Annotated in this window: 46 protein-coding genes and 1 pseudogene (2 of these 47 cut by a window edge); 27 read left to right on the forward strand and 20 right to left on the reverse strand. The window is 55.3% G+C overall.

The annotated features are described in order from the left end of the window. Positions 1-395, forward strand: partial view of a GMC oxidoreductase gene (locus BN2476_RS38975; RefSeq protein WP_087739512.1) — the end only. It extends 1114 nt beyond the left edge of the window; 395 of the gene's 1509 nt are visible here — the last part of the coding sequence; its start codon lies off the left edge, out of view; the stop codon is at positions 393-395. 426 nt (positions 396-821) lie between these two features. Here the strand turns inward: BN2476_RS38975 and BN2476_RS38980 are convergent, their stop codons facing one another. Next, on the reverse strand, positions 822-1601 hold the full coding sequence (locus tag BN2476_RS38980) for a cyclase family protein (protein WP_087739513.1): 780 nt from the start codon (positions 1599-1601) through the stop codon (positions 822-824). Positions 1602-1759: 158 nt separating this feature from the next. Then, entirely contained in the window at positions 1760-3058 is a 1299-nt protein-coding gene (locus tag BN2476_RS38985) for an amino acid permease (RefSeq protein WP_227747030.1), read from the reverse strand. 643 nt (positions 3059-3701) lie between these two features. On the opposite strand from BN2476_RS38985, the gene BN2476_RS38990 reads away from it, so the two are divergent. Next, positions 3702-4154 (forward strand): hypothetical protein, encoded by a 453-nt coding sequence (locus BN2476_RS38990; protein WP_143811148.1) that lies wholly within the window; start codon positions 3702-3704, stop codon positions 4152-4154. A gap of 165 nt (positions 4155-4319) precedes the next feature. On the opposite strand, the gene BN2476_RS38995 is transcribed toward BN2476_RS38990, so the two are convergent. The 3 genes from BN2476_RS38995 to BN2476_RS39005 all read right to left on the reverse strand — a co-directional run bounded on the left by BN2476_RS38995 (position 4320) and on the right by BN2476_RS39005 (position 8125). Continuing rightward, entirely contained in the window at positions 4320-5252 is a 933-nt protein-coding gene (locus BN2476_RS38995) for an IclR family transcriptional regulator (protein WP_227747029.1), read from the reverse strand. 1061 nt (positions 5253-6313) lie between these two features. Further along, entirely contained in the window at positions 6314-6943 is a 630-nt protein-coding gene (locus tag BN2476_RS49580) for an ureidoglycolate lyase (RefSeq protein ID WP_328590443.1), read from the reverse strand. A gap of 99 nt (positions 6944-7042) precedes the next feature. Beyond that, a complete protein-coding gene (locus tag BN2476_RS39005; RefSeq protein WP_227747033.1) occupies positions 7043-8125 on the reverse strand; it encodes a branched-chain amino acid ABC transporter substrate-binding protein in 1083 nt (360 codons plus the stop codon). Positions 8126-8743: 618 nt separating this feature from the next. Here BN2476_RS39005 and citF point away from each other — a divergent pair. Next, complete coding sequence (gene citF / locus BN2476_RS39010) at positions 8744-10282, forward strand: citrate lyase subunit alpha (protein ID WP_087739517.1); 1539 nt, start codon at positions 8744-8746, stop codon at positions 10280-10282. 145 nt (positions 10283-10427) lie between these two features. Here citF and panB read toward each other — a convergent pair. The 4 genes and pseudogenes from panB to BN2476_RS39030 form a co-directional block, all read right to left on the reverse strand. Further along, positions 10428-11164 (reverse strand): annotated as a pseudogene (gene panB, locus BN2476_RS39015) (3-methyl-2-oxobutanoate hydroxymethyltransferase); the annotation flags it as partial. Positions 11165-11385: 221 nt separating this feature from the next. Next, positions 11386-12519, reverse strand: a complete 1134-nt coding sequence (locus tag BN2476_RS39020) for a porin (RefSeq protein WP_087739518.1) — start codon at positions 12517-12519, stop codon at positions 11386-11388. 112 nt (positions 12520-12631) lie between these two features. Further along, the gene (locus BN2476_RS39025) at positions 12632-13972 is read right to left on the reverse strand and encodes an APC family permease (RefSeq protein ID WP_087739519.1); all 1341 of its coding nucleotides are present in this window, start codon (positions 13970-13972) and stop codon (positions 12632-12634) included. A 52-nt stretch (positions 13973-14024) separates the two neighbouring features. Next, a complete protein-coding gene (locus BN2476_RS39030) occupies positions 14025-14804 on the reverse strand; it encodes a cyclase family protein (protein ID WP_087739520.1) in 780 nt (259 codons plus the stop codon). Between the two features lie 679 nt (positions 14805-15483). Between BN2476_RS39030 and BN2476_RS39035 the strand changes: the two genes are divergently transcribed. From BN2476_RS39035 to BN2476_RS39045, 3 genes are all read left to right on the forward strand, one after another. After that, complete coding sequence (locus tag BN2476_RS39035; protein WP_160111833.1) at positions 15484-16284, forward strand: AraC family transcriptional regulator; 801 nt, start codon at positions 15484-15486, stop codon at positions 16282-16284. Between the two features lie 505 nt (positions 16285-16789). Then, on the forward strand, positions 16790-18427 hold the full coding sequence (locus BN2476_RS39040) for a GMC family oxidoreductase (RefSeq protein WP_087739563.1): 1638 nt from the start codon (positions 16790-16792) through the stop codon (positions 18425-18427). 324 nt (positions 18428-18751) lie between these two features. Continuing rightward, positions 18752-20143, forward strand: coding sequence for an amino acid permease (locus BN2476_RS39045; protein WP_087739522.1), 1392 nt, complete (start codon positions 18752-18754; stop codon positions 20141-20143). A gap of 165 nt (positions 20144-20308) precedes the next feature. On the opposite strand, the gene BN2476_RS46010 is transcribed toward BN2476_RS39045, so the two are convergent. The 3 genes from BN2476_RS46010 to BN2476_RS39060 all read right to left on the reverse strand — a co-directional run bounded on the left by BN2476_RS46010 (position 20309) and on the right by BN2476_RS39060 (position 23427). Then, entirely contained in the window at positions 20309-20803 is a 495-nt protein-coding gene (locus tag BN2476_RS46010; RefSeq protein ID WP_143811150.1) for a hypothetical protein, read from the reverse strand. A gap of 124 nt (positions 20804-20927) precedes the next feature. After that, complete coding sequence (gene alr / locus BN2476_RS39055) at positions 20928-22016, reverse strand: alanine racemase (protein ID WP_087739524.1); 1089 nt, start codon at positions 22014-22016, stop codon at positions 20928-20930. Between the two features lie 118 nt (positions 22017-22134). Further along, positions 22135-23427 (reverse strand): D-amino acid dehydrogenase, encoded by a 1293-nt coding sequence (locus BN2476_RS39060; protein ID WP_087739525.1) that lies wholly within the window; start codon positions 23425-23427, stop codon positions 22135-22137. Positions 23428-23808: 381 nt separating this feature from the next. On the opposite strand from BN2476_RS39060, the gene BN2476_RS39065 reads away from it, so the two are divergent. After that, complete coding sequence (locus BN2476_RS39065; RefSeq protein WP_087739526.1) at positions 23809-24723, forward strand: LysR family transcriptional regulator; 915 nt, start codon at positions 23809-23811, stop codon at positions 24721-24723. Positions 24724-24747: 24 nt separating this feature from the next. Here BN2476_RS39065 and BN2476_RS39070 read toward each other — a convergent pair whose 3' ends face one another. Both BN2476_RS39070 and BN2476_RS39075 read right to left on the reverse strand, forming a co-directional pair. After that, positions 24748-25347 (reverse strand): ureidoglycolate hydrolase, encoded by a 600-nt coding sequence (locus tag BN2476_RS39070; RefSeq protein ID WP_175607943.1) that lies wholly within the window; start codon positions 25345-25347, stop codon positions 24748-24750. A 341-nt stretch (positions 25348-25688) separates the two neighbouring features. Next, the gene (locus BN2476_RS39075) at positions 25689-26822 is read right to left on the reverse strand and encodes a porin (protein WP_087739564.1); all 1134 of its coding nucleotides are present in this window, start codon (positions 26820-26822) and stop codon (positions 25689-25691) included. A 901-nt stretch (positions 26823-27723) separates the two neighbouring features. Here BN2476_RS39075 and BN2476_RS39080 point away from each other — a divergent pair. Continuing rightward, a complete protein-coding gene (locus BN2476_RS39080) occupies positions 27724-28575 on the forward strand; it encodes a helix-turn-helix transcriptional regulator (RefSeq protein ID WP_160111834.1) in 852 nt (283 codons plus the stop codon). A gap of 102 nt (positions 28576-28677) precedes the next feature. On the opposite strand, the gene BN2476_RS39085 is transcribed toward BN2476_RS39080, so the two are convergent. Further along, the gene (locus BN2476_RS39085; RefSeq protein WP_087739528.1) at positions 28678-29577 is read right to left on the reverse strand and encodes a LysR family transcriptional regulator; all 900 of its coding nucleotides are present in this window, start codon (positions 29575-29577) and stop codon (positions 28678-28680) included. A gap of 495 nt (positions 29578-30072) precedes the next feature. Between BN2476_RS39085 and BN2476_RS39090 the strand changes: the two genes are divergently transcribed. The 5 genes from BN2476_RS39090 to BN2476_RS39110 all read left to right on the forward strand — a co-directional run bounded on the left by BN2476_RS39090 (position 30073) and on the right by BN2476_RS39110 (position 36044). After that, on the forward strand, positions 30073-31512 hold the full coding sequence (locus tag BN2476_RS39090) for an aldehyde dehydrogenase family protein (RefSeq protein ID WP_087739529.1): 1440 nt from the start codon (positions 30073-30075) through the stop codon (positions 31510-31512). 42 nt (positions 31513-31554) lie between these two features. Then, positions 31555-32796 (forward strand): methylaspartate ammonia-lyase, encoded by a 1242-nt coding sequence (locus tag BN2476_RS39095; RefSeq protein WP_087739530.1) that lies wholly within the window; start codon positions 31555-31557, stop codon positions 32794-32796. Positions 32797-33115: 319 nt separating this feature from the next. Further along, positions 33116-34294: a CaiB/BaiF CoA transferase family protein gene (locus BN2476_RS39100; protein ID WP_087739531.1), complete on the forward strand. Its 1179-nt coding sequence runs from the start codon at positions 33116-33118 to the stop codon at positions 34292-34294. Positions 34295-34305: 11 nt separating this feature from the next. After that, entirely contained in the window at positions 34306-35160 is an 855-nt protein-coding gene (locus BN2476_RS39105; RefSeq protein WP_160111835.1) for an HpcH/HpaI aldolase/citrate lyase family protein, read from the forward strand. Between the two features lie 407 nt (positions 35161-35567). Then, positions 35568-36044: an Lrp/AsnC family transcriptional regulator gene (locus BN2476_RS39110; protein ID WP_087739533.1), complete on the forward strand. Its 477-nt coding sequence runs from the start codon at positions 35568-35570 to the stop codon at positions 36042-36044. A 93-nt stretch (positions 36045-36137) separates the two neighbouring features. On the opposite strand, the gene BN2476_RS39115 is transcribed toward BN2476_RS39110, so the two are convergent. Beyond that, positions 36138-37532 carry an aminotransferase gene (locus BN2476_RS39115; protein ID WP_087739534.1) on the reverse strand — a complete coding sequence of 465 codons (1395 nt, stop codon included), beginning with the start codon at positions 37530-37532 and terminating at the stop codon, positions 36138-36140. 649 nt (positions 37533-38181) lie between these two features. Here BN2476_RS39115 and BN2476_RS39120 point away from each other — a divergent pair. The 9 genes from BN2476_RS39120 (at position 38182) to doeA (ending at position 47489) form a co-directional block, all read left to right on the forward strand. Further along, positions 38182-38979 (forward strand): ABC transporter ATP-binding protein, encoded by a 798-nt coding sequence (locus BN2476_RS39120; protein WP_407670860.1) that lies wholly within the window; start codon positions 38182-38184, stop codon positions 38977-38979. A gap of 1 nt (position 38980) precedes the next feature. After that, on the forward strand, positions 38981-39757 hold the full coding sequence (locus BN2476_RS39125) for a transporter substrate-binding domain-containing protein (RefSeq protein ID WP_173819715.1): 777 nt from the start codon (positions 38981-38983) through the stop codon (positions 39755-39757). Between the two features lie 36 nt (positions 39758-39793). Further along, positions 39794-40465: an ABC transporter permease gene (locus BN2476_RS39130; protein WP_087739536.1), complete on the forward strand. Its 672-nt coding sequence runs from the start codon at positions 39794-39796 to the stop codon at positions 40463-40465. Positions 40466-40471: 6 nt separating this feature from the next. Beyond that, entirely contained in the window at positions 40472-41182 is a 711-nt protein-coding gene (locus BN2476_RS39135; protein WP_087739537.1) for an ABC transporter permease, read from the forward strand. A 293-nt stretch (positions 41183-41475) separates the two neighbouring features. After that, entirely contained in the window at positions 41476-42018 is a 543-nt protein-coding gene (locus BN2476_RS39140; protein ID WP_087739538.1) for an ureidoglycolate lyase, read from the forward strand. A 107-nt stretch (positions 42019-42125) separates the two neighbouring features. Further along, positions 42126-43250 carry a branched-chain amino acid ABC transporter substrate-binding protein gene (locus BN2476_RS39145; protein ID WP_500044973.1) on the forward strand — a complete coding sequence of 375 codons (1125 nt, stop codon included), beginning with the start codon at positions 42126-42128 and terminating at the stop codon, positions 43248-43250. A 170-nt stretch (positions 43251-43420) separates the two neighbouring features. Further along, a complete protein-coding gene (argE, locus tag BN2476_RS39150) occupies positions 43421-44632 on the forward strand; it encodes an acetylornithine deacetylase (protein ID WP_087739540.1) in 1212 nt (403 codons plus the stop codon). An 88-nt stretch (positions 44633-44720) separates the two neighbouring features. Continuing rightward, on the forward strand, positions 44721-46169 hold the full coding sequence (locus BN2476_RS39155) for an amino acid permease (protein WP_087739541.1): 1449 nt from the start codon (positions 44721-44723) through the stop codon (positions 46167-46169). Between the two features lie 111 nt (positions 46170-46280). After that, positions 46281-47489, forward strand: coding sequence for an ectoine hydrolase DoeA (gene doeA, locus BN2476_RS39160; RefSeq protein WP_087739542.1), 1209 nt, complete (start codon positions 46281-46283; stop codon positions 47487-47489). Positions 47490-47666: 177 nt separating this feature from the next. Here the strand turns inward: doeA and BN2476_RS39165 are convergent, their stop codons facing one another. The 4 genes from BN2476_RS39165 to ehuR all read right to left on the reverse strand — a co-directional run bounded on the left by BN2476_RS39165 (position 47667) and on the right by ehuR (position 53194). Further along, positions 47667-48485 carry an HAD family hydrolase gene (locus tag BN2476_RS39165; RefSeq protein WP_087739543.1) on the reverse strand — a complete coding sequence of 273 codons (819 nt, stop codon included), beginning with the start codon at positions 48483-48485 and terminating at the stop codon, positions 47667-47669. Between the two features lie 562 nt (positions 48486-49047). Continuing rightward, entirely contained in the window at positions 49048-50271 is a 1224-nt protein-coding gene (gene argE, locus BN2476_RS39170) for an acetylornithine deacetylase (protein ID WP_087739544.1), read from the reverse strand. Positions 50272-50507: 236 nt separating this feature from the next. Next, entirely contained in the window at positions 50508-51683 is a 1176-nt protein-coding gene (locus tag BN2476_RS39175; protein ID WP_087739545.1) for a M24 family metallopeptidase, read from the reverse strand. A 95-nt stretch (positions 51684-51778) separates the two neighbouring features. Further along, positions 51779-53194, reverse strand: coding sequence for a MocR-like ectoine utilization transcription factor EhuR (gene ehuR, locus BN2476_RS39180; protein WP_087739546.1), 1416 nt, complete (start codon positions 53192-53194; stop codon positions 51779-51781). 206 nt (positions 53195-53400) lie between these two features. Between ehuR and ehuB the strand changes: the two genes are divergently transcribed. The 5 genes from ehuB to BN2476_RS39205 form a co-directional block, all read left to right on the forward strand. Beyond that, positions 53401-54255 (forward strand): ectoine/hydroxyectoine ABC transporter substrate-binding protein EhuB, encoded by an 855-nt coding sequence (gene ehuB, locus BN2476_RS39185; RefSeq protein WP_268958023.1) that lies wholly within the window; start codon positions 53401-53403, stop codon positions 54253-54255. Positions 54256-54300: 45 nt separating this feature from the next. Next, positions 54301-54954 carry an ectoine/hydroxyectoine ABC transporter permease subunit EhuC gene (gene ehuC / locus BN2476_RS39190; protein WP_162849293.1) on the forward strand — a complete coding sequence of 218 codons (654 nt, stop codon included), beginning with the start codon at positions 54301-54303 and terminating at the stop codon, positions 54952-54954. Positions 54955-54967: 13 nt separating this feature from the next. After that, positions 54968-55627, forward strand: coding sequence for an ectoine/hydroxyectoine ABC transporter permease subunit EhuD (gene ehuD / locus BN2476_RS39195; protein ID WP_087739548.1), 660 nt, complete (start codon positions 54968-54970; stop codon positions 55625-55627). A 57-nt stretch (positions 55628-55684) separates the two neighbouring features. Beyond that, the gene (gene ehuA / locus BN2476_RS39200) at positions 55685-56512 is read left to right on the forward strand and encodes an ectoine/hydroxyectoine ABC transporter ATP-binding protein EhuA (protein ID WP_087739549.1); all 828 of its coding nucleotides are present in this window, start codon (positions 55685-55687) and stop codon (positions 56510-56512) included. 341 nt (positions 56513-56853) lie between these two features. After that, a protein-coding gene (locus BN2476_RS39205; protein WP_087739550.1) for a porin crosses the window boundary here: on the forward strand, positions 56854-57671 show its 5' portion. The gene runs 328 nt beyond the window's last position; the window shows 818 of its 1146 coding nt (coding positions 1-818); it begins with the start codon at positions 56854-56856; its stop codon lies off the right edge, out of view.

Here is a 57671-nt window from a genome sequence, read left to right on the forward strand (position 1 = left end):
GGCTGCGCAAGAACTCCTTTATTGTTGCTATTGGGGGAGATGAGGGCAATGGTTTAATGACGATGAGGCGGGGTAAGTTCAAGATCCGGTATAACAAAAATGATAATAATGTTTATCAGGAGATTTCCGATGAAATACGGAGTATAGAGGCTTCAACGAAAACAAAGGTGTACGCTACTGGTGCTCCCATAACAGTTCAGCCCATCGGGGGCGCTTGTTTGGGTAGGTCGAATCTGGATGGTGTCGTCGATGAAAACGGCGAGGTTTTTGACAATCCTGGGCTATATGTGACAGATGCCGCCGCGCTACCCGAGCCACCTGGAGCTCCACCGAGTCTGTCGATCGCAGCATGGTCTGCCCACGTCGCTGATAGGTTGTTGGAATCGCTGCAATGATCTGCGAAGACGTATTTCAGGCTGCAGTGCGCCCATAGCGCTCGCCTATCCGCGGTGTGCTAGCGCGGTTGAATGGAGGCGATCTCTTGGCTACTATTCCTCCCGGAAACCTGCTGTTGCATATGCCCCACCCACTTTAAGTACCCCGGCACGGACTAGCATTGCAGCAGCAGCCGGATAGTGCACTGCTTCTATCCAGAAGCATGCAGCGAGCGAGGGGCTCTTTTCATGTCAGGATGAGCGACGGGTTGTCAAAATATGCCGTATTTGGTCGCAGGCTCCAAGCCGCATTAATCGGGCTTACGTATTAGGATCTTCGTTGAAAGCATCGCACTGTCAGCAACGAACGGCGTTCCGTCGCAACGTGTCCCCAGTGTCGCTGGACAGAGGTCTCGTTTCGTTAAGCTAATGACCGGGCCGAACATTTCACGCAGGCGCGATAGCGAAGGCACGCGCTGGGAACCCAGTGGCATCCGCGACCTTTGGAAACGCGACGACGACAAGAGCTCCGGCTTCCGGCAGCTCGCATAGATTAGCGAGCAATTCAATCTGGTATCGATTTTTCGAAAGAACAAGTCCTTCGAGCGAGAAATCGGAGCGAGATGTCGCGGAGCCGGGGTCTGTGTCAAGTGTTTCATGGCCACAGGCGGTTGCGCCGCAGACATCAAAGAGATAATCGATTACCTCTTTGCTCCAACCGGGAGTATGGGAGACACCTTCGGCATCGAGGTTTTGCATGCTCGCGTGATCGGGCCATCGCTTAGACCAGTCGGTACGCAGTGCCACGAACGCTCCCCGAGGGATTGCGTTGTTGCGAAGCTCCCACTCTCTGATGTCGTCCATCGACACCGTGTAGTCCGCATCATGCTCAACTTTGGCATGGATGTCGATTACAACGAGGGGCAGTAGTTGTTCGCGCACTTCCAATTGGTCCAACGTCCGTAGGTCACCATGAAAATGAGATGGCGGATCCACATGCGTTCCCCACTGCCCCACGTGAGTGAACACGTGCGCCTGGAAACCGTGTTGATCAAGGTTGAAGAGGCAGCTCCTGCTCATCTTGGTAAAGCCGGACCACAGTGGGCTTGACTCGTCGGCTGTGTGGCTAAGGTCAATCCAGCGCCCGGCCTTAAGGATTTCGTGAAGGGTCCAAAACGGATTCGGATCAAGTGCCGCAGCCGCTTCATTTCGGGATGTAAAACTCATTTTGGGCTATCCTGGAAATAGGTGTATATCGTAAATGACCGGATGACCATGCTGCTATTATCACGGGCCAGCGTCTGTCAGGTGAAACGGTTCTGGAGGAGGAACTATGAGAGGGACAACTGAGGGCTTGGAAGATAAGATGCGTCTGTCTTATTGACTCAGCCGGTGAGCTTTCCGATAATCGACAGAACACCACTTGCCAGGCAAAACAAACCAACAGCCAACACTAGGAGATTTGTGGGTTTGCGTCTGTACGGAGCCAATGCCTCAATTTTAAAAAGAGCGTAGAGCGGGAGGAAATAGACAATAAAGACGTTTGCGGGTACGAACAGCGATGTTATCAAGTTGATTACGTTCAGGTTATAAATAGCCGCCCCGACGGTAATCACAAAGACACTAATGATCACAAGCCACGAGAAGCTTTTGCCGCTTACTGTCGAATCGGATAAGCGCAGAAAGTTTTTCCCGAAGCTTCGCGCGCTTTCCTCCGTTGCGAGGTAGTGCGCAAGAAACGCTTTGATGATTGCGGTAAAAACTATCAGCTGCGAAGCGATCGCCAACGCCGGTGTGTCGAACTTTCTGGCCAAGAAAGAAAGAATCGTGAGATTGCTGGCTTTGAGCGTTACGAGCTCTTGCGGCGACAGTGCGAAAATGCAGCTCCAGGAAAAGAAAGCCATCGTGGAAACGGCCAGGGCAGTTGCAGCGAAGAGAATACGGGGGACTTTAGTCCGCGCAGCTTGACCGTAGTGTTCCTTCTGCGCAACGACGAAGCTTGAGACGATGGAGGTGAAAGCGAACGCAAAAACTGTCACTGGCAAACCATCCCAGATACTGCTCGAAAGAAGCTTGATAGTCGGCACCTGGCTGGCTGTTGAAACGATTGAGAAATTCCAATGTGCGGCAGCTAGGAATCCGAAAAACACAATCGATATGATGAACGGGGCGACAATCATGCTCATAGTCCGAACGATAACATTCGTGCCGAAGCGCACAATCAACATCAATGCGGCAATGCTGACCGGCGCAACGACCCACCTCGACACGTCGTCTATGTGCAGTTGAGTTTTTGAGAAATCGATCAGTGTGTTGGTGATGGTGATTGCATAGATCATCATCACCGGGAAGACCGTAAAGAAGTAGGTCGCAGTGAGAAATCTTCCCCACTTAGGCCCCAAAAATTCGTTTGTGGTATCCAAAACATTTCCAGAGTGCTTCCCATGCGTCGCACCCGCAAGAACAAATCTAGCCAGTGCGAGATAGGGGAAGTAAGTTACCGGAAATGCCAGCAAAGTTAGCAATACCATTGGCCAGAAACCATGTGCACCCAACGTAACCGGCCAAAAAAGGGAGCCACCACCAACTGCACACCCATAAATACCAAGCGTCCAAACCGTGTCGTGACGGGTCCAACCGCGGCTGGACGTCTCCACGGTTTTGCTCATAGCGACTGTTTTCATGAAATGGTTTCTCACTGAGTGAAAATCGCGGACTTTGCCGCCATTGTTCAGATTCGATAATTCTGGATAAAAATGCTTGCAGCAACTCGGCAGAGCCCCTTGAAGCGGTTGCGATTTCGACTCATCTGAGATGGATAGCCATCTCGATGACTGCGGGACGATTGAAACATTCCGCGTAGCCCTTCGGACGCTCGGTTCCGACTATCGAAACTAGTACGTAGAAATCCTGACTCGCGGGCCGGAAGTTTCTAGTCCGCCACAGCACCTTGATAAGACCGCGAAGGCGGATCGCTTGATCGCTGGCAGGCCAGCACTCGAGTGAGACGCCGATATGAGCTGCGACTTCAAGGCGGACGTGCAGTGCACCAATGTTGGAAGTGACCGAAGATCGACGGTGCGGCACTCCGGTGTTTGATCGGAGCGGGCACGCTTCGGCGCTTTTCAATTGAGTATCCAGTGCTGATAGAGGGACTCTCCTCTCGTCGCCAGAACGGGTGCGCCTTGTCGAACCCGTACTTACCCTCGACGGTTCCACGTATCGAAACGTGTGATTTCGGAATCCATTATCGATGTTTCAATAGGACTTGCGAATTCGCCCGCTACTTAACAGAAGACGTTTGACGTCGATCGATTGGAGGTCGTTGTGGAAACCAAAATCAGTGATAATGTGGATAGGCAGAGCGGCAACGCTGAACAGCTCCTGAACGAAGGCTGCGCATGTTTGAAGAAGTTTTTGGACACATTCAACTCTGGAGATGCAAAGGCTTGGGCCGAAACACTGCACTATCCGCATGTGCGGATTGCGGGCGGCCAGATTCAAACGTGGGATACCCCTGAAGAATACGCTGCTTCTAACGACGCCAAGCAGCTCGCTGATAGTTCCGGCTGGAGCAGTTCCTCGCACACGAAGTTGGAGATGGTGCAAGCTTCAAATGATAAGTTGCACTTCATTGTCCATTTCGATCGCCATGACGCCAACGGGGCTTTGATACTTCACGCGGAATCGCTTTATATTTTGACTAAAGTTAACGGCAAATGGGGGGCCGCGGCCAGATCCAGTTTTGTCGGTATTGCGGGTACGAACACAGCGTTTTGACGATTCCGGGTCTGCTTTTAAGATATAGACGTTCGGTCGCGGCGCGAAGAATATTGAATTGCGAGATTTTGCGCTATTCTGTTTCTTTCGCTCTAAAAGCAGACCTATCATTTTCAGTCGCACAGATCGCTTTGATGGCGATTACGCTAAACGGCCAATGATAAGTCATATCCTTCTCTCGCGCCGAGCTTCTGTCAGAAGCATCTTTTCTTCCAATGCGTTGACCTTTTCTCGAAGGTGCGGCAACACTTTGTTTCGAAGGCGGATACCTGCTTCCTTACCTCCAAAAAGCGTACAGCTCATCGCTATCGGCGTTTCAGACGCGGGACAGCGCACGGGCATAGCGATAGCGTAATCGCCCTTGAGCCAATCGCCTTCTGACTCGCAGTAACCAAACCGCCCGTGACGTCTAATATCGGCTTCCCAGATCGAGCTATAGATCTCGAACAATTTCGGTTCTTGCACTTTTGACTGATTTACCAGCGATTCCCTGGATCCTCTTGAGTAGCCAAGGATCAGTGCTCGTCCGATAGCAGCCGCAATCCAGGGAACATGCATGCCAATATCAGGAGTGAACCGATTTCCCTTATCTCCGCGAACGCTCTCGATATAAACGACGTCATTTCGGTCACGGATCCCTAGGTTTACAGTGCACCCTGTTGTCGTGGCCAGTTCTTCCATTAATGGGCGTGCTGCCTGGCGGATTTGAATTTTTCCGAGAAGCGGATGACACATCGCAAGCACGCCCCATCCCAAGACAAACTTTTGAGATATCGGATCGCGCGTCAAGCATCCGAGTTGAGTGAGCGTATAGCATAGCCTCGATACGGTCGCTTTAGGGAGTCCCGTTCGCTCACATATTTCTTTATTTCCCAACGCACGATCTGCAATCGTAAATACCCTAAGAATGCTGATTCCTCGTGCTAGATTCATGGAGAAATCTGCATCGTCCGCAAAGGACTGCAATAGTTCGCGAATTTTTCCAAATTCGAGTGCTGCCGGCGGATAGTCGAGATCTTTGTGCGAGGGTTGCTTGGGTGGTCGAAGGCTAGTCGCCGTAGACAGCGCGCTTGCAGTCAGTGCGTTGCTCCTGTTCATGATTTTCTCCAACTTTCAACGTCACTATGCAACGCATCGCTGCGCAATCCCGTTCAACGTTCGACGAAACGCCTGTGCAGATGAAATCCTGGAACGCACTCGCGACATGATCGTCCACGCTATGGTATAGGGCTCGTACATCGCAGCAAAGTGAAAATCATTATTGAATAGATGAAAACCGTTCATCTTTCTTCCCCGGGCGCGTGCGAAACAGCGTCCTTCGCTGCGTTTTCATGAAGTGGCCCCAATTTAAAGAGATGGCGCGTACGGCTCGATACAGTAGTACTGATCGATCATGCTAGCGTTCCGTCCCCTATCCACCGGTCGCCTTGGCGAGCAGCACAACTGTCGCGGTCGCGTTTCGACAATCGACACGGGTTATGCCGCGCTTTTCGGCGAAACTGCCGAGCGGCTCGTTTATGGAGGTCTGGCCCGGACTCACGCGTCCGGTGAAGTGCGCCTGTCGGTGCCTTTGCTTGCTGGGCCGTTAGCGCCCATTTCGGTGATCTTCCGCCTGCTGAGGCTCGCGCATGGACTGGTCGACATAGGCACTTCCACTGAGCGATTTGCGCTCGTACGTGCGAAGCACACTGCAAATCAACTGTGGACAGGTGAGCAAGCGGTGCGATCCGGCACGTGTCCCGCAGTCCTGCGACGCACCGACGCGCGCGCCGACTCTTTGCGTCGCCTGCACCTTACCCGCGACCAAACACCAGGCTGATCTTCGTATGCGTCATTTCAGCGAGGCGCAGAACGCGTCGCACGCGGAGCCGCGTGTCTCGCGACCAGCCCGGCTGAACATGGCCCCTCCGTCGAGATTCTAAAGGGATTGAATCTGACATTGATCCCACTTTCGGACGAATGGGCGGTGCGGCAGATGTATCTGTGCGTTCGAGACCAACCGCTTTCCCGCTCCGTGCAGCGACTATTGGAACACCTTCTCGCGGATGGACCGGCCTCGATTTGCGCATCCGATAGCAACAAGAAAAGCCGCGACACGAATCTTGAGATTGAGACAAGACTTCGTTTGCTTTCAGACGACGGGCCTGTTTGTGTTCTGCTCACGAGACAAGGTAGGCGGCGGTTTCCTTCGCCACCGACGACGTTTGGTTGGTCGCGTCGTTTCGCAGGGTCCCGTCTGATCCTTGGTTCAGCGGAGTCGAAGTGACGAGCCTGTGCGTGCAGATTGGTATGCTTGCGCTCTCGCTCAACGGCGCGCCCGTATGCAGGTGAACTATCAGATCGAATGAAGTCGAACGTCTGGAGAGCATAAAGGCAGTCGTCGGACCGGAGAGTGTTCTCGTAGCATGCCAACACCACGGGCGAATGCACGTGCCCATTCCCACGGGGATCTCAAACGCCCTTAGCGAACTCATTTCTGGAATGCGAGTCGCCTGTGAAAACGCAACGATTTGGATGAGCGATCCAGTCAGAGGTACCATCGCCTCCTGCGTTAATCGCCGCACCTCTAACTGTTGGACAAGGTCGCTTTTGTCTCCGAAGCTGGCCCACAATATTTCCGTTTCGTTAGCTGTTCCTGCATCGAAGAGATGTTCGCACCACATCGAGAGCGATTCGCTCTGGAAGAGAGGGTCTTCCGCAGACGCCGATAACCGCTTACCAAGGACCCAACCATAAGGAGAGAAGGCTTCAGGGGTGAGTTGTTCGACGCGGAGAAGAGGAACTGTCATCGGGAGGCTCGCAGTGCTGGGTTCAACCGGCGACAACTCCTAGCGGTTGCGCCTCGAAGAGGCGACTCCGGAACCGAGCTTGGAGTCGCCACGTGGTCATTACATCTTCACTTCATCAATGAACGACTTCTTGCCGCCTTTATAACTGTAGATCGAGATCACCCCGTGCTTCAGGTCACCTTTCGGGTCGAATGTCGTCTCTCCGGTTACGCCTTGAAAGTCCGTGGTGGGCATCGCCGAGAGGATCTTCGACGCGTCGGTCGAGTTCGCACGACGCATAGCATCGACGACGATATACACTGCGTCGTAAGTAAAAGGTGCGTAGATTTCCATGCCCTGACCGAAGCGCTTTTGATATTTCGCCTTGAAAGCGCTCCCGCCTGGCATCTTTTCTGGTGCGGTTCCCGGCTGTGAGCAGACAACACGCTCTGCGCCGGTACCGGCAAGATCAGGCAGTTTGTCCGAGCAAACGCCATCGCCAGCGAGGATTTTCGATCGCAAGCCAAGTTGCGCAGCCTGCTTGCTGAACGGTCCACCGGTCGCATCCTCCCCGCTATACATAATCGCGTCCGGATTTTCACCCTTGATTTTCGTCAGAATTGCGCGGAAATCGACGGCTTTGTCGTTGGTGGCATTCCGCGACGTTACGTTTATGCCAAGGCTCTTGACCGTTTTCTCGAACTCGTTTGCCAGACCTTGGCCATATGCCGTTGAATCATCGACGATCGCTACGGATTTGATCTTCAGTTGCTTAACCGCATAAGTGGCCAATGCGGGTCCTTGCTGTGCGTCAGTCGCGACCACCCGGAACGTCGTCTTGAACCCTTGCTGGGTGAAGACGGGATTGGTAGACGAAGGGGAAATTTGGGTGATCCCCGCTTCGCTGTAGATTCGGGAAGCCGGGATGGAGGTTCCGGAATTAAGGTGCCCCACCACAGCGACGACCTTGTCGTCGACGAGCTTCTGCGCGACTTGGGTTGCCGTTTTGGGATCCGCTGCGTCGTCTTGTGCGTCGAGTCGCAGGCTGACCTTCTGGCCAGCGATGACAAGACCTTTGGCATTGATCTCTTCCACCGCGAGACGGGCGCCGTTTTCGTTGTCTTTGCCCAAATGGGCGATCGCACCTGTAAGCGGGGCGACATGGCCAATTGTCACCGTCTCATCGGCGTACGCGCTTTGCATAAAAGGTGCAATTGCCGCAACCGCAATCGACGTGGTGGTCAGAATTCTTGCCTTCATCCTACATCTCCTCCAGTGTTTAACTTTGACTCGGTTGCGTAAGAGCTTGTCCGGGCCCCTGCATTTGTACAGCGATGTCTCGGCAGTGGGCATGAGTTTCACGCCACTACAACATCACCGGGTTGCATGATTGCCGATCCATAACTCGACGAACATCGATTGCTACGGGAACGATAGGGATGGCGACCGTTTTAGAAAAAAGGCGTCCGATCTGAGATAAAACTGTGCGGCCGCTTCGACGCATCCGCGCAGCCTTTCATTTGCTCACTTCCATTCGTCTTCGAAGTTTGCGAAGCTACGTTGTCGACGTTCCAATTCCGGGAAGGTCGGCGCTCGCATAGAATTGGAGAACGGGACGCCTAGTGGATCGCCCAATGGGCACGTTGTCCGTAGTTTGGAAAGCGCACGTTGCAATCTTCCTGCACCGATTGAGACAGATTGAGCAGGCCACCATCGCCTTGCGCTCCCCACTGTCTGCACTGTGAGTCGCTGTACAGGTCCGTCCGCAGACGAACAGAAGGACGCGCCGTTGGGGGGTGTCCGCAAAAATCATGGAGAATCGTGAAGACAGCTAACGGACGGGAGATTCCCGCTTCAATTCCCGGCTACGGAATTGTGAGCCCTTATGTGGGCCCAGCAACTACCCGCACTTTCGTCACGCGAGCGACTAGGCAGGTTCATCCTGTAGGGCATGGCCGGTCAAAGCGCCTTGAGGATATCTCGGCCGCAATTGACGCGTGCGAACTGAAGAGCGGTGACACCATCTCCTTTCATCATCATCTGCGAAACGGTGACCAGGTGCTCAACATGGTTCTCGCCGTTGCCGCGCGTAGAGGAATCAAAGATCTGACGATCGCCACGAGTTCGATATTTGGTGTGCATGCGCCGTTGGTCGAGCATATTCGCAACGGCGTTGTAGCTCGGATTCTTACCGCGTATATGTCGGGTCCTGTGGCGGACGCCGTGTCGTCCGGGCTTCTTTCGAATCCCGTCGTGTTTCAGACGCACGGTGGCAGAGCCCGGGCAATAGAGTCGGGTGAATTGCATATTGACGTAGCGTTCATCGCCGCGCCGGCAGCGGATCCCTACGGCAATCTGAACGGCGTCGACGGTCCGGCTGCGTGCGGTCCGCTGGGATATGCAATGGTTGATGCGCAATACGCGGATCGCGTCGTAGCGGTAACTGATTACCTTCAACCCTATCCGTTATGTCCGGTCGATATTTTCCAGGATCAGGTAGATTTTGTCGTGGTTGTTGATTCCATCGGCGATCCGGCCGGTATTCTTTCTGGGACGACAAAACCCACGACCGAGCCGGTCGGTCTCCAGATCGCACAATCGGCCGCTCGCCTTATCGAAGCCTCAGGATTGCTTGAACATGGATTCTCATTCCAGACCGGCGCGGGTGGAGTATCAATTGCGGTAGCCGAGTACGTGAAGGGGCTAATGCAGCGCAACCAGGTGCAGGGAAGTTTTGCGGCAGGCGGTGTGACCGGCGCGCTTGTGGAAATGCTAGAGTTGGGGCTGTTCCGCACAATTTTTGACGTTCAGTGTTTCGACTTGCGCGCGGTGGAATCCTACAGGCGTGATTTCAGGCACCAGGCGATGTCAGCGTCCATGTATGCGAATCCTCATAGCCGTGGAGCAGTTGTCAACCAGCTTGACGTGATGATTTTGGGGGCGTCAGAGGTAGATGTTGATTTCAATGTAAATGTTACCACCGGCTCCTCCGGCATGATCCTCGGCGGCTCAGGGGGACATGCTGATACGGCCGCCGGGGCGAAGCTCGCGATTGTGACGACTAGACTGTCTTCTCGGGCGGGTGCCAAGGTTGTTGGGAAGGTCGACTGCTTGACGACGCCCGGCGAGACCATCGACGCGGTGGTAACAGAGGTCGGTATATCCGTTAACCCGGGGCGAACGGATCTAATCGACCGGTTTCACGCCGCGGGAATCGAACTGATGCAGATAGATGAGATGCTTTGCGCCGCCCGTGCGCTGGCAGGCGAGCCCACATCGCGCGTGCAAGGAGCGGAAGTCGTCGGAGTAGTCGAGTATCGCGACGGAAGCGTCATCGACTTGATCCGGGCATCGCGATGAGATTGGCGACCGCTCAATTCTCTGGACGCGGCGGCCAGGGAGCCGAAGTGAACGGCAATTTCCTCTATCAATAGGAGTGTTCTTCGCCGGGGAACATGCCTTCTTTTACTTCTCGAACAAAAGCTTGAATGGCGCTCTGGACGGTTTGTTGGCCATTCATAAAATTCTTGACGAAACGCGACGCCTGCCCGGGGTATATGCCCAGCATGTCATGGAGCACAAGCACTTGGCCTGAACATCTTGGACCAGCGCCGATGCCTATGGTAGGAATTCGGATTTGGTCAGTGATGGTCGCGGCGACACCAGATGGCACGGCTTCCAACACAAGGAGCTGTGCACCGGCCGCTTCCACAGCCTGTGCGTCTTTGCTGAGACCCGCGGCGGCCACGTCCGTCTTGCCTTGCACGGTAAACCGCCTAGCGCATGAACCGATTGTGGCGTGAGACCGATATGGGCACACACAGGAATCGAGCGTTCCACGAGGAAACGGATGGTACTCGACAGGAAAGCTCCGCCTTCCAGCTTGACCATATGTGCACCGGACCTTATCAACTGAACCGCGTGTCCGTAGGTCTTTTCTGGAGAGCCCAGGCAGCCGAAAGGAATATCGGCGACGATCATGCAGCGGCGAGTACCCCGCGCGACACAGGCAGTGTGATAGGCGATGTCATTGATATCTACGGGAAGCGTGTTGGAATGTCCCTGCAGCACGTTGCCGAGTGAGTCACCTATAAAAGCGATATCGACACCGGCACGATCCAGGAGCGCCGCGAAGGTTGCGTCATAGCACGTTAGCATCGTGATTCTCTCACCACGCCTGCGCATGGCTATCAGATGAGGTACCGTAATGACGGAGCGCGCTTCGTCCCGCAGGTAAGCCATGAAGTTTCAACCAACTAGATGAACATCCAGAAATTGTATGTTCAGCGAGTCGTGTAGTGTCTCCAAAATGGAGAAGCCAACGTCGCTAAAATAGATGGTTGCCTCAACTGCGGTAAAAAATGCACACGTACGGTCGTTGTCGACCGCAACGTGTGCGAAACGCCACTCGCAGGCAATCTCAAGCTAAGGCGCGGAGATCCAACGATACTGAGACGGGAAAATCAGAAGCTGTGGCGCAATCCCACGACGGTGATGACTTGCGACGATTTCCCGGCGTCGATGTCATAGGAACCTACAACCGCTTGGGCCTCGCCTGCACCGTTCTGTCCCGAGGCATGCGTATAGCCCGCGATTGCGTAGACGTCGGTACGCTTGCTCAGGTTGTAGTCTGCGCCGAGGCTGAACATGTGGTATTTGGCAGACGAGTCACCACTCGACTTCGTATAGTTATATCCCGCGCCAAGAGAGAAGTTCGGGGCGACCTGCCAGATGCCAAATGCGGATGCATTCTGGTACTTCTCGGACGACGTGAAAGCCGACGAAGCGTCAGGATTGTACTCGGTAAAGCTGTAGGCCGCGCCGAGTGTCACGCTCCCCAGTACATATTGGCCGCCGACCCGCGTGCTGTTCACGCTTCGGGCAGATGCATAAGCGCTGTTGACGGCGCTGTTGAACAAAGAATCGGCCGAGCTGGCGGGGCGCGTGACCAGACGTGCGTTGCCGTAGTCTATGTGCATGTAACCGGCAGCGATGCCCAGAGTACCGTTGTTATACCCGGCGGAAGCACTGTAGGTCTGCCCCGAGCCAACGGAGCCCGCGACACCGCCGAAAGAGTAGAGAGCTTCAACGGTAACCCCGCCCCAGGAGGGGCTCACCCACTTCACTGAATTGTTGATGCGAATGCTGTTGTCGTAGTTATCGAAGTCGCCGGGCGGAGCGAACATTGCGCCGAAGTAGTTGTCACCCGTCAACGGCTGAACCTGGTCGACGATCGGGTCATACTGACGCCCCAATGTCACGGTACCGAGCTTCTCGTCGCTGAGACCGATATACGCCTGACGTCCGAACATCCGGCTACCCTGACCCAACGTTCCATTCGTCGGGTCGAAGCCGTTTTCGAGCTGGAAAATGGCCTTCAGGCCGCCGCCGAGATCCTCGTTACCCTTAAGACCCCAGCGGGAGCCTGCGAGACTGCCGGACATTGTCGTGATCTGAGTGCTGTTTCCACCAGAGTTATGTACGTATGCAATCCCCGTGTCGATGATGCCATAGAGCGTCACGTTATTTTGTGCATGCACGGGGGAACCGAGCACTGCCAGACAAAGGGCTGACGACTGGAAAACGAACTTTTTCACTTGGCAAATCTCCAGATACTTTTTGAATGTCGTTGTTTATTGAAGTTTTGACTATCACACCTGGGCGCGCCGGAAAGACGCTTCGCATGCCCAGGCAAATCCGCTTTAATCTCTACACTTCGAGACGAATGTCGCGGCGCAGAACGCGGGTGAGGACTAGGTAATACACGATGCCTACGCCGAACCAGCTCACACCCAGCTCCCAGGTGGCTGCGCCCATCGAATAGAGGACATAACCGAGAATGCAGAAGCCAGCTACAGGGGAGACCAGGTGTTTGAACAGGGACCGGGAGTGTTTGCGGCCGACGTAGTGGACAACCACAGTAATGTGCAGGATCATGAAGCCAGTCAACGCACCAAAGTTCACGAAGTTCGTCAGCGTGTCGAGGTGATCAAGAAACCCGAGCGAGATTGCCAGCGAGATAACAGCGATCAGGATCAGCGCGACATTCGGTGTCTTATGCTTCGGATGGATGGACGCCAAAATCGCAGGCATCTTGCGGTCACGAGCCATCGAATACAGAAGGCGGGCGATTGCAGCCTGGGAGACGATCGAGCACGAGAGGCCGAACGTGATGGCGGTGGCCAGGGACGTCAGCATCGCAAGCGGCTTTCCGCCAGCCAGTTCTGCGATTTCATAGAACGCCGTATCAGCTGACTTGAACTTCATGCCGTTTGCGAGGTCACCGGCAATCCAGGTTTGCAATACGAAAAGCGCGCCGGCCAGCAAAAGTGCTGCGATAGTCGCATTACCAACGGTCTTCTTGCTATCACCCTTTACCTCTTCGGCAAGCGTGGAGATTGCGTCAAAGCCGAGAAATGAGAGTGCGCAAACCGAGACTGCAGAGAAGACGAGTTCGCTTTTAAAGACTTCAGGCTGGAAGAGCGGCTTAAGCGTGAGATGTCCAGCTCCTACGCCGTGATAGAGTGCCCAGAGGCCGACGAAGGAGAAGATGACCAACACAATCATCTGCGCATACATGAAAAACTTGTTGACTGCAGCGGTAGCTTGAACGCCGAAGTAGTTCGTGATTGTGCCAATCCCCAGAAACACGACAATCCATACCCATCGGGGAATCATCTCGAACATCTGCGAAAGAGCAGCTGCCGCGACGACATAGGTGAGAGCTGGAATCAGGAGGTAGTCGAGGATGAGCATCCAACCCGCGATAAAGCCCGCGGTTTCGCCGATACCGCGCTGAGCATAGGCGTAAGCCGAGCCGGCGATCGGGAAATCTTCGGAGAGTACTTTGTAACTCAGTGCGGTGAAGAACATGGCGACCATCCCGATGATGTACGCGAGCGGAACCATCCCGCCCGACGCATCGGAGACATAGCCGTAGATCGCAAAGGGCGCAATTGGGATCATGAAGACGATCCCGTAGATGACCAGGTCAGCGAAGGTAAGGCTTCGCTGAAGTTCCTGCTTGTAGCCGAAAGAATCTGTAGACATGATGCGTTCCTTCAAGGAAGGTGAGTCGAATTACGACGGTGCTGGATCGTGCTCAGAGTGGTGCGATGGCAAATACCCGTGCGGGGAAGCCGGTAGCCCCCGCGACTTTCGGGAATGCGACGACGACAACCCCGCCGGCCTCAGGCACATCGCTCAAGTTGGCAAGCAGTTCGACCTGGTACCGGTCCTTAGATAGGACGAGAGTCTCGAGAGAAAAGTCCGAGCGGGAGGTTGCTGCGCCAGGGTCTGTATCGAGAGTTTCATGACCGCAAGCCGTCGCGTCCCGACTGTCAAACAGGTAGTCGATGACCTCGCGACTCCATCCTGGTGTATGCGAGACACCGTCCGCGTCGAGGTTCATCATGCTAACGTGGTCGGGCCAGCGTTTCGACCAATCGGTTCGCAGAGCAACAAAGGCTCCGCGCGGGATCGCGCCATTGCGGAGCTCCCAATCCTTGACGTCATCCATTGAGACCGTGTAATCGGGGTTCGCAGCGACTTTAGCGTGGATGTCGATAACGACTAGCGGCAGGAACTGCTCACGAACCGCCAACTGATCCAGAGACCTCAAATCGCCGTGGAAATGCGAGGGCGGATCGACGTGCGTGCCCCATTGTCCGACATGGGTAAAGACATGTGCCTGAAAGCCGTGCTCCTCCAGATTGAAAAGCGTACTGCGGCTCATTTTGGTGAACTTGGACCAGAGCGGGGTCGATTCATCTGCCGTGTGGCTCAAGTCGACCCAGCGGCCAGTCTTCAGGATTTCGTGAAGCGTCCAAAACGGATTGGTACCGAGTGACGCGAGAATTTCGGTGGCGGTGGTGGATCCCATCTTTGTCTCCAAGACTTCAGGTATTGAATGGCTGTTTCGACGATGTCTTTGCCAGTCTGATAATAGGACTACTAACTACGGCTACTTTAACGCTACATCTGATCGTGCTAGGGGTCGGAAGTCATCGCGCGCTGGGATGTGGTCTGAAGCCGAAAATGCTTCTACAAACGAACGTTTTGAACTGACGTCGCTTTGTTGGTCACCGTCGAGGGGAAGCAGCGACTCTTTGCTTACAGCATTCGAAGATTTATTGCCGCCCGAGCAGTGGAATTGAACTTAGAGGATGGCGACGAAGCGCGTCAATGTGCCAAAAGGCATTTTTTGAAAACGACGTCCAGGATGGCTGAAACGTCAAAATGACGACCGTTTTAAATAAATCGGAAGTTAGGGAAGACCATTATTTCCCTATATTTGGTAAAAGGAAAACGTAAGATAAACCTTTCAGTTCATACGTTGCGGTTTTAAGTAGTATGTAATCGACACGGCGGTGAGCAGGCGCTTGACAGCTTTCGTTGGCTGTGTTGCGATTCGCCAGGGTGGTGGATTCCCGCGCCACATAGGAACAGGCATCATGAGGCAAACCGAAGACTGGATTCGATATGCTGACTTCTACCGGAAGTCGCCGTACTCAATATTTCCACAAGAACACCGTGACTCTCCGGGTCGTTTGAACTTTCACATGATCACCGTCGAACAGGGGGATCATGAGTTTGTTGATCCTAGCGTTCCAGAGACAGTAGTTGCGTTGCCGCTCTCGGCTTCACCCAACAACACTTGGGCGTGGGACATGGGATATGGCTGGCGCAATGACGCAGCGGCCCCGGGTCGGATGCTTGTTCTTCCGGCAGACAACACCAGCCGATGGAGAGTTACAGGCTCGCGCCGATTGCTCCTCCTGACCATCCCGTCGTCAACGGTTCGTCGGATCCTCGGTCCCGCCGCACCCGACCAGCTTACTGAAACGTTCCTTCCTCTTTCGCAATCGACCTGGGAAGACTCATTTATGCCGCCTTTGATGACGCGGCTGTGGGAGGGGACTGCTAGAGGTCACGCCACTGATCGGCTTTTGGTTGACGGCGCGTTGACCACACTGGTTGCACACCTTTTGCAACTGGCTGGAGCTCTTGATCGTCCGATGAAGTACATTTCGCTTCCTAACTGGCGGCTGAAACGTATCTTCGAGTATGTCGAAGCACACTTGCATCAGGAGATTGATATTGCTGCTTTGGCGGAAGTCGCGGGCCTTAGCGTAAGACACTTTGCGCGCGCGTTCAGGGAGGAAGTCGGTGAAACGCCGCATCGCTGGCTGATGGCGCAGCGCACGGAACGGGCGATGACCTTACTGAGAGCAGATCAGTTACCGCTTGCGGAAATCGCAACTGCTTGTGGATTTTCAAGCCAAAGCCACTTCTCGAAGGTGTTCAGGCAGGTCACCGGGGATACGCCGACGCGCTGGTCGCACGTAATGAAAGGGAACTGACGACGCGCCGTGACTCGTGCCTTTGCGTTTTTCTGACGGAATTCACCCACCGAACGGCGCGCGCCGAGCGCTACGCCCATTGTCTTCCCGACTTCATTTGGCCTTACGGACCGAGTAGGCACGGCTGAGCCGGCTTCGTGCCCGCGTCTCGCGTGATCCTGCCCACTACCAGTGCAGGCCGACCGGGCGAGTTCCGGAGTGAAAAATTTGCATGTAATGATGAGGCGGCCTTGATCGTACTGAAAATAGTCGCCGCTGTCGCGAGCATTGAGTTGCGCGGCATCCCGTGCTGTATCTGCGTCGCTCGATAGAGGCCGAGATTAGGGTTAGTATCTACCGACGGCTTAGATGCAACTTTTGCATCTATAGATAAATTTAAATCTCTTTTTCCCATGATGGAGCGCCCGTAAGATTTCTTCGCGAGGTGGCGAAGTCCTCCTGCAAGCGAAAGTGCAACGCAGCGCGCGGGAACGCGGCGCTAATGGCGGAACGGATAGGAGAGAGAGTGAACGCAATCAGTGCAAATGCCCAAACCTACGATTATGTGATCGTCGGCGGCGGGTCAGCCGGATCAATCCTGGCGGCTCGGCTCGCAGAGGATCCGCAGGTCAGGGTTTGCGTGCTCGAGGCCGGACGAAGTGATCTGCGGCCGTACGTTCGAATTCCTTCAGGTTTCGTCAAGACGTTGACACAACCGGAAATTACTTGGCAATTCAAAACGGAGCCGTCGGAAGGCAGCGGCGGCCGGAAGATCTCCACCACGCAAGGGCGCGTCATCGGCGGGTCAAGTTCGATTAACGGCATGATGATCGTACGCGGCCAGCCCGAAGACTTTGACCACTGGGAATCGCTGGGCAACCGGGGGTGGGGCTACAACGACGTATTGCGCTACTTCAACCGATTCGAGCGCTATACCGGCAATGGGACGAATGGTACAACTCGCGGTCGGTCGGGGCCGATTCCCGTGACGCCCATGGATTGGTTTCATCCTATCTCGGAAACGTTCATAGAGGCGGCCGTTGCGGCCGGTCACAAGCGCAACCCGGATTACAACTCGGGTGATCAGGAAGGCGTCGGCTATTTCCAGCGCACGATCGAGAACGGCTACCGTGTGAGCGCAGCCGTAGCATTCCTGGCGCCGGCACTGAAGCGCGGCAACGTTGAACTGCTTTCGGGCGTGCGTGCAAAGCGCATCCTGTTCGAAGGTAAGCGTGCTGTCGGCGTCGCGTTCATTCGGCGTCAGGGTGAGGAAGAAACAGTCGTAAAGGCACGCCGCGAGGTGATCATATCGGCGGGCACGGCAAACACGGCGCGCCTGCTGCAGATCTCAGGAGTGGGGCCGGCTGCGCTACTGTCGGAGCTGGGCGTTCCCATCGTTCATGACCTGCCGGGCGTTGGCGCAAACTTGAGCGACCACTATTCTGCGCGATTAGTCATGCGCGCCCGGCCGGGTACCACGACCCTGAACGAAATGGCGCGCGGGATACGATTGGGCTGGCAAGTGATGCGCTGGCTGGCGAAGAAGCCCAGCGTGCTGACCTTGACGCCTTCCCAGGCTCATCTCTTTTGTAAGTCAGCGGCGAACGTAGAGACGCCCGATTTGCAGTGTGTATTCGTTCCCGGTAGCTATAAGGAAGGCAAACACTATGTACTGGACGATTACCCCGGGGTCACTGGCGGATGGTGGCAGCACCGCCCCTTGAGCCGTGGCTACGTGCACGCTCGATCGACCAATGTATTTGAGGACCCGGTCATTCAACCCAACTATCTTCAGCACACTGTGGATCAGGAGGTGATGGTCGCGGGGATGAAGATCATTCGCGGACTCCTTCATTCTTCAACGCTCTCGAAATATCTCGTCGAAGAAACTGTCCCGGGAATTAACGTAAGCACCGACGAGCAGATGTTGGAGTTCTGCAAGCACAACGGATCGACAGGCTATCACCTGGTCGGAACTGCCCGTATGGGCCCGAAATCCGATCCGATGGCAGTCGTCGACGATACGCTGTGCGTACATGGGCTTGAACACCTCCGCGTAATCGACGCTTCGATCATGCCGTCGATTACATCTGGGAACACCTACGCTGCAACGTTGATGATAGCGGAGAAGGGCGCGGACCTGATTCTAGGCGTGCGTTCATAGGGCAAGCAACCCTTCCTCAATTTGAAAGATCGCCGCGATGATCCTGGCACCCATTCGAGGCACATTTCACGGGCTCAGCGAACATCGCCGCGACGAAATAGAGCAACTGCGGTCGTTGATGGAACGATGACTGGCTAGCAGTTCTGCCGCGTGCGGAGAGATTCGCTACGCAAACCAGGCTTCTCAGTCGACAGAGCTCGGTGAGCTCATTCACACGCCAACCGGCGATGAAATTTGGCGGACGCGCGATAAGGCTGCACGCGCTGTGCACTCTTCGGCCGAGCGCGCTCGCCCATCTGCAAAATAATTATCCGGAGACGGCATATGAAAAGTGAGCATGGCGCGTTGCACCGCGGCCTCGGAAATCGACATATTCAATTAATGTCCATTGGCGGGGCAATTGGAACAGGGCTATTCATGGGGGCAGGAAAGACGATCAGTGTATCTGGGACGTCAATCTTGCTCACGTACATGGTTATTGGCTTCTTCCTTTTCTTTACAATGCGGGCGATGGGAGAGATTCTGCTCTCCAACCTGCAGTTCAAATCCTTTTCTGACTTTTGCAGCCATTACATCGGGCCGTGGGCCGGGTATTTTATCGGTTGGTCATACTGGATGACTTGGGTTGTCGTAGCCATTGCAGACTGTACGGTGATCGGCGGCTATCTGCGCTTCTGGTTTCCGGATCTACCGTTGTGGCTTCCAGCACTGGTCGTACTCGCTACGCTTCTTACCCTAAACCTAGTGGCTGTCCAACTGTTCGGCGAACTTGAGTTCTGGTTTGCCCTCATCAAGGTGCTTGCTATCACTGCGCTAATCGTGGCGGGTGTTGTGATGGTCGGGAGCGGCTATGTTGCTCCTACCGGCGTTCGTGCGTCGCTGACCCACGTCGTTGATCCAGGAGTTGTCTTTCCATTCGGTGCGTCGGGTTTTTTCGCAGGTTTTCAGATCGCTATTTTCTCCTTCGGTGGTATCGAGCTAATTGGCACTACTGCAGCCGAAACGCGTGATCCCGGCCGCACGCTTCCACGTGCGATCAATGCTGTTCCCCTCCGAGTGATATTTTTCTACGTACTTTCGCTGGCGTGCATTATCTCTGTATCCTCGTGGCCGGCGATCGCCGCAAACAAAAGCCCGTTTGTGCAGCTGTTCTTACTGGCAGGATTCCCGGCGGCAGCGGGAGTCATCAACCTAGTCGTCATCTCGTCGGCTATGTCTGCTGCGAACAGTGGTGTCTTCGCCACCAGTCGGATGCTTTTCGGACTAGCAGCCGGCCAGCACGGGTCAAAATACTTTATGAAACTCTCGCGCTCGTCGGTTCCGGTTCGTGGGCTACTCTTTTCTTGCGCCTGCATGCTTGCCGGATTATCCGTGATTCATTTCATGCCTGAGGTTATGGGCGCTTTTACGGTCTTAACGACAGTTTCCGCAATTCTCTACATCTTTGTATGGGGCATGATTCTGGTTGCCTATCTGCGTTATCGGAGCCGAGATCCACAACTCCACCGTGAGTCCGCCTTCAAGATGCCGGGTGGTCGTTTGATGGCTTGGGCTTGTCTCGGCTTCTTTGCGTTCATGATCTATCTTCTCGCGCTTGAGCCCGATACCGCGGAGGCACTTAGTGTAATGCCCGCGTGGTTCGGTGGGTTGGCCGTCATGTATCGCTGGCGGAAGGTGAAAAAGAGTCGACCGCAGACGATCAAGGTGCTCAACTAATATATGGCCCGCAACGAAAGAGATCTTCACTGCAAGATCTCGCTTTCGTGATCACGAGTATTCTTAAAAAAGAGGGGCGAAGCGATGGGTAATCGCGACGCCCCTAAACTCTCGTGGACCGCAGAGAGGAGACAACTGCTGAAGGACGAAAAAGGGTTCGTGAAACTACGAGATGATTGTCGACTGCATGCGACGCATCTCCGTTCTTCTTCGTTTGGATCGTTGAATTAGTGTTGGGATAGATAGTCGCTCTTCCGGAGAAGCATGGAAGTTGCGTTCGGCACGCTGATGTGCCGCGACCAATTCAACGAGCGGGGCCGTCTGAAGTTGATTATCGTAGACCGCGAGCAGTCGAGCGGTAGGCTCCTCCGCATGTGCTCCCAAACTGTAGTGAGCGTCAAGCTTCGCGGACGTTGCAAGCTCACTCAACATGAGATCCACTTCAGAATATATCAACACATTCTCGTCACCGTAGCCGGCGTCGAACAGAAAAAACGATGCAAACATCGTGCGAACGATTGTTCCCAGATGGAATGCGGCGCCATGCTCGGTCCGCAATGTACTGAGGCAAAGGTGATTGCGAAGCGATAAATCAATAAGGGCAGCAGTGGAAAGCGTGCCATGCCCCCTTTGCGGGATGCTTCGAACGCGTAATGCCATGTCGAGGTGAAAGGAAAAGTTGCGTGATGACAGAGGCTCAATTTACGACACGTTATGTCTATCGCCCATTTGATCGTGTTCCGAACTCTTGTGCCGCCCGCTGCCGCCAGGACACGCACGCCTCCTACAGGAATCGCAGGTCCTGGCTGTCGACGGACACCGGGACACGAGGGGCCAACGCGCACATAAGTTCATAGCCGATCGTGCCGGCGGACGAAGCTACGTCGTCAATCTTCACTCGTTCACCCCAAAGCTCGACTTTAGAACCGATGGTCGCGGACGGACACGGGGTGAGGTCGATGGTTAGCATATCCATCGATACTCTGCCAACTGTGCGTGTCAATATTCCGTCCACAGCGATGGGTGTACCGGTTGGCGCGTGTCGAGGATATCCGTCGGCATATCCGCACGCGACGACACCGATGCGCATTTCACGGTCGGCCGTGAATGTTCGTGCATAGCCAACCGTATCATTGGCTTGCATTGTCTGAATACCGATAATTTCACTGGACAATGTCATGGAGGCGCGCAACGGAACCTCCGCGATGTCACACGCACGGCCTGAGGGTGATCCGCCATAAAGAACGATCCCAGGCCTGACCCACTCGCGATGTGCTCGCTTGTGCCACAGCACACCGGCGGAGTTTGACAGACTACGATCGCCTGGGATGTCTTTCGTTGCCGCGTCGAAGCGATCCATCTGCCAGTCGACTTCGCCCTCGTCGGCGTTCGCAAAGTGACTCATCAGCGTGATAGCACCGACTCCGTCGGATGTGCGCGCGCGCTGCCACGCTCTGCCAAATTCTTGGGGTGTGTATCCGAGGCGATTCATGCCTGAGTTCATCTTCAGGTTAATGTCGATGCAACGGGCTGGATTGGCTGCCGCGATGAGTTCAAGTTGCTCGTCGCAGTGTACTGCCACAGTCAAGCCAAATACTTCAGCCGTCTTTACATCATTCTGCTTGAAAATACCCTCCAAGAGGAGAATCGGCTTCTCCCAGCCCAGTTCGCGAACGCGTACTGCTTCGTCGAGATCGAGAAGTGCGATGCCATCTGCTGCATCAAGGGCTGGATAGATGCGTTCGATGCCGTGTCCATAGGCATTCGCCTTGACGACCGCCCAGACACGCGATCCGGATGCTTTCTGCCGGGCAATCTGGAGATTATGTCTGACAGCTTCAGGGTGTATATATGCGGTGATCGGGCGCGGCATAACTTCCTCATTTGCGGGACGCAACCTGCAATGAGAATTGCGTTCCGTTGTACTTCGGTCGAGATGTGAATGTGTTGCTCTGCCGGCATTCGGTGATTCGCGATGTCGACAACGGCGCTCAGCTGAACTGGAAGCCGGCGGGGACCGGCTTTTCGTCCATGTACCGGAAGACATTCAGGTCGTCGTAACGGATTGTCGGTTTGTTGCCGGAGATCAGGTCCGCAAGTAGTTGCGCAGAACCACAGGACATTGTCCATCCGAGTGTCCCATGTCCGGTGTTGAGGTAAAGATTCGGCAGCGCAGTATTGCCGACGATCGGGGTGCCGTCTGGGGTCATGGGTCGGAGGCCCGTCCAGAACGAGGCGTTTGCCGTGTCGCCACCGCCTGGGAATAGGTCGTTTACGCACATCTCGAGTGTGTCGCGACGTGCTTCGCGCAGACGCTTGTCAAACCCGACGATCTCTGCCATTCCTCCGACGCGGATGCGGTCGTCAAAACGCGTGATCGCGATTTTGTACGTCTCGTCCAGTACCGTTGAGACAGGCGCGCACGCTTTGTCGAGGATGGGTGCGGTGATTGAATATCCCTTGAGCGGATAGACGGGTATCTTGACGATGCCGGAGAGAAAGTTCGTGGAATAGGAGCCGAACGCAACGACATATGCATCGGCGTGTACGAGTTTCGCCCCGTGCCGCACGCCCATGACCTTGCCACCCTCGACCACAAGTCCGTCTACCTGCGTGTTGTATCGGAAACTGACACCTTCCGCTTCCGCCAGGCTTGCGAGACGAGTTGTAAACAGCTGGCAGTCACCTGTCTCGTCGCCGGGAAGACGCAATCCACCTGTCAGCTTGTGTGAGGTCGCGGCGAGCGCAGGCTCGGCGCGTGCTACTTCCGATCCCGTCAGCAGTTCGTATGGCACATTGGCTTCCTTCAGCACCGCGATATCTTTGGCTGCGCCATCGAGTTGCTGCTGCGTGCGGAATAGCTGGGTCAACCCACCTGTACGTCCTTCGTACTGAATGCCGGTGCTTGCCCGCAATGCTTTCAGGCAGTCGCGACTATATTCAGCGAGCCGCACCATTCGGTTCTTGTTGATCGCATATCGTTCCGCATTGCAGTTCTGCAGCATCTGCCACATCCACTGAAGCTGGAACTGCTTGTTGTCGTCGTCAGGGCGGATCGCCAGCGGGGCGTGCTTCTGAAACATCCACTTCATCGCTTTCAGTGGAATACCGGGTGCAGCCCATGGCGCCGCATAGCCCGGAGAAATCTGACCGGCATTAGCAAAGCTGGTCTCAAGAGCGGGCCCTTTCTCGCGATCTATAACGACGACTTCATGCCCGGCGCGCGCGAGATAGTACGCACTCGTTACCCCAACGACGCCGCTCCCAAGTACGACTACTCGCATATCGACTCACTCCACCGTCAAATTACTATAAGGATTGTTAATTACTGCAAGAATCAAGCTATCTGGTTGATGCTGCTATCGTATCGTCAACTGCGCAGTTTTAAACAACGAAATTGGAGATTTATTTAGTTGAATGTCCTGATAGACTGCGCGAAGTGCGAGTGAGAGAAGTGTGTTCGCATTGGTTGGTCGCGACTACGGGAAGCTGGTAGACGCGTTGCGAATGTGGCCAGTAATGAAGCGACTGCTGTACTCCCGGAAGCGAATAGAATAGACGCCTCAGTTTGCGTATTAGGCTAGGCCGCTCTCCAGTGTGAGAAGCCAGAAAGCCGCATCGCTTCAGCACGGTTCCGTGCGACGACTTCACTTGGACTCAACTACATGTTGCCGGATTTGGTCTCCCTCTCCCTGTTTCTTCGAACGATTGACAGCGGCAGCCTTTCCAAGGCGGCGGAGCAATCGCACATCGCTTTATCCGCTGCAAGCAGACGCATTGCATTGTTAGAGCAGCAGTTTTCCGTCAAATTGCTTGTGCGCACACCTCGCGGAACCGAACCAACGCCGGCCGGAGAGGCACTCGCGTTTCATGCTCGCCTGATGCTGCGGGAAGCCGATCGCCTGAAGACCGACCTGTCGGACTATGCAAAGGGGCTACGCGGCATTGTGCGCATTCACGCCAATACGTCAGCACTAAGTCAATATCTTCCATACGGACTTGCTTCATTCGCGAAGAAGTGTCCCGAGATCAAGGTGGAAGTTCAGGAGCGACTAAGTATTGAGATCATGCGTGACCTCCACGAAGGGGCGGTCGACGTGGGGGTTGCGTTTCCGGGACGACACGCAGTCGACGGGCTACGATGCTATCCATACAAGGTCGATCGGCTTGTGGCGGTCTTTCCTGGGTCACGCGATACAAAAGCAAAGGATCTGCGTCTGGCGGATCTTCTTGACGACGATCTTGTCGTCCTGGAAAGCAACACGGCCATGCTGACTCTACTCGAGGAAGCTGCAACGATTGAAGGTAAAGCACTGCGGTTACGTGTCCAGGTCAAAAGCTTTGAGGCCATTTGCAGGATGATCGAAGCCGGGATGGGGGTCGGCATACTTCCTCAGATCGCGGCCCAAACTTTTGGGCAGGGATTGAACCTAACCTTGATCCCCCTTTCGGACGACTGGGCTGTGCGGCAAATGTTCGTCTGCGTCAAGGATGAGCCGCTGTCACTATCAGTCCAACGCCTGGTTGACCACCTCCTGATTGACGAATCAGATCCTTCGGTTGCTGCACCCGGGCGTTAGAGCGATCCTGTCCAGTCATCGCTCCTACCACGCCGACATCAGCGCATAAACGGAAGCTGCTGCGCGATCGTCTTCAGCCTCGGCGGCAGGAGAACGCGTAGCAATCTTGTGTGGCCAGATGGGCATTTCTGAGCTTTCAGCCGTCGGCGCTCCTGTGTGAAGATGGACAACACGGTCGAAGGTTGTGGAGCGTCTTGAAAGCATGAGTGCTGTTGTCCTGCCTGCGAGCACGCGTGTCGCTTGCCAACAGCCTGGGCGGATACAAGTTCCCAGGCCGACTGGAATCTCATATGCCCTAAGGGAGCGCATATCCGGAAGTCGGGACGTCAACGGAGCGGCGACGATTTGAATCAGTGGGGCTGTCAGGGGCACCACAACTTCTTGCGTAAGCAGACGTGTCTCCAGCGTTCGAACGAATGGGTTATCGTCGCCGATGCGGGTCCACAGGATTTCCACTTCGTTTGGCGTCCCCGTTTCGAACAGATGGGCGTGCCAGCGCTTCAAAGCACTACTTTCAAAGTACGGTACATCGCTTTGTTCTCCGGGGGGCTCTCCCAGTACCCATCCATAGGGTAAAAATGCATCGGATGTTAAGCGTTCGATGGTGAGTAAGGGGACGGTCATTGGATCTAGTCGAAAGGCGAGGGTTACACGTACAACCTGAAGAGGGGCGGGAGATGGGGATCGTTGCGTAAGCGATATCGCGCGGACCCTCTTGCGCGGTTGTGGAACATTCTATCTGGCTATCTGGCGTCGGAGATACGAAGTTCGGCAATCCGGCTTCGCGTCTTTAGAAGCTTGAGGGCCGCCATTCTTTACTGGACGCTGGGTTTCGGCGGCGTGGCGAGCACAACGAACCGGGTGGTCGGCGGAAGCAAGTAATGAAAAAGGGCACACGCAGCGGGTATGAAAGCCGCGTGTGCCAACCACCCCATGCGGGCAGGAGATTCTGTGAGTCGAACCGGTCAGAAACGGTGGCGCAACCCTACGACTGTGATTGCTTGCGACGTTTTTCCAGAATCGATGTCGTATGAGCCAACGACGGCCTGGGCTTCACCGAGACCATTCTGGCCCGAAGCGTGTGTGTAACCTGCGACCGCATAGACGTCAGTGCGCTTGCTCAGGTTGTAATCGGCGCCGACGGTGAACATATGATATTTCGCCGACGAATCACCGCTGGTTTTCGTGTAGTTATATCCGGCACCAAGCAAAAAGGTCGGTGCGACTTGCCAGACACCAAACACGGAAGCGTTTTGGTACTTTTCGGCCGTCAAGAAAGCTGAAGCCGCGTCCGGATTGTACTGGGTGAAGCTGTACCCGGCGCCTAGAGTTACGCTGCCGAGAACGTATTGCCCCGCCACTCGAGTGCTGTTGACGGAGCGTGCAGAAGCGTAGGCGCTGTTCACAGAGCTATTAAACAGCGAGTCGGCTGAGCTGGTAGGACGCTTGACGAGACCAGTGTTGCCGTAGTCGAGGTGCATGTAACCGGCAGCGATACCAAACGCACCCGTATTGTATGCGACCGAAGCGCTGTACGTTTGCCCCGACCCGACCGAGCCGGCAACGCCGCCGAACGAATAGAGGGCTTCAACCGTCAGGCCACTCCACGATGGGCTGACCCATTTCACGGAATTGTTGATGCGAATGCTGTTGTCGTAGTTGTCGAAGTCCCCCGGCGTCGCGATGATGGCACCGAAGTAGTTATCGCCGGTGAGGGGTTGGACCTGATCGACGATTGGATCATATTGACGACCGAGCGTCAAAGTGCCGAATTTGTCGTCGCTAAGGCCAACGTACGCTTGCCGTCCGAACATTCGACTCCCTTGCCCAAGCGCTCCCGTCGTCGGATTAAAGCCGTTCTCAAGTCGGAAGACAGCCTTCAGCCCGTTGCCCAGGTCTTCACTTCCTTTAAGGCCCCAACGGGACCCGGACAAGGCGCCGCCGCCAAGTGCGAGCTGGGTAGACTGTCCTCCAGAGTTGTGCACGTACGTGAGGCCCGTATCGATAACGCCGTAGAGCGTAACCGTGCTTTGAGCGTGTACGGGTGATGCGAGTGCTGCGAGGCAGAGTGATACCGAGGGGAGGGCAATTTTCTTCACTTGGCGAATCTCCAAACAGTTTTGTAACGTTCGTTATTGGTCAGATAGTCGAACTGCTTTTCATATAGGAATGCGAAGCGAGCACTGCATCTGGTGAGATTTTGAGCGGCATTGAGTTACGTCTGAACCTTGCGAATTGCCAACCACGTGCTAATTTTCGAACCCTCGTTAGGCTCGAGAGCGACATTCGATGTCGTGTTCAGCGGTCGCTGTGCTGTTCAGCGGACTCGAAGTTAGACGATCGGAACGGACAGCGTCAACGCGCCAAAAACCTTTTCGGCTGCTTGACGTTCGGGATGGCATAGAGGAGCAAAGGAAGGCCGGTTTGTGCAATGTCCCAGCCTGAATTCGTCACATGCAAAGCTTGATGGACCGTTCGTAGCGAGGTAGCGGGGCGATGGGCCACTGCGTGGCCGTGTAGGAGGGCTCGAGTCTGGCTCGGTGGGGCACTACTTGCCAGCCATGCGATTTATGATGCACAGAAGCTACTGGATTGTACTCACGATCTCGCAAATACGCGCGTGTGGCATTGGGGAAGAGAGGTTCTCCAACAATCTGGCTGCTAAGCTTGAATTCTTGACGGGCTTCCGGTCGCGAACGCAGAAAATCTGCGCATGAATGGTGTCAAACGCAGATTTTCGACGGTCAGTCGGCGCTATCATGCGGAAGAAATCGCCCGCGGAAGACTTGGGTTAGCCGGGCACTGAGATGGAGTCAGGTTCAAAAGGTCATCCATTTTTCAGAATTTTCGGCGGCATCTGGTCGGCGGTGTACTCGTAGACAAGGGTGCAGCTAGCCTGCCTGTCGGGGTGGTGTTAGGTGTTACATGGGAAGGTGCATTATGGACCACGGAGACAACTGGTCGAGATACGCCGACTTCTGCAGGAAGTCTCCGTACGCAATGTTTCCACAAGAACACCGCGCTTCTCCGGGACGCCTGCCTTTTCACATGGTCACCATCGAGCAGACGACGGACCACGACTTCATGGATCCTTGTGTTCCTGAAACCGTCATAGCTCTTCCACTGTCGGCCGAGCCAGATAACAGCTGGGAGTGGGACATGGGCAACGGCTGGCGACGGGATGGCGCAGTCCCCGGCCGCATGCTCGTGTTACCTCCGGATAATGTCAGTAGATGGAGGGTAAAGGGCGCGAGACGCTTGCTTCTTCTAACCATCCCGACTGTCACGGTGCGTCGGATTCTGGGCGGTGCCGCGCCTGATCGGCTGACTGAGGCATTTCAGCCGTTGTCGGAGTCGACGTGGGAAGACGCTCTACTCACACATCTGATGACGCGGCTATGGGACGGTACAACAGGCGGACATGTTACCGATCGGCTACTTGTTGACGGGGCACTGACGACACTGGTGGCCCAACTGCTGCAGAGAGCTGGCGCCGTGGCGGGCCCCATGAAGTATGTTGCTCTGCCGACGTGGAAATTGAAGCGTATCTTCGATTATGTCGACGCAAACTTGCACGAAGAGATCGACATTGTCGCACTGTCTGAAGTTGTCGACCTTAGTGTCCGACACTTTTCCAGAGCATTCACGGAAGAGGTCGGGGAAACGCCGCATCGCTGGTTGATGACGCGACGTGCCGAAAAGGCTATGGAGCTTCTAAAGAGGGACAGCATGACTCTCGCCCAAATCGCGGAGGCCTGTGGCTTCGCAAGCCAGAGCCATTTCACTCGCGTTTTTAAGCAGATGACGGGCGCGACGCCAAAGCTCTGGTGCAATTCTGCCAAAGTAAGCTGACCAAGGGTCACCATCGGACGACCTTGGTTGCCGACACGGCCTACCGTATTGATGGCGTGAATACCCCGCGACGCCGACCAAGCACGATTCGCATGGTGCCACCTAGCTCTGATCGCCGCCCTCGCGCTTTGTCCAGGCGGCAATTGAATCCGCGATGTGTTTATGCATCGCTTTTGCGGCCGGGGCTAGGCCTTCCTGACTGAGCGACGCCAGGACGATTGCCCGGCTTTCCGCTGGATAGAACGGAAAGGCTTGAACAGAGCTACGGTAGTTGAGCATTGCCAGTCTGGGCATGACACTGACGCCGAGCCCGCTCTCGACAATCGCGATAATGGCGGCATCGTCGATTGCTCGTGCGCTCGATTTGACCGAAATCTTATGGGACATCAATAGTTGTTGGGTTTCCTTGCCGTAGTCTTCGCCCTGCAGGACGACATTATGTTCGGCCAGTTCGGCGACCGTCATATACGCTTTGCTTCTCGGCTCGAAACCGGGTGGCGTAATGCATAGCAGCGGGTCCGCGTACAACGGAGTGACGTCAAGTCCTGGCGCAGCAGGCAGGGTAATGAAGCCCAGATCGACCTGGCTTTTGAGGATCCATTCGGCGACGTCGTCATATCCGCCTTGCTCAATCACCACCTGAATGTTCGGGTAGAGCTCGGTGAACGTTCTAATGATATTCGGCAGCCACATGACACTCACACTGCTGAACGCGCCGATGCGTACGGTTCCCGATTCCAGTCCCAACAGTTTCGAGGCCTGTTGTTTTAACTTGTCATTGCATTGCAGCACTTCCCTCACCGTTGGTAGCAGTGCCTCTCCTCCGGCCGTTAGCCGCACGCCACTGCGGTTCCTCATAAAGAGCGCGAACCCCAGTTCCTGCTCGAAAGAAGCCAGTGCGTGACTCACCGCTGACGGCGACAGGCTCAACTGATACGCCGCTGCGGCAAAGCTGCCGCGTTCAGCAATTGCCACAAATACTTCGTAGGCGTTTAAAGACATATGGTGCTCGATAGATGAAATGTTTGCATCTAATATTCATATAGAACAAATTATTGCACATAATCAGGCAAGTTGGGCTGACTCTACGCCCGGTTGATGGTCGCGATTGCGGCTCGAAGATGCCTATATTGGCTGGTTTACAGGCGTCGATGTCCCGCCGTGACCCGATACATGAAAATTGTGCATCTTTGAATAAATATAAATCTCTTTTTTTGCCGGCACGGCATCCATACCATTTGTCTTGAAGGCACAAAAGTGTCCCGTCGGGCGTGCGGTGATGCCGGCGTGCGCGCCAATCGAGCCTGCATGGATTTGCAGCCAAGATGGGGCCGCTAGCAATGATGCTGAGATGGAGTGGATCACGGATGCGGGCGGCAACGAGGAATCTCCGAAGGCTGCGACTGCGTCACCGTCGGTGCTTCGATCCTTCCATTCCCGTCCGGCGCGTGCGTGCCTCGACCGATCTAACTCAATCTTAATCCGCAGGAGACGGCAATGGCCGCAACGAATCTAGACGCACACCTCTTCATTAATGGTCGATGGGAAGAGGGTCGATCCGGTTCCCAACCGAATATTGATCCTGGTACCGGCGAAAAGGTCGGTGTCGTGACGTTGGCCGATTCGACCCAGGCTCAGTCGGCACTGGACGCAGCTCATCATGCGTTCCCTGCCTGGAGCTCGATGACGGGGCAGGCTCGCGGGGCAATCTTGAAGAAAGCTTCTGCCTTGCTGGCCGAACGCATCGAGGAAATTACGCTTGGACTGCTGCTCGAATCTGGCAAGACCAAGGCTGATGCGACTGGAGAAATTCGACGCACGATCGAGACACTGGCGTGGAACGGCGAGGAAGCGAGCCGTATCAGCGGGAAAGTGCATCAAGGGATCGTTGAAGGAAGCACGCGCCTGTCGCTGCCCACGCCTTTGGGTGTTGTGGTGGCAATCACCCCATGGAACTTCCCGGCTGTATTGGTCGGACGCAAGCTGGGTGCGGCGTTAGCGGCCGGCTGCACGGTGGTACTGAAGGCATCCGAATTTACGCCCTACAGCGCGCGTGCAATCGTCCAGACACTGGTCGACGCGGGCTTGCCCGACGGCGTCGTTAATCTGCTCTTCGGCGACCCTGCGGCGCTCAGCAAGCAATTGCTCGCTTCCCCCGTGGTTAAGGCAGTGTCTTTTACCGGCTCGACCCACGTGGGCAAACAACTGGCGGCGCTGGCCGCACCGAATCTGATCCGTCCGATTTTCGAACTGGGCGGACACGCGCCGGTAATCGTCTGGAGCGACGCGGACGTCGAGAAGGTAGTGCAGGTCACCGCGCCCGCTAAATTCGGATCAGCAGGCCAATCGTGCGTCGCACCCACCAGGTATCTGGCTCACCATTCCGTTCATGACGCGCTGGTCGAAGCGCTGGCGGCAAAAGCCACGTCGTACAAACTCGGCCACGGCGAGTTGGACGCTGCAACGCTCGGTCCGGTTGCTCATGGGGGACGGGTCGCGTCATTTCTCAGTCTCGTCGACGATGCCGTTTCCAAAGGTGCAGTGATTAAAACGGGTGGCAAGAAGGTGGAACGCCCGGGGTTCTTCGTTGAGCCCACCGTGCTGTCTTCGGTCTCACGGGATGCGGAGATTCTGACTGAAGAGCCGTTCGGACCGGTCGCAACGGTGCAGTCCGTCGAAACGGTCGACGAGGCCATAGAACTTGCGAATGCGACGCCGTATGCATTCGCCGCTTACGTGTTCACCGATTCGATACGTGTTCGTGACGACCTGGTGCGCCGTTTGAACGCATCAAACATCGGTGTTAACCAGACAGCGCCATCGTTGCCGGATGTGGCTCTCGGCGGACTCGGCAACAGCGGCTATGGCTACGAAGGCGGAACCGAAGGCGTGCTTGCGTACATGCACCTCCGTCTGGTCAGCCAATCCGCGGGCTGACCAACTCTTCTCTCCAATAGAACGTATCGATACATCAACACCATGATCACTATTCAGAAAGTCATCGCGAGCCCCGGCGTTGGTTCATTTTTCTTTGACGACCAGGCCGCCATTAAAGCCGGTGCCCAGCGCGACGGTGCAGCGTACACCGGCAAGGCGATCACGCCGGGTTTCAGTGCAGTTCGTGAACCGTCCGAATCAGTATCGGTCATGCTGGTGCTAAGCGACGGTTATATCGCGAAAGGCGACTGTGCAAGCGTTCAGTACACGGGTGTTGGCGGTCGAGAGCCGCGTTTCCATGCCGGGCAACTGGCGGCGCAGATTGAACAGCGCTTGGCCCCGCATTTGAGTGGTCTGGATGTCCGATCGTTTCGCGAGTCCGCGATGTTTGCCGAACAGATTATCGACGAGATCTTTGTGGCCAAGCGCGCAGCTGCCTATGGTGTGTCACAGGCGCTGCTTGATGCTGCAGCTCACGTTGCCGGCCATCACCTGATGGCACAAGTCATCAAGGATGAGTGGCAGATCGAGAAACCGCTGGCGGCGGTGCCGATTTACGGTCAAAGCGGCGATGAGCGCTATACGAATGTCGACAAGATGATTCTGAAGCGCGTCCCGGTTATGCCGCACGCCCTTATCAACACGCTGGACCTGGTTGGTGCTGACGGCGCGGCGCTTGAGGTGTACATCAACTGGCTTCGTGCCCGAATCGCGCAACTGCGAACGAGCGACGATTACCAGCCGGTTATCCACATTGACGTCTATGGGCTGATCGGAGCTGCCGCGAACGGTTCCATCGAGGCAACCGCCAACATCATCGAACGGCTCGAGAGTGCAGCTGGCCCGCACGAGCTGCGAATCGAGCATCCGCTGGATGCTGGCAGCCGTGACGCGCAGATTGACGCGTTGGGAAATCTGCGTCGAACGCTCAAGAAGCGCGGCAGCAAGGTGGCCATCATCGCTGACGAATGGGCGAACACGGCCGAGGACGTGCATCTGTTTGCTGAGGCCGGGGCGGTCGATATGGTGCAGATCAAGACCCCCGACCTCGGCTCTCTTCACAATTCGATCGACGCTATCCTCGATTGCCATCGATATGGCGTTGGACCGGTGCTGGGTGGAACGTGCGCCGAGACTGACCTGTCCGCGCGTGCGACGACAAATATCGGTGTGGCGACGGGTGTTACGCAGATGCTTGCCAAACCGGGCATGGGGTTTGATGAGGGTTTCAATATCGTCTTTAACGAGATGAGCCGAGTACTACGCGTCGCACAAGCGCTTTGACAGGCAGCAAATCGCCAGCCAATGGGCTGCGTTTCCTGAAAGACGAAGATAAGTCGAGTCTCCCGGAACGTGGCCCGTTCGGGAACGCGATAGTACGCGGGAAGTTCGCTCTCTCGGACGGACTTCGAGATTGTTGAAGACCAGTTGCAAAAGATAGCATTCCGGTGAGCAAAAGCACTACGTACAATTTCTAGGTTCATTGAGGAATTGTTTGACCCATATGTGCGAACTGCCTGGTCTATCAGGAGTGCAACGGTGTGGTCTGCAAGCCTCTAGGGTCAACCTGTACGTTGGTACAAGATAGTAGGGAAGGTTCGATATGAAAGGTCCGCTCGACGGAGTAACAATTGTCTCGCTGGAGCAGGCTATCGCCGCGCCGTTCGCCACTCGGCAGCTTGCAGATCTTGGTGCGCGTGTCATCAAGATAGAGCGTCCTGGGGTTGGGGATTTTGCGCGCGCATACGACGACAGGGCAAAAGGCCTCTCGTCTCACTTTGCTTGGACGAATCGGTCGAAAGAAAGTCTTACGTTGAATACCAAGCATGAAAACGCAAATGCCGTTCTGAATGCGTTGCTAGCGAAAGCTGATGTCCTCGTCCAGAACCTCGCACCGGGTGCAACCGCACGCATCGGACTCGACTTTGAATCTCTGAAGGACCGCTTTCCGGGACTCATTGTCTGCGATATCTCCGGATATGGGGAAAATGGGCCGTACACGGAGAAGAAGGCCTACGACCTGCTGGTACAGGCTGAGTCGGGATTCCTGTCCGTGACAGGCACGAACGACGAAATGGTCAAGGCTGGCTGCTCAATTGCCGACATCGCTGCAGGAATGTACGCGTATTCCAACATTCTTGCCGCGCTGATCCAACGCAGAAGAACGTGCCGAGGGGTCCGGATCGACGTGTCAATGCTGGAATCGATGGTTGAATGGATGAGCTTTCCGCTGTACTACGCGTACGACGGTGCTTCTCCGCCACCCCGTGCCGGCGCTTCGCACGCAACGATCTATCCGTACGGGCCGTTCACGGCGAACGACGGGAAGACCGTCATTCTGGGTCTGCAGAATGAACGCGAATGGGCGAAGTTCTGTCAGGTTGTCCTTCAGGCACCGGATCTCGTCGCAGATGAGCGCTTTGCGACGAACGCAAGCAGAAGCAAGAATCGCGACGAACTGCGTAGCATCATCGATCAGGTCTTTGCCGACATGGATAGTAACCAGCTGGTGGCCAGGCTTGACGCTGCCGACATCGCAAACGCAAGATTGAACGACATGCACGGTGTATGGGAACACCCGCAACTTAAGGCGCGCGATCGCTGGCGGGTCGTGGACTCGCCGAATGGCGAGATTCCGGCATTGCTGCCACCTGGTGGGACGGCCTTTGAACAACGGATGGATCCGATCCCGAGTGTTGGTCAACATACCGATAGCATCCTTGCTGAGCTTGGTTTTAACCCCGCGGACGTCGACAACCTTCGGACCACGGGGGGTATCTAGCGATGGCCGATATGAAATCCTTCGACAGCGCCGTTACCTATCTGTTTGTCCCAGGAACACGTTCAGAGCGGTTTGAGAAAGCGGTTCGCTCGGGTGCGGATGTCGTGATACTCGACCTCGAGGATGCAGTTGCACCCGCGGACAAGCCAATTGCTCGAAGTGCGGTGCTCGAGTCGTGGGCGTCGCTCAACGAGGTTGCAAATGAGATCGGTGTGGCGCTGTGTATTCGAGTTAACAGCCCGCGGGAAAAAACCGGGCGTGATGATCTCGCTCTGTGTCATTTGCTAAAACCGTCCTTGATTATGGTCCCGAAGGTCGAATCGGAGGCCGAGCTGGTATCGGTTTCCAGTGAAGTGCCCTCCGCGCGTGTACTTGCTCTTATCGAGACGGCCAATGGTGTAATGGAAGCGAGGAAGATTGCGTCGGCACCTAACGTCGCTCGACTCGTGCTCGGATCGGTCGATCTCATGGTGAACCTGGGTGTCACGGATGACCGGGAACCGCTGGACTGGACGCGCTCAATGCTTGTCCTTGCGTCGGCCGGCGCGGGAATAGCGGGTCCGGTTGACGGGGTGTGCACTTCCATTAATGATCTCGAACGCGTACGTCTGGATACCGAACGTGCACGCACTTTTGGGTTCACCTCGAAACTCTGCATCCACCCCAAACAGATACCGGCGGTAAGTGATGCGTTCAAGGTGACTGACGAAGAGGTGGCTTGGGCGAAGCGGGTGATTGATGCTTCAGAGAGCAGTGCGGGTGCCGCCACGGCCGTTGATGGAGCGATGGTCGACGTGCCGGTCCTGCTACGTGCGCAGCGGATCGTTTCGCGTCACGACGCCATCCGGCGTACTGCGCCGGACTGAGACCCGGGGGTCCTGATGTGTCGAATTGCATTGCCTCCTGTGATTGCAGTTGAGATCGGGGGGGGGGCTTTTAATCCGGTCAGACGGAGGAGGCATCTAGCTCAACAGACGCTCCAGATATCGGCGAAGTCCGAAATGCTAGCTATGAATGCGGCCGCGCTCCCAAGTTGTGAGGGGAGTAGGCCGCATAGTGCATTGAGAGAGCTTTTCATTGTTCGCGGGATCTGTGCGGAGAGGCACGAGCAGTGACTGGAATGGTCGCTGGAGAGATGGCAGATAATGTTGATTCTTCGCTGAGGGAGGAATCGTATGCGTTCTGCGAAGCGAACGCGCGGCATGGCACACGTGAGTGTGTTCAAGTGAATGTTTGAACCTCGCAACTCGTTAATTGCGGTACTGTGACAATCATGGATCTCGATAAAATTGACGCTCGTCTTCTCGACCTCGTTCAACGCAACAACCGTCTGACGAGCGAAGAACTCGGTGCGAAGGTTGGACTGTCAGCAACCGGGGTTCAACGTCGCCTTAAACGACTTCGGTCTGAACGTGTGATTGAATCTGACGTTTCGATTGTTTCGCCCAAAGCGGTTGGTCGCACAGTGACCACGCTGCTGTTCATTTCGTTAGAGCGCGATCGGACAGACATCGTGGATAGGTTTAAGCAGACGATCTGCAGCATGAGCGAAATTATGAGCGCGTTCTATGTCACCGGAGAAGCCGATTTTGTTTTGCTCGTTACAGCCAACAACATGGAAGACTATGAGCGTTTCACGAGGCGTATCGTCTACGAAAATGCTGATATCAAGTCGTTCAAAACAATGGTTGTTCTGGACCGGGTTAAAGCGGGCTTCACGGTGCCGATTCCTTCGCTGATCCCGGCATAGCATAGGCTACGCGCTACCTTAAAAAAACTCCTTGACATCGGATGATGCCAAGGAGCCAACCCTTGGAGCCCACTAAACTGTCACTAAATCAGCTTAAACCCGTGCGGACATAACTTCGTTCGCAACTTGTGCAACGGCCTGGCGCGTGATGCCGACGATATCGTCGACGTCCGTTTTGGTCAAGACGAGCGGCGGCGTAAAACCGAGGATGTCCCCATGCGGTAACGCGCGAGCAATAAGACCGCGTTCACGCGCCGCTGCCGATACGCGTGCACCGATCTTCAATTTGGCGTCGAACCGTTGCTTGGTTGCCGGATCTGCAACGAACTCGATCGCTGCCATCAGGCCAACACCGCGTACTTCACCCACGATCGGCGAGTCCTTGAATGCTTCACGGAGGGACGCGAGGAAGTATTCCCCGACGCTTGCTGCGTTGCCAGGAAGGTCTTCGCGTTCAAGGATGTCGAGCGTTGCATTTGCCGCCGCGATGCCGATCGGATGTCCGGAATACGTATAGCCGTGAGAAAACACTCCGACCTTTTCGGATCCCGCATCAAGAACCTCATACACCTTTTCGCCAACCATGACCGCCGAAAGCGGAGCATATGCCGAGGTCATGCCCTTCGCCACGGTAATAAGGTCCGGCTTGATATCAAACTTGTGCGAGCCAAACATAGCACCCGTGCGACCAAAGCCCGTCACGACCTCGTCAGCAATCAGCAGGATATCGTATTTGGTCAGCACTTCCTGGATTGCCGCCCAGTAGCCCGCGGGAGGAGGTGTCAAGCCGCCGGATCCGAGCGCGGGTTCTGCGATAAACGCACCGATTGTTTCGGGGTCTTCACGCAGGATCAATTCCTCAAGCTCGCGTGCGCGACGTGCCGAAAACTCGAGCTCGGATTCGCCCGGATTCGCGCCCCAATAATAGTGAGGGGCGCCGGTCCGCAAAATGCCGGAGACGGGGAGATCCATATTGTCATGGTAAAAGCTCATTCCCGTCAGAGAGCCGGTGACAATCGTCGAGCCGTGATAGGCGCGCTCGCGTGCAATGATCTTCTTCTTCTTAGGCTTACCGCGAAGATTGTTGTAATACCAGACAAGCTTGACCTGCGTTTCATTCGCATCCGAGCCAGACTGACCGTAAAACACCTTGCTCATCTTGCCGGGGGCCATTTTGACGAGGCGATCGGAAAGCTTGGCGAGTTCGTCGGTCGTATATCCTGTGTAGGTATGGTAATAGGCGAGCTTGTATGCCTGCCGCGCGATCGCCTCTGCAATTTCTTCGCGACCGTAACCGACATTGACGCAGTAGAGTCCCGCCAACGCGTCGATAAATTCGTGACCTTGAGCATCGCGAATGCGAATTCCCTTGGCGCCCTCGATGATCACGGGATTATTCCCGTTCTTCCCGCGCGAAAAATCGTGAAGGTGGGTGAACGGGTGGAGCGTCGATCCGCGGTCCATCTCCGAAATTTTCTGGATATCCATGTCTAATACCTCAATGTCTCAATTTATCGGAGCACCGATTCCGCTCCATGGGAATTCACGCATCGGTCCCGCAAATCAAATCTCGGAGGATCGATCCTGGGTCGCAACTGCGAGGCCACTGATCGTTCTCGTGTCGAAAAATGCATCGGCGGTGGCGACATCGATAAGATTTTTACGAATCGCATTCGGTCTATCGATGTAGAAATGTTAGCTTCGATGTGCAGCCGAAAAGCCGCATTCGGAGCAATGGTCGGGCCGAAATTCTGCGATGTTTCAGAAAGACGCGAGGAATTTCTGCGTTTAGGTGAGGCGAAGCCGTGGCGACCCGGAGGTGTTCAGATTTCCCGGGCGCGCGTCGGCCCAAGCTTCGCACGAGAGGACCGCATGGGGCGGGGGTGAGGTATTGAGAATTAGTGCAATAGCTCATGCAGACCATCACGCAGAAAACCGATGATCTGGACTAGAAAAACGCAGAATTACTGCGCAAAAGCACTGCTAAACGCCGCTTTGCGTTTTTTTGACTATTGAAACTATCTAGGAGCAGCAAAAATACAGAACACGGAGAAGGAGGAAAATGAGCATCGGTCCACGTCGCAGTTTCGATCAGTTCGAGTTACCGGCGTCAGGGCAGGACTTAGACGGTGACGCAGTGACTCGGGCAGCAGATCATGTCCTGGTAGTCGAGGACATACATAAATCATTTGGTGAAAACGAAGTGCTTAAGGGTATTTCCCTAACCGCAAAAAAGCACGACGTGATCTCGATTCTGGGGAGTAGTGGCTCCGGTAAAAGCACGTTCCTTCGGTGCATTAACCTCCTCGAAACACCGGACACTGGGACGATTAGGGCGAACGGTGAAGTGATCTCCTTGCGTCGAGACGGTGGCGATCGCCAAGTTGACGCGCGAAAAGTTCGCATGCTTAGGCGGAACATGACGATGGTGTTCCAGCAGTTCAACCTCTGGGCTCACATGACTGTATTAAGAAATGTGACTTTCGCCCTGACGCATGTTCTTCAGATGTCGCGTAAGGACGCAGAGGACGTGGCCATAGCCAATCTCGAAAAGGTCGGTATGGCTCACAAGCGTGACGCTTACCCTATTCAACTTTCCGGAGGGCAACAGCAGCGCGTAGCGATTGCCCGTGCCTTGGCCATGGAGCCGGAGGTGATGCTTTTCGACGAACCTACATCTGCCCTGGATCCTGAACTCGTTCAGGAGGTTCTAAAAGTCATGCGCGCCCTAGCTGACGAAGGGCGCACGATGCTTGTGGTCACACACGAAATGGACTTCGCTCGCGAAGTAGCGAATCGTGTTTTGTTTTTCCATGAAGGGCGCATTCTGGAGGACGGATCGCCAGACGATGTGTTTAACCGACCGGCGAGCGACCGGTTCAAGGCATTCGTCTCCCGCCGGCCAATCTCGATCATCAACACCCAAGGCAAATAACATGAATATCCTGACCAAGATCCTCGCAGTGGTTCTCTGTTCGACGTTTGGCGTGCAGATGGCGAACGCAGAGCAGGTAGTTCGGATCGGCACCGTGCTGGACCAGGCGCCGTTTGAGTATCGCGACAGCGCCGGCAAGGTTGCTGGCATTGAGGTTGCCCTCGGTAATGCCATGTGCGAAATCATGAAGGTCAAGTGCCAATGGGTCACGATGGACTTCGACGCTCTGATTCCGGCACTGAAGGCGAAAAAGATCGATGCAGCTTTCGCGCAAATGACAATCACCAAGGAAAGGCAGAAAACGCTGGATTTTTCGAATCCGGTGACTTCAGCACAGGTACAGTACGTCGCGAAGACCGGTTCGGGGATTACTGAAGATCCCAAGACACTGAAGGGCAAAACGGTTGGTGTGCAGAGCGGCTCTATTCAGGAGGCATATATGCGCGCCCGGTTATCGGAGGTTAACACAAAGGTGTACCAGACCGTTAACGAGGCCTACCTCGACCTTCAGGCAAATCGGATCGACGCTGTGCTAGATGATAAATCTGCTGAATACGACTGGATACAGAAACAGGGGAAGCAGGCGGGATACGACTATGCCGGAAAGCCTATTACTGACGCGGAGATCTTCGGCCCCGGCACCGGTATCGCCGTTCGCAAGGGCGACACACAATTGCTTTCGATGATCAACGGCGCCCTCAGCAAGATTATGGCAGACGGGACGTTTGCAAAGGAAACCGGGAAGGTCTTTCCGTTCTCAATTGCCCCGACGCAGTAACGTCTGCCACGCCTTTTATAGATAACCGAGGAGCCCATGAACCCGCTTCTTCTGTACGGTGCACAGCTCGCCCAGGGCGCGCTGGTGACTTTAAAACTCGCAGTTTGTGTTCTTGTTCTGGGCCTGTCTTCTGGACTTGTTCTGGCCTGGCTTAAAGGTTCGCGGCACAGATTTGTGAGAGTCCCTGTCGACATTGCGACGAGCATTATCCGAGGTATTCCAGAATTTCTTATCATTTTGGTGATCTACTTCGGCCTCTCGATGCTCGCTGATAACTTCGGCGGAGCGCTGGAGATAACGCCGTTCATGGGCGGTGTGATAGCACTTGCTATCGTGGTCGCCGTATTCTCGTCGGAAATCTACCGGGGCGCGTTCGCCGCTGTCCCGAAAGGACAACTCGAAGCAGCTGATGCCTACGGCGTATCGAAAATCGCGACGTTCATGCTGATCCGTTTGCCGCAGGCATGGCGAATCTGCCTGCCGAGTATCAACAACATGTGGCAGTCGGTGATCAAGGACACTTCGCTCGTGTCTGTGATTGGACTGGAGGACATGCTGAAGAAGGCGGACATCGCTGCGCAGTATACGCGGCAGCCGATGCTCTTCTATTGCGCAGCGGCGGTCATTTATTTTCTTATGTTGACGCTTTCGGTTCCTCTCTTCCGACATCTGGAAATGCGTGCGTCACGTGGTTACACGAGAGGTTAATTCGATATGGACATATTTCAGGGTTATCTCGACCTCGTTAGCGATTACGGGACGAGGCTCGCGTTCGCAACGCTAGTGTCGATCGAATTGCTGGCCATCTCGGCTGTGTTCGGATTTCTGATCGCGATTCCGGTTGGCGTTGGGCGTACCTCTAGATACAAGCCATTCTACTGGGCAAGTTCGACGTATTCGTCGGTGTTCAGAGGCACGCCGCTCCTAGTGCAGCTATTTGTGATCTATTACGGAATCGCGCAGTTCGAGAGCCTACGCTCGTCGTTTGCATGGCCATTTTTTAGCAACGCGTTCTGTTGCGCAGCGCTTGCCTTGACCCTTAACCTCGGAGCCTACATGGCGGAGCACATCAGGGCGGGAATCATTTCCATACCTGAGGGCGAGACGGAGGCGGCGCTGGCGTTCGGGTTCGGGAAGTTGCGTATGTTGGCCGGCATCATCGTTCCGCGCGCACTCAGGGTGGCTACACCCGCGCTAACCAACGAAGTCATCGTCCAGCTTAAGGCCACGGCGCTTGCCAGCACAATAACCGTATTGGATCTAACGGGGCTGGCGAGACGACTTTCAGCACAGTCGTACACCTTGGATCCCTTCATTTTCGCCGCCGTGATCTATGCCAGTTTGACCCTTGTTATCGCGACAGTCTCGCGCATGCTCGAGAGTCGTGGAAATCGATACCTCGCGCTATCGCCGAAGCGCGCGTAGCTGATCCAGAATATCCCGACGCCGCGTCGGGTGTCCGCAGCCCCGCACGCAGGTAGCGTCCGGGGCTGCAGTTGCTTCTGGCTGCTTCATCTGGACAAACAATAAATAGGGGCTGACCATTCGGTAACGCCGAAGGCATAACTGATGGCATCTTGATGCAAAAGCAGTCCGTTCTGGTCAAAAGCAAATTTTTTGTTTGGTCAAGAATGCATCACAGTTGACGCGATTCGTTACTGCCTTCCTGTTGACAGGGATTGCGTCGGCTCACTGCAAATCGGACCCTTACGACGGCCATGAAGACTGTACCGCTGCTCAATATCGAACCCTTAACACCCGACGCGTTTGCTCGTTATGGTTGGGTGCTGGGAAATCCCGTGGCGTACGGTAGTGACCAGCCGTTTTACAACAGCGATACGTTCTCGATATGGCGGGAGCATTTGTTCGATGCAGGTGCGCCCAACGAAACAGAGATCCTTTGGAGCCGTTTTAAGGATGGCGATCTGACGGTCCGAAGCCTTGAAACGCGCTGGTTAACACAGGAGGCGGTGGTTCCTCTCACTGGACCCTTGATCCAGATCGTTGCGGTAAGCGACGAGTCGGGTGAACCCGACATCGATTCCGTCAGGGCATTTATCGTCCCCGTCGGCATGGGGACTTGCGTGCGACCGCAGTCGTGGTACGCGATCCGTATTCTCGGTGATGAGGTCGAAGCCTTCGTGCTTTCGCGACGCTCGGCCACAAACGATTTGATCGCGCATCGCCGCGCGGGTCGCCCGACGGCACAGAGCAAGCTGAGATCAATTGCTGCTCGGGAATTGGTCAGATATTTGAAGTGACTTACTTGCGGAGACACAGGTAAGTGGATGTGACGTTAGTAAATTTACTCTTAATAACACCCTTTTAAGGTGATGGCATGCGAAACGTAAGTTCAATCCGATACTTCATGGCCCTCTCTGCGGTTTCTGTGGCAACTGCGGCTCTCTATTCGATGCCGGCCGTAGCTGATCAAACCGTGATAATCGGTCATGTCGCACCTCTGACAGGTCAGGTTGCTCAGCTCGGCAAGGATAACGAAAACGGCGCTCGGCTCGCGGTGGAAGAAATCAACGCAAAGGGTCTGGTAATCGGCGGTCAGAAAGTGACCTTGCAGCTGGACGGGGAGGATGACGCAAGCGACCCCAAGACGGCGACTCAGATTGCTCAAAAACTGGTAGACGAGAAAGTAGTGGCAGTCGTCGGCCACATGACGTCAGGCACGTCCATTCCGGCATCCCGCATCTATAGCGACGCAGGCATCGTGCAGGTCTCGCCGTCTGCTACCAATCCTACCTTTACGCAGCAGGGCTTTAAAACAACGTTTCGACTTGTAGCGACCGATGCGCAGCAAGGCCCGGCGCTGGCGAAATACGCGAGCGCACAGATGAAGGTAAAGACTGTTGCGATCGTCGACGATTCGACGGCGTACGGCCAAGGTCTGGCGAGTGAGTTCGAAAAGGCGGCGAAAAGCCTTGGCATCCAGGTTGTGTCGCGTGATGCCACGAACGACAAGGCCGTGGACTTTCGCGCGATTCTGACGAAGATCAAATCTGAAAAGCCTGACGCAGTCATGTATGGCGGCCAGGATGCTACAGGTGGGCCGTTCGCCAAACAGGCGGCACAGCTTGGTTTGCAGGCAAAAATTCTTTCGGGTGACGGAGTCTGTTCTGACCGACTGGCGTCGCTCGCAGGTCCAGCAGCCAATAACGTCGTATGTTCACAGCCTGGCATGTCGCCGGAAAAGATGCCGGAAGGAACTGCGTTCAAGGCGAAGTATCAGAAGCGTTTCGGGCAGCCGATGGAGATCTATGCTCCTTTCACCTACGACGCCGTGTACATCCTTGTCGATGCCATGCGCCGTGCCAATTCGACCGATCCGGCGAAAATTCTTGCTGCAATGCCGGCGACCGATTACAAGGGGGTCACGGGCGAGACGAAGTTTGACCCCAAGGGAGATATCCGGAACGGTGCAATCTCCATCTTCACGTATCGAGGCGAGAAGAAGACATTCGTCGACCAGGTTCAGATGTAAGAGAGGCGCACCGGCCGTAGCGCCGGTGGTGCTCACTTCTTCGAGCACTGCGTTTCAGCTATTCCTGCACACCGACACTTTCATGAACGAGCCCTGAGGGTTGAAGGGCAGGGCTTCGGCTTGCCAAACGAGTTGTGCAGGTAACACACTTTTAACGAAAGAGATTAGCAATGTCAGATTCCTTTTCCTCTACCGGTCAAAACATTGGGACAGGCGCACTGCCGATCTCGCTCGATTGGGTCAAGCGACTCGTGTCGATCGATACCGTCAGTCGGAATTCGAATCTCGGGTTGATTGAGGAGGTTCGCGATTACCTGACCAAACTCGGGATCGTCTGCACACTCACGTATCACAAGTCCCAGAACTGGGCGAACCTTTTCGCTACCATCCCCGCCGCAGACGGCCGCGCTCACGGCGGCGTGGTGCTCTCGGGACATACCGACGTGGTCCCTGTCGATGGTCAAAACTGGTCAACCGATCCCTTTGTACCGGAGATCCGGGACGGTAAGTTGTACGGCCGCGGCACCTGCGACATGAAAGGGTTTATCGGCGCGGCACTGGCGCTTACCCCGGACATGCTTGCGACCAGGCTGAACAAGCCGATCCATTTTGCATTCTCCTTCGACGAGGAAGTGACATGTGCGGGCGCCCCGATCATGATTCAGGAGATGATGGAGCGAGGCATCAATCCTGACGGATGTATCGTTGGCGAGCCGACCAGTATGCGTCCCATCGTCGCCCATAAAGGCATCAACGCTTATCGCTGCTGTGTGCGCGGTCACGCCGCGCACTCGTCGCTCACGCCGCGCGGTTTGAACGCGATTGAGTACGCAGCGCGTCTCATCTGTCACATCCGGGATACGGCGGACAGCTTTAAAAAGAACGGTCCGTTCGACGAACTGTACGACGTACCGTTCACGACGGCTCAAACTAGCACGATTTCCGGCGGGATCGCGATGAACATCGTGCCGGCTGAGTGCAACTTCGAATTCGAGTTTCGAAATCTTCCGACGATGGATCCGAAGCCGATTTTCGCCGAAATTGAGAACTATGCCCACTCGGTGCTGCTACCGAAGATGCGCGCAGAACATCCGAACGCGTCGATTGCTTTCGAACTCATCTCGGATGCGCCCGGTCTGGACGAGGCAGAAGAGGCCGCGGTGACACAACTGGTGCAGGCGCTGACGGGCGACAGGGAAAAAAGGAAGGTGGCTTACGGTACGGAGGCCGGCCAGTTCCAGCAGGCAGGTGTTCCGAGCATCATTTGCGGTCCAGGCGACATCGACCAGGCTCACAGGGCGGACGAATATCTCTCGCTCGACCAGTTGGGGCGCTGCGAGGATTTCATGAGGAAGTTCATGCACAGCATGTCTGTCGCCTAATAGCGAGATCATAGGGAAGAGGGCTGGAAAATAGCAAAATCAAAGACCCAGCCCGAGACATTGGGGATTGATACATAAAGGAGGGGGCATGAGGAATGAGGCAAATGCGGTAGCCTCGTCAAGCAGTTCGTTTGTGAGCGGTGTCGGACATAAACCCGGCCTGCATCGAGGGCTTTCCAATCGGCATATTCAGCTCATCGCAATTGGTGGTGCGATCGGAACCGGGCTGTTCATGGGCGCAGGAAAGATGATCTATGTTTCAGGCTCATCTATTCTGCTTACCTACATGATTATTGGGTTCTTTCTTTTCTTCGTGATGAGAGCGCTGGGTGAACTGCTCCTGTCTAATTTGGAATTCAGAAGTTTTGCAGACTTTGCGTCGTATTATCTGGGCGATTGGGCGGGATTCTTCGTGGGCTGGTCCTATTGGATGACGCTTGTTATCGCCGGGATCGCGGACTTTATCGTTGTGGGCGGATACTTTAAATTCTGGTTCCCGGAATTATCTGGCTGGATTCCGGGGATGGCCACGCTCGCGGGGCTTTTCTTCGTCAACGTCCTTGCGGTAAAGCTGTTCGGGGAATTGGAGTTCTGGTTCGCCTTGGTAAAAATTGTTGCCATCGTGGCACTTATAGTGACCGGGATTGTGATGGTCACTACGGGATTTGCTTCACCTAACGGCATCACGGCATCCTTGACTCACGTTGTTGCGCCGGGAACGATGTTCCCGCATGGTGTGATGGGGTTCTTCGCCGGGTTTCAGATCGCGATTTTCTCGTTCGCCGGGATCGAGCTTCTCGGAACGACGGCTGCGGAGGCTGAGAATCCGCACAAGACGCTTCCCAAAGCCGTCAACGCCGTGCCTGTGCGAGTGCTACTGTTCTACGTACTTTCGTTGACCTGCATTATTGCAGTGTCGTCGTGGGCGAAAGTCGCACCGAATCGAAGCCCGTTTGTGGAGTTGTTTTTACTAGCCGGTCTGCCGACTGCCGCGGGCGTGATCAACTTCGTGGTAACCACGTCTGCCATGTCATCAGCAAACTGCGACGTCTTTTCAACGAGTAGAATGCTTTTCGGTCTTGCTGAGGAGAATGATGCACCCCGCGCATTCCGTCGGCTTTCGAAAACATCGGTCCCAGTAACAGCGTTGATTTTCTCGTCACTTTGTATGCTGGTTGGAACAGCGCTCCTGCTCGCAATCCCGGACTTGATGACCGTCTTCACGATCATTTCGACTATCGCAGCGATTTTGTTCATATTTACGTGGTGCATGATTCTGATCTCGTATCTTGCGTATCGACGTAAGCGGCCAGACTTGCATTTGAAATCGACCTTCAAGATGCCGGCAGGCATTCTGATGTCATGGTGCTGTCTCATATTCTTCGCATTCGTTCTGGCTCTGCTTGCGCTTGAACCGGATACACGCGATGCCATGGCGTTCATGCCAGTTTGGTTCGCGTTCCTGTCGGTGATGTACGTGTCTCGCTTGATAAAGAAACGGCAAAGGGAGGGATTGCGCACGTCGATACAATCGTGAGAGCCTGACTTGGTACTTGACGTACGCGCTCACCGCGTTCCTGGCAGCCGGAATGCCTTCTTTGTAAATTGGCACGTCGCGACTGCTTTGTCTTAACTTGGAGTAGGGCTGATGAGTGATACCTCAGGGTCCGGCCATTTCCCGAAGCTGCGAAAGTATTTCAGCCGAGGGGAGTTTCTGGATCGATTGAAGAAAGTGCGCGACGCGATGGTCGCAAAAGACATCGAGTTACTCATCGTATCCGACCCGTCCAATATGGCATGGGTATCTGGCTACGATGGATACTCGTTTTACAACCATCAATGTGTGGTTGTTTCCCTTGATTGCGAACCTGTATGGTATGGCAGGGGCCTTGACCTTAATGGTGCCAAGGCGACGGTCTTCATGGATGATGAATCTTTGGTGGGGTATCCCGAAGAGTACGTTCAGAGAGACTTGCATCCGATGGAGCACTTTTCCAGCGAAGTGATTAAGCGTCGCGGCTGGGAAGGTCTGACGGTCGGTGTGGAAATGGACAGTTTCTATTTCTCGGCGGCTACCCTTAGGACGCTGGAAAAGTTTCTGCCGAAGAACACCTGGGTGGATGCAACTGGTCTCGTCAACTGGCAGCGAGCCGTCAAGTCGGAAACCGAGCTCGAGTACATGCGCATCGGAGGCCGGATCCTCGAGAAGATGTACGATCGGGTTGTGGAGGTGATCCAGCCAGGTCTGAAGAAGAACGAACTGGTTGCCGAGATTTACGCAACCGCCATCAGGGGTATAGAAGGCTTCGGCGGCGACTATCCTTCTATTGTCCCGATCGTTCCAACAGGTGTGGAGGCGGCTACACCGCATTTAACATGGGATGACTCGAGGTTCGAGCTGGGTGCCGGCACTTTCTTCGAGATCGCGGGCGTCTATCGGCGGTACCACTGTCCTGTCTCAAGAACCGTATATATCGGCCAGCCGCCGCAGAAATACCTGGATGCGGAGAAGGCTGTGGTCGAAGGGATTGAGGCAGGACTTGATGTAGCGAAGCCGGGGAATACGTGTGAGGACATCGCTCAAGCATTCTTTTCTGCGATGAAGCGGCACGGTATCCAGAAAGGTGGCCGGGTAGGGTATCCGATTGGGATGAGCTATCCCCCCGACTGGGGCGAGCGCACGATGAGCTTGCGTGTGGGGGACCGTACGGTCCTCGAGCCAGGCATGACGTTTCACTTCATGCCTGGGCTATGGTTCGATGACTGGGGATTGGAGATCACAGAGAGTTTTGTGATTACTCCCACGGGCTCTGCATGTCTGAGCAACGTGCCTCGAAAGCTGTTTGTTAAAGATTAATTGACTATCAAGGGGATGAGTCTGTCTCCTATGCCGGACGAGTTCGGCATGCAGATTCCGACCAGATCCGGTCGGAATCGGAATAACGGAAATTATGAAATCGGACTCGTGACAGGGCTTAATGACTCACACCGTTCGATCAGTCGACCCAACGGAATGCTGCGCTCGTCGAGGAAATTACCGCGGTATCGGAGTCGTTGAGCGAGAAAGGTTAGAGATGCAGTCGACGGTAGGCTTCTTCAAGCTGCACTGATGACGGTTGAATGTGCGTTGCGCCTTGACAATCGTCGGCCCACCCAAAGCCTCGCATAGCATTGTAAGATTAGAAACTGAAAAACATCGGGCGGGTGGCGTCTGCCCGAGAGTCTTCTTTTGAGAGTTACTGTGTCGGACAAGCCATGCCGCCTGCAGACCAGCGCCTAACGCTCCTGCGACGTCAAGTTCGTAATCGTCCCCCACGTGAAGCATTTGGGCGGGCTGCACGTTAGCGAGTCTCGCAGCTTCGAGGAAGATGGCCGGGGCCGGTTTAGCCGCGCCGAAAGTTTGGGCGCTCAGTGTCGTTTGGAAGAATTCCGCACCGCCTGTAAGTCGAAGGTCAGCATTGCCATTTGTCACGGCGACCAGTGGAAAGCGCGCTTTTAGCCAGGTCAATGTGGGAACTACATCCTCGAAAAACTCAACTTTGTGGCGGGCAGCATAGAAAACTTCGTAGGCTGCTTCTGCCAGTTGTGGGTCTTCCCCGGCGCGCAATAGGGCAAGACGAATCGAGCCCAGACGCAAGCCGCGATAGTCGGAACTCAAGTCCGGCCGACTCTGATGAAATTCGTCTCGAAATGTGCGTAGGAAGTCGGGTCCGAGCAGCACGGTTGCGATCTTGGGCGCATGCTCCAGCAACCACGAATACAGCTCTGCCTCGGCGTGCTCGACCGCCGGGAGAAACGGCCAGAGTGTGTCGTCCAAGTCGAATGAAATAGCTTTGATGTTCTCGAGATACATTGCGGTCGCCTGACTGATACGCGTAATGATACTCGCAACGGGCTGCCGCGCTGTAGTTGGCAGGGGCGTACTCGGTCATCGAGAAGCGCTTATCGATACATCGCAGCCAAACGATGGTTGGTGGCCTGGTGAGGCGGGCGCGGTTGATGCTGCGGCATGGTAAAGGTCTATCGCGCAGAGGGACCGTGATCGAATTGTGATGCGCTTCGCACTTCTTCACGACGTGGCAACTTCCCGTTCGCTTGTGAACCTCCGGGCAGCAGTATGGCAGGCACCTAGGTCGCGCGCCGCGCCGTGACTTGACCTGTATCTAAACCCGCGGTTGCACGCAGTGGTGTTCTTATGGATGAGGAAACGGCTATACAGGCACTTGATCGCACCTCCGCATCGCTTGAGTTCGAGTAGATCCCAGTGACGATGAACTGGTGAGTGATATATCGCAGCGCAAAGCTTTATTTTTGGAAAGGCATCGCGGCGACGATATGTCGCCGCGAGTCTGAAAGCCAGAGTCTGTTACTACTAGGAAATTTGCGATCCAAGATACTTCAACATTGCGTCTGGATCACTGGGCCGCCGCTTCCGTCGACAGGCTTTTCACAACGCGGCTGATGAAACGCTCGCACTCGACCAACTGCTCGAGCGAAACAAACTCGTTAGCGCGGTGCGCCTGCTCAATGTCGCCAGGTCCGCACACCACGCTCGGAATACCCGCCTGCTGGAACTGTCCCGCTTCCGTTCCGTACGCCACCTTTCGGTGCTCGTTGTCACCGGTCAGTGCCCTGACCAATTTGGTAATTGCGGCTTCTTCGGAAGCATCGAACCCTGGTGCATCCGAGATAAGCTCGAACTCGATCGCCGCGGCCGGATTTTCCGCTCGCATTTTGGGCAACAGGGTCTCTAGCGCGTAAGCGTTGATCGACTCGAAGATCGGTTTCGGATCCATCGCCGGCAGATTGCGGAACTCGAATTCGAACTTGCATTCCGCTGGCACGGTATTCATGGCGTTACCGCCGACAATGGTACTGGTTTGTGCGGTGGTGAAAGGCACGTCGTAGAATTGCTCGAAGGGCCCCTGTGCACGATACCGATCCGCCATGTCGCGGATGTAGCAGATGAGGCGTGCAGCATACTCGATTGCGTTCAAGCCCCGCGGTGTGAGCGACGAGTGGGCAGCATGACCGCGCACGCAGCAGCGATACGCGTTGATGCCCTTGTGGGCCACGATCGGACGCATGCTGGTAGGTTCCCCGATGATGCAGCCGTCGGGCTTGATACCTCGACGTCCAAGATCCTCCAAAAGCAGGGGGGCGCCCAGACAGGTCACTTCCTCATCAAAGGAAAACGCAAAGTGAATCGGCTTCGCAAGTTTGGTTCGCTGCATTTCGGGCACCAGAGCCAATGCAGTGGCAATAAAGCCCTTCATGTCGCAAGTGCCACGGCCATACAAGCGACCGTCGCGCACCTCGGGCTTGAACGGGTCGCTGTCCCAATTCTGACCGTCCACGGGTACGACGTCAGTGTGACCGGATAGGACGACACCCCCGCTTGTGGATCCATCGTGAGCAGGGATGGTGGCGAACAGGTTCGCCCAGTTTCCGGTGGAGTGATATGTGAGCAGCGATTCGATGCCGGCTTGCTTGAGATAATCACGCACGGTTTCGATGAGGCCGAGATTGGAATTACGGCTGACCGTATCAATCTCAACCAGTCGTTTGGTCCACGGGAGTGAAATAGGCGATGCCGAGTCGGCGCTCGCCGATGTTTTGGACGTATCTACGCTTGACATTTTGGAACTCCATTCAGTATTTCGACGACGCGCAAACTAGCGATGCAACATACGTGATTCGCACAGTTTGAAGTCGGGAATATCGCCCGATGCGTCATTCATCGCATTGAACAAACGGTGATTTGGACGCACCTATTCGAGATGCCCAAATACGCCTCGGTTATCAGATTTTGGCGACGCGGCGCGCCTCGGCTCGCCGTGGAAACAGGCGAGTCGGTTGATACGATTTCGATCAATTAGTTCTTGACGAAAATGTCACGCGGGAAGTTCGCGAGTGTCTCGCACCCTTTTTCGGTAATGTGAATCGTCTCGCTGATCTCGATACCCCATCCGTCCATCCACATGCCGAGGATTGTATGGATGGTGTTGCCCTTCTCGAGAACCGACGTGTCACCCTGCCGCAGGCTGATGGTGTGCTCACCCCAGTCCGGGCTGTACCCGATCCCAATCGAATAGCCGATCCGAGACACTTTCTCGAAGCCGTGCTTTGCTATGGTCGCGCGCCAAGCACATTCCACTTCCTGCGCTTCAACGCCAGGACGGGCAGTGTCAAGGACTGATGCCATACCTTCGAGAACCGCCTTCTCTACGTCAGCAACCTTTTGCTGCTTTTTGCCAAGCTGCATCGTTCGCGCGAGGCCGGCAGTGTAATGGTGACAGGCGCCAGCGATTTCAAGGCTGATAGTCTCCTCTTTATCGAAGCGTCGATTGGTCCACAAAATGTGCGGTGCTGCACCGTTATCTCCGCAAAGCAGGAGAGGGGGCAGTGCGGTGGTGTCGCCTGCGTCATCTTTGAGGCCATTTGATTGCGTAGCCTGGATGGCCGCAGCTGCGTCACACTCGCGTACGCCCGGAGCGATGACCTCATAGGCGGTACGGACCGCTGCCTCGGACAGCTTCGCTGCTTTTCGCATGTAGGCAATTTCGGCCGGAGATTTGACTGAGCGCAGCCAACTGACCAGAAGATCGGCGTCGATGAACTCCGCGTCAGGCATGGCGGCGACCAGGCGCGCATGCGCCTTGGGCGAGTAATAGTAGGCCTCAAGTTCGATGCCGACTCTGCCCTTACCCCAGCCACGCTCGACAATGTGCTGGCCCACCCAGTCCATCGGATGACGGAGGGGAGTTTGCACATATGTTTCCGGAAAGCCAACGACGTTTTCTGGCTTCATCCACGCGGTCAATCTTCCGCCGACCGCGTCAACGGAGCGGCCGATCCACACCGGCTCGCCCTCCAACGGGACAGCAACGACTTGGGGCGTGTAAAAGGACCAGCCATCATAACCAGTCAAGTAATGCTGATTTGCAACATCGGTCACGATCAGCAGGTCGAGCCCGCGCTCCATCATTTTCTGGCGGGTTTTCTCCAGGCGCGATGCGTATTCGTCGCGACCAAACGGCAGAGGCACCATCTTTAGTCTCCTTTGGACTTGTGGAAGGACTACGATGTGGGCCACTCTAATCGCGGACAAAATTGATTACAGATGATCTAGATCAATCCGGTAAATTAAACGAAATCGTGGATCTGTGGATACTGGGCGAAGACCTCTGCGATGGTCTCAAGAGCAGTTCGATAAGCGGTATCTGTAGCCTCAACGCCGACACAGACTCTGATCTTGCTTGGTCTGTCGATATCGCGTACCAAGAATGGATCCGGCGGAGTGACCGCGATGTCGCGCTTGCTCAGCTCCTGCACGAGTCGGTTCACTTGCCAATGTTCCGGCACGGAGAGCCAGGCTGACAGCCCCTGGTGGTGCGGCTCGTCGGCATATTGACCCAAGACCTCGTTGAGGATTCCATGCCTCGTTGCCAACCGTTCACGCTGGATGGCGACCAGCTTGCTCGCGGTGCCATCCAGAATCCATCGTGCCGCAATTTCCGCCAGAGCTGGGGAGGTCATCCAACTCGTGACACGAAGGACGCTTTCCGCTCGGAGAGCAAGGCGGCGCGGTACCGCGAGGTAACCTACGCGCAGGCCAGTTAGAACGCACTCCGTCATCGCGGTGAGATAACACGACAGCTCTGGAATCAAGCTACCGATCGGCGTCTGTGTATGTTCGACGAGTGGTCCGTGTACATCGTCCTCGATGACATAGACCCCGTAGCGCTCGGCGATTTTGGCGATGGTCTGGCGTCTGTGCTCGGACAAGACTGTGCCGGTCGGCTTGTGCAGTGTTGGTGTGCAAACGAGCGCGGTGATCCGATGCGTGTCACACATTTCCTCAAAATGAGCAGGACGGATCCCGTATTCGTCGATTTCGACGCCCTTGAGCGTAAACCCCAAGATATTGGCCGCTCCGATGATTCCGTGGTCGGTCAACGCCTCGGTCAATACAATATCACCGTGCTTGGCGACCGAAGCGAGCGCTACGAACAGAGCCTGTTCTCCGCCATTTGTGACAAGCAGGTTTTCGGGACTGGCCGAAAAGTTTAGCGCCTGCATCCAGGTCGCGCCCGCCCGTCGATGACGCTCAAGGCCGACTATCGGTCTGAAGGCATGTATCCACGGTTGTTCGTCCACTGCTGCGAGATCAGCACATGCACGCTGCCACTCGGCGTCGTGTGCCGGCGTGCGTATGATCCGCCCGGTGGAGAAGTCCATCCTCACCCGGTCGGCTGTGTCCAGGATGAAATTCGACATGCTGTCCGACACGCGGGCAGCCACGAAGCTACCTCTGCCGACGTCGCATCGAATAAAACCCTGGCGCTCCAGTTCCTTGTATGCGCTCTGAACGGTTTGAACGCTGACACCCAAAGTTTCAGCGAGCGTGCGCTGTACGGGTAAACGCTCCCCAATCTGCATTGCGCCGGTTTCGATGTCCGCCGTGATGGCCTTAATCAGGCGAGCGTGCTTCGATCCAGTCACATGCGATCCATTGATTGCATCTTGCCAGCTACTTCTAACCTTCTCGTCGTGTCGCACCGTTCGGACCTCCGTTTAGGGTCACGTTACACTTTGGCTGATTCGAAAAAATTGCACTAGATCAAGTCACAAAATAATTTTAGCTTCATACGCTGCGTTTACGGACTTCGCATGACCGGGCAGGTACAAAAACCTGCATCAAGCCGGTGCAGTCCGACACGCGGCGCGTCCAGGCGTCTACAAGTTATCAACGCGGGAGATCTTTCGTGAAACGCTACAAAGCAGCAGGTTCATTTGGAGTCTGTGCGGCGCTGTTCGCAATGTTCGCGACAAACGCCAGCGCGGAGACCACGCTCGAACGGATTCAGCGCACCGGAGAAGTGCGCATCGGCTACGCGAACGAAAGTCCATTCGCGTTCACAAAGCTGGACGGATCGGTGACTGGGGAGTCACCCGAGGTGGCTAAGAAAGTATTCGCAAAACTCGGCGTCAAAAAAGTAGACACGGTGCTTACCGAGTGGGGTTCCCTCATCCCAGGGTTGCGGGCGGGGCGGTTTGACGTGATTGCGTCGGGCACGTATGTCACGCCGGCACGTTGCCAGCAGGTGGCGTTCTCCGAACCGATCGACAGGATTCAGGACACGGTGATGACCCTGCCTGGTAATCCGAAGGCAATTCATAGCTATCCCGACGTCGCGAAGAATCCCGATCTCAAACTGGCAGTGATCGCTGGCTCTGTCGAACTGGTCTACGCGAAGGAAGCCGGGGTTAAGGAGGCGCAGCTTTTGCAGGTGGGCGATTCGCCCGAACTCGTCCAGGCGGTGCTTACGCGCCGGGCGGATGCGGCAGCGAGTACCAACCTGACCATGCGCGAATTCGCTGGTAAATATAACGGGAAGGTGTCTGCTGAGTCTAACTTCACGGACGACCCGAAACACAACGGCTATTCCGCGTTCGCGTTCCGTCCCGAGGACACCGACCTGCGCGACGCCGTCAACAAGATCCTCAAGGGATACGTCGGCTCCGAAGATCATCTTTCGACCATTTCGGTGTTCGGTTTCAACAAACAAAACCTTCCGGACAAGACGACCAAGGAGCTTTGCGCCGGCAAAGCTCAGTAACGCGCTAGGTCTTTTGATAAGTATCGGATTAAAGGGAGCCGTTCCATGGAAACTGTACGCGCGATCCTGCCTTTGCTGTTGCAGGGAACACTGGTGACGCTGAAGATAGCTGTCTGCGCCGTCCTAATCGCTATCTTCATGGCTGGTATCGCGACAGTCATGCGTGTCTCACCTTGGCGAATTGTGAGATGGGCGGGCACCACCTACGTGGAGGTATTTCGCGGAACGTCCCTGCTTGTGCAATTGTTCTGGCTGTTTTTTGTACTTCCGCTGCCTCCCTTCAATCTGAACTTTTCGCCGTTTACGGTTGGGATCATCGGATTAGGCTTGAACTACGGTGCATACGGGTCAGAAATTCTGCGCGGCGCGCTCGGCTCAGTCCCGTGGGGGCAGTTCGAAGCCTCTGTCGCTTTGAACATGACCGCGTCGTTGCGGATGCGCCGTATTATCCTGCCCCAGGCGATGCGCAATGCCTTGCCTCCGTCAACCAACCTTATGGTCGAACTCATCAAATCTACCTCCCTGGTTTCCTTGATCACGCTTTCGGATCTCTCTTTTCGTGCAAGTCAGGTCAACTCAATCACGGCAGATTCGACCGTGGTCTATGGTACGACCTTGGTGATCTATTTCGTACTTGCGCAGCTTCTCGTGGCAGCAATGCGAAAAGTCGAGCAGCGAACCGCGCGTGCTAACGGCTAAGGAGTTCTCCACAATGGCCCCGCTATTTGATGTTTCGTATGCAGTCAAGATTGCGCCCGAGCTTCTACGCGCGTGTACCTACACAGTGGGGATTACGATCTGCGCATTTGCAATCGCTCTGGTGCTCGGTCTCGTGCTCGCCGTGCTCCGTCGCAGCAAAAGCCGGCCGGTTGCGAAATCCAGCGCTTTCGTAATCGAGTTTGTCAGAAGCACGCCGCTTCTAATCCAGGTATACGTGCTCTTCTATGTCGCTCCGATCTATGGCCTGACGATGACGGCGCTCACGGCTGGGACCTTGGGCCTTGCCATTCACTATAGCTGTTACCTGTCCGAGGTATATCGGGCAGGGCTGAACGGCGTGCATCGTGGGCAATGGGAAGCGGCGACCGCGCTGTCGTTGTCACCCGGAAGGACCTACTCGGATGTAATTCTTCCGCAGGCAATCCGCACAATCACCCCTGTGCTGGGGAACTATCTCAACAGCATGTTCAAGGAAACACCGGTCCTCTCTGCAATCACTGTGGTGGAGGTCATGCAGCAGGCCAAGAATATTGGAGCGGAGTCGTATCGCTATCTTGAACCAATCACCATGGCTGGACTTTTCTTCCTCATGGTCAGCTTGTGCTGCGCATACGGCATACGTCACCTTGAACGACAACTGAAGCTTCCGTGATCCAGCCGGACCGTGAAGAAACTACAGATAGCATCTATTCGAGTAAAGGAGACATCAGTGAGACGTGATGCCGACACCGCAACAGTAAAGGTTGCGGATTCTTCCCAAAGCCCGGATCCGATCGTGCGTCTCATCGACGTCACGAAACGGTACGGAACGTTAACGGTTCTCGATGAATTGAACCTGGAAGTAAAGAAGGCCGAGAAGGTGGCAATCATCGGGCCCAGCGGATCCGGAAAATCCACGCTTCTGCGGGTGCTCATGACACTCGATTCGGTGACGGACGGGCGCATCGAGGTCGATGGGGAGTACCTTACCCATATGGAATCGCGCGGTAAGCTCGTTCCCGCTTCATTGCGGCATCAACGCCGGGTGAGGTCGAAAATCGGGATGGTTTTTCAGAGCTTCAATCTCTTCCCGCATATGACCGCGCTGCAGAACATCATCGAAGCACCTCAGCGGGTCTTGGGGATGTCGAAGTCGGCGGCAAAGGATCGCGCAATGGAACTGCTATCGCTCGTCGGTCTCAGTAACAAGTGTGATCACTATCCGTCGCAACTTTCAGGAGGCCAGCAACAACGCGTGGCGATTGCCAGGGCTCTAGCGATGCGTCCGAAGATCATGCTGTTCGACGAGGTCACGTCGGCGTTGGACCCTGAACTTTGCGGGGAGGTGTTGAACGTCATCCGCAAGCTTGGGGAAGAACACGACCTGACGATGCTGATGGTGACCCATCAGATGGGCTTTGCGAAGGAGTTCGCAGACCGCGTCTGCTTCTTCTCTAACGGCAAGATCATCGAAGAAGGGCCTCCCGAAACGTTCTTCTCAGCGCCAAAACATGAGCGCACGCAACGCTTTTTGAGCGCGGTGAGGGAGGCAAGCTGAGCCGCTTGTGCCAGACGAGCCGAAGGGTTGCATGCGTAAAAGCGGGATTGATCGAATAAAAATCAAAAGATCACGTCCGCTGCCTTGAACGCGAGTTTTCGATGACGGTGCGGGGCGGCCTTGGCGATAATTTCCGCCGCCATGGCGCGCGTACCCGTGCCGAGGTAATCACGGATCGCCGGTTAGGTTGCTGTTGATGTATCAGCATCCATAGTAGTAGATGCAACTCGCTAAGTGGGACAGACAGATGCAGGCCGGTGGGTCCTGAATGCGGCTCGGGAAGTATGATGTTTAAGTTTTAAAATTATCATAAGTAGTTTTAAAAAGATTTGGAGACCGTAATGAACAAAATTTTGACAGGTTTAATCATCTCCGCTATTGCGGTCCCCGCGATGGCTCAGAATTCGGTGACGCTTTATGGTGTTATCGACGAAGGCTTCGACTATACCAATAACGTCGGAGGTAGCAAGGTTTATGAGCTTCAGAGCGGCTATGCACAGGGGAGCCGATGGGGCCTGAAAGGCTCGGAGGACCTGGGGGGTGGGATTAAGGCAGTCTTCCAGTTGGAGAACGGATTTAACGTGAACAACGGCCGTCTTGGCCAGGGCGGACTGATGTTTGGTCGCCAAGCCTACGTCGGAATCGCGTCGGATCAGTTTGGTACAGTAACACTAGGTCGGCAGTATGACTCTTTAGTTGACTATCTGGCGCAGACCACAGCCAACGGAAACTGGGCAGGCTATCTGTTTTCGCACCCGTACGATAATGACAACACGGACAATACGTTTCGTGTGAACAACACGATCAAGTACGCGAGTCCGAGTCTTGCAGGCTTCCAGTTCGGAGGTACTTACAGCTTTAGCAACGACACGAACTTTGCCAATAATCGCCAGTACAGCGTAGGCATGCAATACCAGACGGGCGGTCTGCTGTTGGCCGCCGCGTATCTGCAGGCAAACAATCCGTCGGCTACGGCTGGCGGCGCAATCAACAACGGCGGCGACGAAAACTTTCTTGGCAAAAGGCTGCAGGTTGTCGGTGCAGGTGTCAACTACACTTTCGGCAGTGCGACGCTGGGCTTCGCATATACCAATACATATGTGACACAGCCAGTTAGCTCCGGGTATGTTGGCGCAATTACGCCTCCCGGTGGGGCGAC

This window comes from Paraburkholderia piptadeniae, assembly GCF_900007165.1.
In the GTDB taxonomy this organism is placed as follows: Bacteria; Pseudomonadota; Gammaproteobacteria; order Burkholderiales; family Burkholderiaceae; genus Paraburkholderia; species Paraburkholderia piptadeniae.

What these genes read in the sequence shown, in the direction of transcription:
- BN2476_RS38980 (WP_087739513.1), bottom strand. Translation starts at nt 1,601, where the DNA reads ATGAGTTTTACATCCCGAAATGAAGCGGCTGCGGCACTTGATCCGAAT.
- BN2476_RS38985 (WP_227747030.1), bottom strand. Translation starts at nt 3,058, where the DNA reads ATGAAAACAGTCGCTATGAGCAAAACCGTGGAGACGTCCAGCCGCGGT.
- BN2476_RS38995 (WP_227747029.1), bottom strand. Translation starts at nt 5,252, where the DNA reads ATGAACAGGAGCAACGCACTGACTGCAAGCGCGCTGTCTACGGCGACT.
- BN2476_RS49580 (WP_328590443.1), bottom strand. Translation starts at nt 6,943, where the DNA reads ATGACAGTTCCTCTTCTCCGCGTCGAACAACTCACCCCTGAAGCCTTC.
- BN2476_RS39005 (WP_227747033.1), bottom strand. Translation starts at nt 8,125, where the DNA reads ATGCAAAGCGCGTACGCCGATGAGACGGTGACAATTGGCCATGTCGCC.
- BN2476_RS39025 (WP_087739519.1), bottom strand. Translation starts at nt 13,972, where the DNA reads ATGTCTACAGATTCTTTCGGCTACAAGCAGGAACTTCAGCGAAGCCTT.
- BN2476_RS39030 (WP_087739520.1), bottom strand. Translation starts at nt 14,804, where the DNA reads ATGGGATCCACCACCGCCACCGAAATTCTCGCGTCACTCGGTACCAAT.
- BN2476_RS39035 (WP_160111833.1), top strand. Translation starts at nt 15,484, where the DNA reads ATGATCACCGTCGAACAGGGGGATCATGAGTTTGTTGATCCTAGCGTT.
- BN2476_RS39045 (WP_087739522.1), top strand. Translation starts at nt 18,752, where the DNA reads ATGAAAAGTGAGCATGGCGCGTTGCACCGCGGCCTCGGAAATCGACAT.
- BN2476_RS46010 (WP_143811150.1), bottom strand. Translation starts at nt 20,803, where the DNA reads ATGGCATTACGCGTTCGAAGCATCCCGCAAAGGGGGCATGGCACGCTT.
- alr (WP_087739524.1), bottom strand. Translation starts at nt 22,016, where the DNA reads ATGCCGCGCCCGATCACCGCATATATACACCCTGAAGCTGTCAGACAT.
- BN2476_RS39060 (WP_087739525.1), bottom strand. Translation starts at nt 23,427, where the DNA reads ATGCGAGTAGTCGTACTTGGGAGCGGCGTCGTTGGGGTAACGAGTGCG.
- BN2476_RS39065 (WP_087739526.1), top strand. Translation starts at nt 23,809, where the DNA reads ATGTTGCCGGATTTGGTCTCCCTCTCCCTGTTTCTTCGAACGATTGAC.
- BN2476_RS39070 (WP_175607943.1), bottom strand. Translation starts at nt 25,347, where the DNA reads ATGACCGTCCCCTTACTCACCATCGAACGCTTAACATCCGATGCATTT.
- BN2476_RS39080 (WP_160111834.1), top strand. Translation starts at nt 27,724, where the DNA reads ATGTTTCCACAAGAACACCGCGCTTCTCCGGGACGCCTGCCTTTTCAC.
- BN2476_RS39085 (WP_087739528.1), bottom strand. Translation starts at nt 29,577, where the DNA reads ATGTCTTTAAACGCCTACGAAGTATTTGTGGCAATTGCTGAACGCGGC.
- BN2476_RS39090 (WP_087739529.1), top strand. Translation starts at nt 30,073, where the DNA reads ATGGCCGCAACGAATCTAGACGCACACCTCTTCATTAATGGTCGATGG.
- BN2476_RS39095 (WP_087739530.1), top strand. Translation starts at nt 31,555, where the DNA reads ATGATCACTATTCAGAAAGTCATCGCGAGCCCCGGCGTTGGTTCATTT.
- BN2476_RS39100 (WP_087739531.1), top strand. Translation starts at nt 33,116, where the DNA reads ATGAAAGGTCCGCTCGACGGAGTAACAATTGTCTCGCTGGAGCAGGCT.
- BN2476_RS39105 (WP_160111835.1), top strand. Translation starts at nt 34,306, where the DNA reads ATGAAATCCTTCGACAGCGCCGTTACCTATCTGTTTGTCCCAGGAACA.
- BN2476_RS39110 (WP_087739533.1), top strand. Translation starts at nt 35,568, where the DNA reads ATGGATCTCGATAAAATTGACGCTCGTCTTCTCGACCTCGTTCAACGC.
- BN2476_RS39115 (WP_087739534.1), bottom strand. Translation starts at nt 37,532, where the DNA reads ATGGATATCCAGAAAATTTCGGAGATGGACCGCGGATCGACGCTCCAC.
- BN2476_RS39125 (WP_173819715.1), top strand. Translation starts at nt 38,981, where the DNA reads ATGAATATCCTGACCAAGATCCTCGCAGTGGTTCTCTGTTCGACGTTT.
- BN2476_RS39130 (WP_087739536.1), top strand. Translation starts at nt 39,794, where the DNA reads ATGAACCCGCTTCTTCTGTACGGTGCACAGCTCGCCCAGGGCGCGCTG.
- BN2476_RS39135 (WP_087739537.1), top strand. Translation starts at nt 40,472, where the DNA reads ATGGACATATTTCAGGGTTATCTCGACCTCGTTAGCGATTACGGGACG.
- BN2476_RS39140 (WP_087739538.1), top strand. Translation starts at nt 41,476, where the DNA reads ATGAAGACTGTACCGCTGCTCAATATCGAACCCTTAACACCCGACGCG.
- BN2476_RS39145 (WP_500044973.1), top strand. Translation starts at nt 42,126, where the DNA reads ATGGCCCTCTCTGCGGTTTCTGTGGCAACTGCGGCTCTCTATTCGATG.
- argE (WP_087739540.1), top strand. Translation starts at nt 43,421, where the DNA reads ATGTCAGATTCCTTTTCCTCTACCGGTCAAAACATTGGGACAGGCGCA.
- BN2476_RS39155 (WP_087739541.1), top strand. Translation starts at nt 44,721, where the DNA reads ATGAGGAATGAGGCAAATGCGGTAGCCTCGTCAAGCAGTTCGTTTGTG.
- doeA (WP_087739542.1), top strand. Translation starts at nt 46,281, where the DNA reads ATGAGTGATACCTCAGGGTCCGGCCATTTCCCGAAGCTGCGAAAGTAT.
- BN2476_RS39165 (WP_087739543.1), bottom strand. Translation starts at nt 48,485, where the DNA reads ATGTATCTCGAGAACATCAAAGCTATTTCATTCGACTTGGACGACACA.
- argE (WP_087739544.1), bottom strand. Translation starts at nt 50,271, where the DNA reads ATGTCAAGCGTAGATACGTCCAAAACATCGGCGAGCGCCGACTCGGCA.
- BN2476_RS39175 (WP_087739545.1), bottom strand. Translation starts at nt 51,683, where the DNA reads ATGGTGCCTCTGCCGTTTGGTCGCGACGAATACGCATCGCGCCTGGAG.
- ehuC (WP_162849293.1), top strand. Translation starts at nt 54,301, where the DNA reads ATGGAAACTGTACGCGCGATCCTGCCTTTGCTGTTGCAGGGAACACTG.
- ehuD (WP_087739548.1), top strand. Translation starts at nt 54,968, where the DNA reads ATGGCCCCGCTATTTGATGTTTCGTATGCAGTCAAGATTGCGCCCGAG.